The 57,671-nt window shown below is 73.8% G+C and carries 49 protein-coding genes (1 of these 49 running past the window's edge); 44 read left to right on the top strand and 5 right to left on the bottom strand.

What is annotated here, in order from left to right; genetic code table 11:
* Window positions 1-161: 161 nt before the first annotated feature.
* From FJR00_RS10405 to FJR00_RS10475, 15 genes are all read left to right on the top strand, one after another.
* Window positions 162-1,079, top strand: coding sequence for a tetratricopeptide repeat protein (locus tag FJR00_RS10405; protein ID WP_181409588.1), 918 nt, complete (start codon window positions 162-164; stop codon window positions 1,077-1,079).
* Window positions 1,076-1,930: an HAD-IIA family hydrolase gene (locus tag FJR00_RS10410; protein WP_075958957.1), complete on the top strand. Its 855-nt coding sequence runs from the start codon at window positions 1,076-1,078 to the stop codon at window positions 1,928-1,930. Before FJR00_RS10405 ends, FJR00_RS10410 begins: the two co-directional genes overlap by 4 nt.
* Window positions 1,927-2,133 carry a hypothetical protein gene (locus FJR00_RS10415; RefSeq protein ID WP_141338679.1) on the top strand — a complete coding sequence of 69 codons (207 nt, stop codon included), beginning with the start codon at window positions 1,927-1,929 and terminating at the stop codon, window positions 2,131-2,133. Before FJR00_RS10410 ends, FJR00_RS10415 begins: the two co-directional genes overlap by 4 nt.
* The gene (locus FJR00_RS10420; protein WP_141338680.1) at window positions 2,130-2,975 is read left to right on the top strand and encodes a TlyA family RNA methyltransferase; all 846 of its coding nucleotides are present in this window, start codon (window positions 2,130-2,132) and stop codon (window positions 2,973-2,975) included. The genes FJR00_RS10415 and FJR00_RS10420 overlap by 4 nt, the downstream gene beginning before the upstream one ends.
* Complete coding sequence (locus FJR00_RS10425; protein ID WP_202876649.1) at window positions 2,972-3,904, top strand: NAD kinase; 933 nt, start codon at window positions 2,972-2,974, stop codon at window positions 3,902-3,904. The genes FJR00_RS10420 and FJR00_RS10425 overlap by 4 nt, the downstream gene beginning before the upstream one ends.
* Window positions 3,901-5,712, top strand: a complete 1,812-nt coding sequence (gene recN, locus FJR00_RS10430; RefSeq protein WP_141338681.1) for a DNA repair protein RecN — start codon at window positions 3,901-3,903, stop codon at window positions 5,710-5,712. Before FJR00_RS10425 ends, recN begins: the two co-directional genes overlap by 4 nt.
* Window positions 5,713-5,779: 67 nt before the next feature.
* The gene (gene steA, locus FJR00_RS10435; protein WP_238330430.1) at window positions 5,780-6,910 is read left to right on the top strand and encodes a putative cytokinetic ring protein SteA; all 1,131 of its coding nucleotides are present in this window, start codon (window positions 5,780-5,782) and stop codon (window positions 6,908-6,910) included.
* Entirely contained in the window at window positions 6,911-8,068 is a 1,158-nt protein-coding gene (locus FJR00_RS10440) for a copper transporter (RefSeq protein WP_141338683.1), read from the top strand.
* A gap of 38 nt (window positions 8,069-8,106) precedes the next feature.
* Window positions 8,107-8,877, top strand: a complete 771-nt coding sequence (locus FJR00_RS10445) for a hypothetical protein (RefSeq protein WP_238330431.1) — start codon at window positions 8,107-8,109, stop codon at window positions 8,875-8,877.
* Window positions 8,859-10,550, top strand: coding sequence for a murein biosynthesis integral membrane protein MurJ (gene murJ / locus FJR00_RS10450; RefSeq protein ID WP_181409590.1), 1,692 nt, complete (start codon window positions 8,859-8,861; stop codon window positions 10,548-10,550). The genes FJR00_RS10445 and murJ overlap by 19 nt, the downstream gene beginning before the upstream one ends.
* The gene (locus tag FJR00_RS10455; RefSeq protein ID WP_181409591.1) at window positions 10,547-11,701 is read left to right on the top strand and encodes a glycosyltransferase family 4 protein; all 1,155 of its coding nucleotides are present in this window, start codon (window positions 10,547-10,549) and stop codon (window positions 11,699-11,701) included. The genes murJ and FJR00_RS10455 overlap by 4 nt, the downstream gene beginning before the upstream one ends.
* A gap of 16 nt (window positions 11,702-11,717) precedes the next feature.
* Window positions 11,718-13,412: a CTP synthase gene (locus tag FJR00_RS10460; protein WP_141338687.1), complete on the top strand. Its 1,695-nt coding sequence runs from the start codon at window positions 11,718-11,720 to the stop codon at window positions 13,410-13,412.
* A 30-nt stretch (window positions 13,413-13,442) separates the two neighbouring features.
* A complete protein-coding gene (locus FJR00_RS10465) occupies window positions 13,443-14,048 on the top strand; it encodes an NUDIX domain-containing protein (protein WP_141338688.1) in 606 nt (201 codons plus the stop codon).
* A 206-nt stretch (window positions 14,049-14,254) separates the two neighbouring features.
* A complete protein-coding gene (aspS, locus tag FJR00_RS10470; protein WP_141338689.1) occupies window positions 14,255-16,081 on the top strand; it encodes an aspartate--tRNA ligase in 1,827 nt (608 codons plus the stop codon).
* 65 nt (window positions 16,082-16,146) lie between these two features.
* Entirely contained in the window at window positions 16,147-17,619 is a 1,473-nt protein-coding gene (locus FJR00_RS10475) for a phytoene desaturase family protein (protein WP_141338690.1), read from the top strand.
* 93 nt (window positions 17,620-17,712) lie between these two features.
* Here FJR00_RS10475 and FJR00_RS10480 read toward each other — a convergent pair whose 3' ends face one another.
* The 3 genes from FJR00_RS10480 to FJR00_RS10490 all read right to left on the bottom strand — a co-directional run bounded on the left by FJR00_RS10480 (window position 17,713) and on the right by FJR00_RS10490 (window position 21,662).
* Window positions 17,713-18,477 carry a hypothetical protein gene (locus FJR00_RS10480; protein WP_141338691.1) on the bottom strand — a complete coding sequence of 255 codons (765 nt, stop codon included), beginning with the start codon at window positions 18,475-18,477 and terminating at the stop codon, window positions 17,713-17,715.
* 150 nt (window positions 18,478-18,627) lie between these two features.
* Window positions 18,628-19,386 (bottom strand): GNAT family N-acetyltransferase, encoded by a 759-nt coding sequence (locus tag FJR00_RS10485; protein ID WP_238330432.1) that lies wholly within the window; start codon window positions 19,384-19,386, stop codon window positions 18,628-18,630.
* Window positions 19,387-19,388: 2 nt separating this feature from the next.
* Window positions 19,389-21,662, bottom strand: a complete 2,274-nt coding sequence (locus FJR00_RS10490; protein WP_238330433.1) for an MMPL family transporter — start codon at window positions 21,660-21,662, stop codon at window positions 19,389-19,391.
* A 16-nt stretch (window positions 21,663-21,678) separates the two neighbouring features.
* Between FJR00_RS10490 and FJR00_RS10495 the strand changes: the two genes are divergently transcribed.
* The 9 genes from FJR00_RS10495 (at window position 21,679) to aroB (ending at window position 32,078) form a co-directional block, all read left to right on the top strand.
* Window positions 21,679-23,067, top strand: coding sequence for a replication-associated recombination protein A (locus FJR00_RS10495; protein WP_377465367.1), 1,389 nt, complete (start codon window positions 21,679-21,681; stop codon window positions 23,065-23,067).
* 46 nt (window positions 23,068-23,113) lie between these two features.
* Entirely contained in the window at window positions 23,114-25,807 is a 2,694-nt protein-coding gene (gene alaS, locus FJR00_RS10500) for an alanine--tRNA ligase (protein ID WP_141338693.1), read from the top strand.
* The gene (ruvX, locus tag FJR00_RS10505) at window positions 25,804-26,295 is read left to right on the top strand and encodes a Holliday junction resolvase RuvX (protein WP_075958972.1); all 492 of its coding nucleotides are present in this window, start codon (window positions 25,804-25,806) and stop codon (window positions 26,293-26,295) included. Before alaS ends, ruvX begins: the two co-directional genes overlap by 4 nt.
* Before the next feature lie 13 nt (window positions 26,296-26,308).
* The gene (gene mltG / locus FJR00_RS10510) at window positions 26,309-27,550 is read left to right on the top strand and encodes an endolytic transglycosylase MltG (protein WP_141338694.1); all 1,242 of its coding nucleotides are present in this window, start codon (window positions 26,309-26,311) and stop codon (window positions 27,548-27,550) included.
* Window positions 27,544-28,419 (top strand): shikimate dehydrogenase, encoded by an 876-nt coding sequence (locus tag FJR00_RS10515; protein ID WP_141338695.1) that lies wholly within the window; start codon window positions 27,544-27,546, stop codon window positions 28,417-28,419. Before mltG ends, FJR00_RS10515 begins: the two co-directional genes overlap by 7 nt.
* On the top strand, window positions 28,412-29,131 hold the full coding sequence (locus FJR00_RS10520; protein WP_141338696.1) for a prepilin peptidase: 720 nt from the start codon (window positions 28,412-28,414) through the stop codon (window positions 29,129-29,131). The genes FJR00_RS10515 and FJR00_RS10520 overlap by 8 nt, the downstream gene beginning before the upstream one ends.
* Before the next feature lie 69 nt (window positions 29,132-29,200).
* Window positions 29,201-30,484 carry a chorismate synthase gene (gene aroC / locus FJR00_RS10525; protein ID WP_141338697.1) on the top strand — a complete coding sequence of 428 codons (1,284 nt, stop codon included), beginning with the start codon at window positions 29,201-29,203 and terminating at the stop codon, window positions 30,482-30,484.
* Window positions 30,481-31,002 (top strand): shikimate kinase, encoded by a 522-nt coding sequence (locus tag FJR00_RS10530; RefSeq protein ID WP_141338698.1) that lies wholly within the window; start codon window positions 30,481-30,483, stop codon window positions 31,000-31,002. Before aroC ends, FJR00_RS10530 begins: the two co-directional genes overlap by 4 nt.
* Window positions 30,999-32,078 carry a 3-dehydroquinate synthase gene (aroB, locus tag FJR00_RS10535; RefSeq protein WP_141338699.1) on the top strand — a complete coding sequence of 360 codons (1,080 nt, stop codon included), beginning with the start codon at window positions 30,999-31,001 and terminating at the stop codon, window positions 32,076-32,078. Before FJR00_RS10530 ends, aroB begins: the two co-directional genes overlap by 4 nt.
* Before the next feature lie 6 nt (window positions 32,079-32,084).
* Here aroB and FJR00_RS10540 read toward each other — a convergent pair whose 3' ends face one another.
* Entirely contained in the window at window positions 32,085-33,752 is a 1,668-nt protein-coding gene (locus tag FJR00_RS10540) for an FMN-binding glutamate synthase family protein (RefSeq protein WP_141338700.1), read from the bottom strand.
* A 134-nt stretch (window positions 33,753-33,886) separates the two neighbouring features.
* Here FJR00_RS10540 and efp point away from each other — a divergent pair, with 134 nt between their 5' ends.
* Together efp and nusB are read left to right on the top strand one after the other, a co-directional pair.
* Entirely contained in the window at window positions 33,887-34,447 is a 561-nt protein-coding gene (efp, locus tag FJR00_RS10545; RefSeq protein WP_141338701.1) for an elongation factor P, read from the top strand.
* A 1-nt stretch (window position 34,448) separates the two neighbouring features.
* Complete coding sequence (gene nusB, locus FJR00_RS10550; RefSeq protein ID WP_141338702.1) at window positions 34,449-34,862, top strand: transcription antitermination factor NusB; 414 nt, start codon at window positions 34,449-34,451, stop codon at window positions 34,860-34,862.
* A 54-nt stretch (window positions 34,863-34,916) separates the two neighbouring features.
* On the opposite strand, the gene FJR00_RS15765 is transcribed toward nusB, so the two are convergent.
* Window positions 34,917-35,081 carry a hypothetical protein gene (locus FJR00_RS15765; protein ID WP_181409592.1) on the bottom strand — a complete coding sequence of 55 codons (165 nt, stop codon included), beginning with the start codon at window positions 35,079-35,081 and terminating at the stop codon, window positions 34,917-34,919.
* Between the two features lie 41 nt (window positions 35,082-35,122).
* Between FJR00_RS15765 and pyrR the strand changes: the two genes are divergently transcribed.
* The 18 genes from pyrR to FJR00_RS10640 form a co-directional block, all read left to right on the top strand.
* A complete protein-coding gene (gene pyrR, locus FJR00_RS10555; RefSeq protein ID WP_141338703.1) occupies window positions 35,123-35,701 on the top strand; it encodes a bifunctional pyr operon transcriptional regulator/uracil phosphoribosyltransferase PyrR in 579 nt (192 codons plus the stop codon).
* Window positions 35,698-36,630, top strand: a complete 933-nt coding sequence (locus FJR00_RS10560; protein ID WP_141338704.1) for an aspartate carbamoyltransferase catalytic subunit — start codon at window positions 35,698-35,700, stop codon at window positions 36,628-36,630. Before pyrR ends, FJR00_RS10560 begins: the two co-directional genes overlap by 4 nt.
* Complete coding sequence (locus tag FJR00_RS10565) at window positions 36,627-37,955, top strand: dihydroorotase (protein WP_141338705.1); 1,329 nt, start codon at window positions 36,627-36,629, stop codon at window positions 37,953-37,955. Before FJR00_RS10560 ends, FJR00_RS10565 begins: the two co-directional genes overlap by 4 nt.
* On the top strand, window positions 37,952-39,112 hold the full coding sequence (gene carA / locus FJR00_RS10570; protein ID WP_141338706.1) for a glutamine-hydrolyzing carbamoyl-phosphate synthase small subunit: 1,161 nt from the start codon (window positions 37,952-37,954) through the stop codon (window positions 39,110-39,112). Before FJR00_RS10565 ends, carA begins: the two co-directional genes overlap by 4 nt.
* The gene (carB, locus tag FJR00_RS10575; protein ID WP_141338707.1) at window positions 39,099-42,521 is read left to right on the top strand and encodes a carbamoyl-phosphate synthase large subunit; all 3,423 of its coding nucleotides are present in this window, start codon (window positions 39,099-39,101) and stop codon (window positions 42,519-42,521) included. The genes carA and carB overlap by 14 nt, the downstream gene beginning before the upstream one ends.
* Window positions 42,522-42,541: 20 nt before the next feature.
* The gene (locus FJR00_RS10580; protein WP_141338708.1) at window positions 42,542-43,372 is read left to right on the top strand and encodes an iron-sulfur cluster-binding protein; all 831 of its coding nucleotides are present in this window, start codon (window positions 42,542-42,544) and stop codon (window positions 43,370-43,372) included.
* Window positions 43,348-44,214 carry a nitronate monooxygenase gene (locus tag FJR00_RS10585; RefSeq protein ID WP_141338709.1) on the top strand — a complete coding sequence of 289 codons (867 nt, stop codon included), beginning with the start codon at window positions 43,348-43,350 and terminating at the stop codon, window positions 44,212-44,214. The genes FJR00_RS10580 and FJR00_RS10585 overlap by 25 nt, the downstream gene beginning before the upstream one ends.
* The gene (gene pyrF, locus FJR00_RS10590) at window positions 44,211-45,056 is read left to right on the top strand and encodes an orotidine-5'-phosphate decarboxylase (protein WP_202876650.1); all 846 of its coding nucleotides are present in this window, start codon (window positions 44,211-44,213) and stop codon (window positions 45,054-45,056) included. The genes FJR00_RS10585 and pyrF overlap by 4 nt, the downstream gene beginning before the upstream one ends.
* 94 nt (window positions 45,057-45,150) lie before the next feature.
* Window positions 45,151-45,468: an integration host factor, actinobacterial type gene (gene mihF, locus FJR00_RS10595; protein ID WP_075958988.1), complete on the top strand. Its 318-nt coding sequence runs from the start codon at window positions 45,151-45,153 to the stop codon at window positions 45,466-45,468.
* Window positions 45,469-45,554: 86 nt separating this feature from the next.
* Window positions 45,555-46,088 (top strand): guanylate kinase, encoded by a 534-nt coding sequence (gmk, locus tag FJR00_RS10600; RefSeq protein WP_238330434.1) that lies wholly within the window; start codon window positions 45,555-45,557, stop codon window positions 46,086-46,088.
* Window positions 46,089-46,092: 4 nt separating this feature from the next.
* A complete protein-coding gene (gene rpoZ / locus FJR00_RS10605) occupies window positions 46,093-46,356 on the top strand; it encodes a DNA-directed RNA polymerase subunit omega (RefSeq protein WP_075958990.1) in 264 nt (87 codons plus the stop codon).
* A 14-nt stretch (window positions 46,357-46,370) separates the two neighbouring features.
* Window positions 46,371-47,621, top strand: coding sequence for a bifunctional phosphopantothenoylcysteine decarboxylase/phosphopantothenate--cysteine ligase CoaBC (gene coaBC / locus FJR00_RS10610; protein ID WP_141338711.1), 1,251 nt, complete (start codon window positions 46,371-46,373; stop codon window positions 47,619-47,621).
* 76 nt (window positions 47,622-47,697) lie between these two features.
* Window positions 47,698-48,912: a methionine adenosyltransferase gene (metK, locus tag FJR00_RS10615; RefSeq protein ID WP_141338712.1), complete on the top strand. Its 1,215-nt coding sequence runs from the start codon at window positions 47,698-47,700 to the stop codon at window positions 48,910-48,912.
* Window positions 48,913-48,957: 45 nt separating this feature from the next.
* Window positions 48,958-51,021 carry a primosomal protein N' family DNA-binding protein gene (locus FJR00_RS10620; RefSeq protein WP_238330435.1) on the top strand — a complete coding sequence of 688 codons (2,064 nt, stop codon included), beginning with the start codon at window positions 48,958-48,960 and terminating at the stop codon, window positions 51,019-51,021.
* 186 nt (window positions 51,022-51,207) lie between these two features.
* Complete coding sequence (locus FJR00_RS10625; protein WP_181409594.1) at window positions 51,208-53,100, top strand: ABC transporter family substrate-binding protein; 1,893 nt, start codon at window positions 51,208-51,210, stop codon at window positions 53,098-53,100.
* 229 nt (window positions 53,101-53,329) lie between these two features.
* Complete coding sequence (locus FJR00_RS10630) at window positions 53,330-54,862, top strand: ABC transporter permease (RefSeq protein WP_141338713.1); 1,533 nt, start codon at window positions 53,330-53,332, stop codon at window positions 54,860-54,862.
* A 76-nt stretch (window positions 54,863-54,938) separates the two neighbouring features.
* Complete coding sequence (locus FJR00_RS10635) at window positions 54,939-56,051, top strand: ABC transporter permease (RefSeq protein WP_377465378.1); 1,113 nt, start codon at window positions 54,939-54,941, stop codon at window positions 56,049-56,051.
* Window positions 56,051-57,671, top strand: the 5' portion of a protein-coding gene (locus FJR00_RS10640; protein WP_141338714.1) for an ABC transporter ATP-binding protein. The gene runs 182 nt beyond the window's last position; only the first 1,621 of its 1,803 coding nucleotides appear in the window; the start codon lies at window positions 56,051-56,053; its stop codon lies beyond the right edge, outside the window. Before FJR00_RS10635 ends, FJR00_RS10640 begins: the two co-directional genes overlap by 1 nt.

A 57,671-nucleotide genomic window follows, 5' to 3' on the forward strand; every position in this document is an offset into this window, starting at 1 on the left:
GAGAGTAGGACACCGCCGGACCACCATTGATGGTGTGGGCCCTCAGGGCCCGGACGACACACTGTGTCGACCGGGACCCTGGGGGCCCACACCCATGTCACGGGTCCTCAGCGGCGCAGTGGTCTGGGAGGATGAGGCGTCCGACGACAGGAGGAGCGAGGGTGAACGAGCAACGTGATCGCGGGGCCCGCGGCCGGAGCGAGCGGGGCGGACCTCGCCGCGACGGTCGGTCGGGGCCGCCTCGGGAGGCGCGCGGAGGACGTGGCGACGACGCACGCGACCGGAGCGATCGGCCGCGCCGGGTCCCGGAGCCGGAGATCCCCGAGGACATCGAGGCTGGTCAGCTCGACAAGGTCCTGCGGGCCGAGTTGCGCACCCTGAGCAAGGACAATGCCGACGGGACGGCGCGGCACCTGGTCGCCGTGGGGCGTGCGCTGGACGCAGAGGACTTCGACCGGGCGCTGGCCCACGCGCAGGCGGCCGCCAAGCGTGCTGGGCGGGTGGCCGGCGTCCGGGAGACCCTCGGTGTCGTGCACTACCGGCGAGGTGAGTGGAGCAAGGCGCTGGGGGAGTTCAGGACGGCCCGCCGGCTGTCCGGGCAGGATCACCTGCTGCCCCTCATCGCCGACACCGAGCGCGGGTTGGGCCGGCCGGAACGGGCGCTGGAGCTCGGGGCGGGGCCGGGGGTCCGTCGCCTCCCGGCGGCAGAGCAGATCGAGATGGCCATCGTCGTCTCGGGGGCCCGGCTGGACATGGGGCAGACCGCGGCGGCCGTCCAGAGCCTGCGGGACCTCGTGCTGGCGGGGAAGGCGACCTCGCCGTGGGCCGCGCGCCTGCGGTACGCCTACGCGGCGGCGCTGGAGGCCGACGGACAGGACGACGAGGCCCAGCGCTGGTACGCCAGCGCCGCGGAACTGGACGAGACCGGTGACACCGACGCACGGGAGCGGCTGGGCTACGAGGAGGAGCCGGAGGTCGTGGACCTCCTCGAGGGCGAGGAGACCGACGACGAGCAGGGCCAGGGTGGCGTGGACGGACGGCGGGAGGCCACCGGCGAAGGACCGGGAGCCTCCGCGTGACCGCGCTCCTCCACGGCATCCTGTGCGACCTGGACGGCGTGGTCTACCGCGGGGACGCGCCCTGCGACGGCGCCGTCGAGGGACTGGCCTCGGCGCGCGAGGCCGGCGTGCGAATCCTCTACATGACCAACAACGCCTCCAGGACACCTCAGGCGGTCGCCGACCAGCTGCAGGGGCTCGGCGTGGCCGCCGGGCCGGACGACGTGCTGACGGCGTCCCAGGTGGCGGCGGCCGAGGTCGCCGCGCTCAGATCCCAGGGTCGGCTCACCGTCGACCAGGACCGACCCGTGCTGGCCGTGGGGGGTGCCGGGGTCGGTGCCGCGCTGGACGAGCACGGGCTGGCGTGGATCACGACGACCCGTCAGCGGGAGCGCTCGGGCGCGACGGGCGTGGCCGACGTGGCGGCCGTCGTCCAGGGCTACGGACCGCGGCTCGACGTCCAGGACCTGACCGAGGCGGCCTACGCGATCCGGCAGGGTGCGGCCTGGATCGCCACCAACGACGACGCCACGCTGCCCACCACGCGCGGACTGGCCGTGGGCAACGGCTCCCTCGTCGCCGCGGTCCGCAGCGCGACGGGGGTGCAACCCACGGTCGTGGGCAAGCCCCACGGCACCGCGTACGAGGTCGCCCTCGACCGGCTCGGGCTGCGGTCCCAGGACTGCCTGATGATCGGGGACAGGCTGGACACCGACATCGCCGGGGCGGCCCGTGCCGGCGTGCCCAGCGCCCTTGTCCTCACGGGTGTCTCGACCGCCGACGAGGTCAGCTCCCTGGAGCCGTCGCTGCGCCCGGACCACGTCGTGGACACCATCGGCGACCTGGCCCACCTGTGGGGGCGGGACAGGTGACCGCTGCCGGCGACCCTCACCCCAGGCCCGTCACCGGGGACGACGTCGTGGACGGTGCGCTCGACGACCTGGACCGGCGGCTCGCCGGGGACGGGGACCCGGTCGAGGCCGTGGTCGACGCGCACCGCGCCCTGCAGCGGCGGCTGAACGACCCTGGCACGTCGAACGGACCAGGACAGGCCCGTCCCGGACCCCCGGGATGAGCACCAGACTGGACGCGGCCCTCGTCCGGCGCGGACTGGCCCCCTCCCGGACCCAGGCGCAGCTGCTCGTGCGCGACGGACGGGTACGGGTCGACGGGAGCCCGGTGCGTCGGCCCGCCACACCGGTCGGCGACGGCCAGGAGGTCGTCCTCGACGACGCCGACGAAGGGGCGGCCAGCGCCTGGGTCAGCGAGGGCTGGGTCGGCCGGGGCGCCCTGAAGCTGCGCCACGCGCTGCAGGAGTGGGCACCCCAGGGTCTGACGGTCACGGGGCGACGGTGCCTCGACGTGGGCGCCTCGACAGGTGGGTTCACCCAGGCCCTGCTGGCTGCCGGGGCCGCCTCCGTCCTGGCCCTGGACGTGGGCCACGACCAGCTCCACCACGACCTCCGCGACGACCCCCGCGTGCGTGACCTGTCCGGGACCAGCATCCGCGACACCGTTCCCGACACGGTCGGAGGGCCGGTCGACGTCGTCGTGGGCGACCTCTCCTTCATCAGCCTCCGCACCGTCCTTCCGGTCCTGGCCACACTGACCGCCCCCGACGGTCAGCTCGTCCTCCTCGTCAAGCCGCAGTTCGAGGTGGGCCGTGCCGGCCTTCCCCGGGACGGGGTGGTGCGCTCGGCCGAGCAGCGGCACCAGGTCCTGCGTGCCGTGCTGGCCACCGCGGACCAGGCAGGTCTGTGCCCCCACGGCATCCTGCGGTCGCCCCTGACCGGCAGCCACGGCAACGTCGAGTACCTGCTGTGGCTGCGGCCCCGTCGGACCGACATGATTGGCTGGGCCCTGACACCGGAGGCGGTCCACGACCGGCTCGCCAGCCTGAGGGAGGAGGAGGAGTGACCCGACGCATCATGCTCGTGACCCATCCCTCCCGACCCGAGGTCCCCGGACTGGCCGAGGCGTTCGAGCAGAGGTTGGCCGCCCACGGCATCGCGGTCGAGGTCGTCCCCGAGGGGGACCCGACGCACGAGATCGTCCGGACCGACCGGGTGGTCTCCCCCAAGAGCCCGGTCCCGCCCCACGTGGACGCGTCGGGGTGCGAGCTCGTCGTCGTCTTCGGCGGCGACGGGACGATCCTGCGCGGAGCCGAGATCGCCCGTCCGGCCGGGACGCCGCTGCTCGGGGTCAACATGGGGCGGGTCGGGTTCCTCGCGGAGGCCGAGCGGGACGACGTGGACACCATCGTCGAGCGCATCGTGGAGCGCGACTACCACGTGGAGGAACGGATGACCCTGGAGGTCGACGTGCTCCACGACGGCCGTCCCGTCGCGCACAACTGGGCGCTCAACGAGGCGTCTGTGGAGAAGTCCGCCCGGGAACGGATGCTCGAGGTGGCGGTCGAGGTGGACGGGCGGCCGTTGTCGACGTGGGGGTGCGACGGGGTCGTCATGGCCACGCCGACCGGGTCGACCGCCTACGCCTTCTCCGGCGGCGGGCCCGTGGTCTGGCCCGACGTGGAGGCCCTCCTGCTCGTGCCGATCTCCGCGCACGCCCTGTTCGCCCGCCCGCTGGTCCTGGGTCCCCGGACGCACCTGGCCGTGGAGGTCGTCCCGCACTCCTACGTGGCCGGCGTGATGTGGTGCGACGGACGACGCACGGTCGAGCTGCCGCCGGGCGCCCGGATCGAGGTACGTCGCTCGTCCGTCCCCGTCCTCCTCGCCCGCCTCGGCCACGAACCCTTCGCCGACCGGCTGGTGGCCAAGTTCGAGCTGCCGGTCACCGGCTGGCGGGGACCGGGGCCCGCACCGGTGGAGGACGCGCCCGTATGACCCTGCGACGCATCCGCATCCAGGGCCTGGGTGTCATCGACGAGGCCGAGCTCGACCTGAGCCCGGGGCTCAACGTCATCACCGGTGAGACCGGTGCCGGCAAGACCATGGTGGTCAGCGGGCTGGGCCTGCTGCTGGGTGCCAGGGCCGACGCCGGGCTGGTGCGTTCGGGCACCCCCCAGGCCGTGGTCGAGGGGGAGGTGGACGTGCCGGCCGACCATCCGGCCGCGCGGCGGGTGACCGAGGCCGGCGGCGACGCCTCGGACGGGGTCCTGCTGGTCCGGACGGTCGCCACGGAAGGACGCTCGCGGGCCTACGTCGGCGGCCGGTCCGCTCCCGTCGCCGTCCTGGCCGAGGTCGGGCAGCACCTGGTGGCGGTGCACGGCCAGGCCGACCAGTGGCGCCTGCGGGACGCGGAGCAGCACCGGATCCTGCTCGACACGGCAGGGGGGCCTGAGCTCGCCGCCGCCCTCGAGGCCTACGAGGAGGTCTTCGACGCGTGGCAGGCGGCGCGCCACCGTCTGGTCGAGGTCGTCCGCGGCGCCGCCGAGCGCAGCCTGCGGGTCGACGTCCTGCGGGCAGCGCTCACCGAGATCGACGGGCTGGACCCCCAGGAGGGCGAGGAGGACGACCTGCGGGCGGAGTCCGAACGCCTCAGCCACGCCGAGGAGCTGCAGACCGCCTCGTGGGCCGCGCACGACGCGCTCGTGGGGCCGGACGACCCCGGGGTGGACGTCGCCAGCGTGGCGCAGCTGGTCTCGACCGCATCCTCGGCGCTCGCCCCGGCCGCGGCCCACGATCCCGAGCTCGACGCGCTGCGGCGCCGCCTCGACGAGATCGGCTACCTCGCCTCCGACCTGGCCTCCGACCTGTCCGGCTACGCCGCCGGGGTGGACGTCGACGCCGAACGCCTGGACGCGGTGCACCGACGTCGGGCCGACCTCACCGCGCTGCTGCGGCGCTTCGGCCCCACCACCCGGGAGCTGCTCCGGTTCGCCCGGGAGGCCCGCGACGAGCTGTCCCGCCTCGACCTGTCGGCCGACGACGTGGACGAGCTCGCCCGGCGGACCGAGTCCCTGCGGGTGCAGGTGGGTCGGCTCGGCGCTCAGCTGTCGTCCGTCCGCGAGGAGACGGCGCGACGCGTAGGTCGGGAGGTCGGCGAGGAGCTCAGCCATCTGGCGATGGGGACCGCCGAGGTGGTGGTTCACGTGGGGCGACGTCCGGCCGCTGCGACCGGCCCCGACGCCCGCGCGCAGAGCCGCGAGACCGACGAGCCGACCAGCTCCGGGGACGAGCCACCGGGCACAGTGCCCCTGCCCGACGGTCGGCAGGCCGTGCCGCGCCGGCACGGCCTGGACGACGTCGAGATCCGGCTGTCCGCCAATCCCGGCGCGCCGCCCCGGTCGGTGGCCCGTGCGGCCTCCGGCGGCGAGCTGTCCCGGGTGATGCTCGCCCTGGAGGTCGTCTGCGGCGACGACAGCCTGCCGACCTACGTGTTCGACGAGGTCGACGCCGGGGTCGGCGGCAGCGCGGCCCTCGACCTGGGAGCCCGGCTGGCCCGTCTGGCCCGTACAGCCCAGGTCGTCGTGGTCACCCACCTGGGCCAGGTGGCCGCCTACGCCGACCGCCACCTGGTGGTCCGCAAGAGCAGCGACGGACAGGTGACCCGCAGCGACGTCGTCGTCGTCGACGGGGCCGACCGGGAGTCCGAGCTGGCCCGCATGCTGGGCGGGGTCGCCGACTCCCGGGCGGCGACGGAGCACGCGCGGGAGCTCCTCGCCCGCCGGGGGCTGGAGGCTCGGGCATGACGGCGGTGGGCGCCCCGTGAGCCGGCCATCCCGCCCGCGGCGGACCGCTGCGCAGGAGCCGGCCCCCGTGACCGGCCCGGCGCGGGTCGACCCGCGGACCAAGGAGCTAACCAAGCGGTTGCAGCCCGGCGACGTCGCGGTGATCGACCACGACGACCTCGACCAGGTCAGCGCCCACGCGCTCGTGGCGTGCCGGCCCGCCGCGGTCGTCAACGCCGCCCCCAGCACGTCCGGGACCTATCCCAACCGCGGACCGCAGATCCTGCTGGAGGCAGGGATCCCCGTGCTGGACCTGGCCGGTCCCGCGGTGATGCAGATCGCCGAGGGGACCCCCGTCACCCTCGAGGGCGACGAGCTGCGGGCGGAGGAGCGGGTCCTGGCCCGGGGCGTCCGGCTCACCGCGGCGCTGGTGGAGGCCCAGCTGCAGGATGCGCGGTCCAACCTCTCCGACCAGATCGAGGCGTTCTCCCAGAACACGATGGACTACGTGCGGGCCGAGCGGGACCTGCTCCTGGACGGCATCGGCATCCCACCGTTGCGCACGGACCTGACCGGGCGCTACGCCCTGGTCGTGGTCCGTGGCTACCACTACAAGGAGGACCTGCACACGCTGCGCCCCTTCATCCGGGAGGCCCGTCCGGTCCTCATCGGGGTGGACGGGGGTGCGGACGCCCTCATCGAGCAGGGCCTGACGCCCGACCTCATCGTCGGGGACATGGACTCGGTCTCGGACCGGGCGCTCGCCAGCGGGGCGGAGGTGGTGGTGCACGCCTACCGGGACGGGACGGCGCCTGGTCTGGAGCGGGTGGAGGCCCTGGGCGTCCGGGACGCGGTCGTCCTGCCCGCCCCGGGCACCAGCGAGGACATCGCGATGCTGCTCGCGGACGAGAAGGGGGCCGAGCTGATCGTGGCCGTCGGCACCCACGCCACCCTGGTCGAGTTCCTCGACAAGGGGCGCCAGGGGATGGCCAGCACCTTTCTCACCAGGCTCCGGGTGGGAAGCAAGCTCGTGGACGCCAAGGGGGTGAGCCTGCTCTACCGCTCGCGCATCTCCACCGGCTCCCTCGTGTGGCTGGTGCTCGCCGGGATGACCGCCATGCTCGTCGCTCTGGCTGCGACCCCGGGAGGGCGGGCCTTCTTCGGTGTGCTGGCCGTACGATGGGACGATGTCTGGGCCTGGGTCGAGGGGCTGTTCTAGGTGATCGACTTCCGTTACCACCTCGTCTCCCTGGTGGCCGTCTTCATCGCGCTCGCCGTCGGCATCGTGCTGGGGGCCGGGCCGTTGCGCGAGGGGCTCTCCACCACGCTCGAGGGGGAGGTCTCCCAGCTGCGCGAGGAACGGGTCAGCCTGCGGGAGGACGTCGACGAGGCCCGCCGCCTGGCCGACGCGCGGGAGGAGGGCCTGCACCGTACCGGGAGCAGGGCGGTGTCGGGGACGCTCACCGGTGCCCGCGTCGGCCTGGTGGTGCTCCCCGGGGCGGACCGGGACCCGCTGGACGACCTCCGGGAGCGGCTGCAGGACGCCGGGGCCCAGGTGGCGCTCACGGTCGACGTGGACGCGCGGTGGGACGTCGAACCGCTGCCGGCGGACCGTGCCGAGCTGCTCGCGACGCTGGCGGCGAGCCTCTCCGAGCCGGAGCCGGCGGACGGGGGCGGGCCGACCTTCCCGAGCATCCTGGCCGCGGCGCTGGCCGGAGCCGACGAGACCGGGCAGCTGGGGGCCTGGCTCGTGGCCCTGGACGACCTCGCCGAGGCCGACCTCGTCGACGTGACCTGGGACGAGCCGGCCGACGGGACGGTGCGGGACCGCCGGCCTCCCGACGGGCTGGTGGTCGTGGCCGGCGGGCTCGCGGCCGAGGCGGGGGACCCCACCGCCGAGGCCGAGGACGCCGACGCCCTGGCCCACCGGATCGACCTCGCCGCCGCCCTGGCCGCGCTGGAGGTGCCGACCGTGGTCACGGGCACAGGGACGGAGAGCCGACCTGCGCTCGGCCCGGACGGCGGCCCCGACGCGCTCGACCCGTTCCTGGCCGCGGTGCGGCAGGACCGTGAGCTCAGCGGCGAGCTGTCCACCGTCGACGATCTCGAGGGGGTGTCCGGCCGGATCGCCACGGTCCTGGCCCTGGCCTGGGAGACCCGGGACCGCGCCGGCCACTACGGCCTCGGCCGGCTTGCCCAGGCCCCCGTGCCCGTGGTACCCCCCGTCCGGGCCGACCTGGACGTCGGCGTCCCTCCGGAGACGGGGAGCACCGACGGGGCGCCGGCTCCGCCCCCCGCCGAGGACGGGGCGGTCCAGGACGGGGCGGTCCAGGACGGGACCGTCGAGGACGGGGCCACGGAGGCACCCGTCCCGTGAGGCCCGCCCGACCACTGCGCACCCTCACGACTGCCCTGGTGGCGGCCACGGTCACGGCGGGGATCCGCCGCCTGGACGCCGGTGGTGGACTGCCCGGGGGCCGCGCCCGCTGGCTCCGCACCAACCACGCCGGGGCCACCGTCTCCCTCGTGGAGGGGGTGGCCCTCGCCGGCGGCACGGCGGCGGCCCTCCTCGCCGCCAGGCCCGCCGCGGCGGGGGCGGTGCTGCTGGCGGCCGCCGCCGGCGGCCTCGACGACCTGGCGGGCGACGGGTCCGCCCGGGGGCTCGGGGGACATCTGCGGGCCTTCCGCGACGGACGACCTACCACCGGAGCGCTGAAGGTCGTCGCGCTCGGCGTGGCAGGACTCCTGGCCGTCGCGCCCGCCGACGCCCGCGTCCCGGGCGGCACCGGTCCGCACACGCTCGCGGGTGCCGGGGTGGTCGCCGGGGCGGCCAACCTGGCGAACCTGCTCGACCTGCGCCCCGGGCGCGCCCTCAAGGTCGCCCTGACCGCGGCGCTGCCCCTGGTCGTGCGCGGCCAGCCGGCCGCGGCCGCGGTGAGCGGGGCAGGACTGGTCGTGCTGCCGGACGACCTCGCCGGACGCACCATGCTCGGGGACACGGGGGCCAACCCCCTGGGGGCAGCCGTGGGGGCGGCGGCGGCGCACCGGATGGGTCCTCGCGGACGGTGGGCCACGCTGGCCGTCCTGACCGGACTCACCCTTGCCAGCGAACGGGTCAGCTTCACCCGGGTCATCGAGTCCACCCCCGTGCTGCGCACGCTGGACCGGTGGGGCCGGCAGCGGTGACCTCCTCGGTGCGAAGGGGCGGGGGCGGCCTGCTCGCCGCCGCCGGCCTCGTCGCCGGCGTCACCCTGCTGGCCCGGGCCGTCGGGCTGGTCCGCTGGGTGGTCTTCTCCCACGCGGTGGGAGCCACCTGCGTGGGCCAGGTCTACGGCACGGCCAACCTGGTGCCGAACGTGCTCTTCGAGGTCGCGGCCGGCGGTGCGCTCGCCGCGGTGGCCGTTCCCCTCGTCGCCGGCCACCTGCACCGCGGCCGGGACGACCTGGCCGGCCGGACCGCGTCGGCCCTGCTGACCTGGACCGTGACGGTCCTGCTCCCGCTGGCGGTGGTCGTCGCCCTCGCCGCCGGGCCACTGACGGGGTGGCTGCTGGGTGGCGTCGAAGGGTGCTCTGCGGCGGAGGCGCGGGCCGCCGGCGAGCTCATGCTCCTGCTGTTCGCGCCCCAGGTCCTCCTCTACGGGGTGGGCATCGTCCTCACCGGCGTCCTGCACGCACACGGCCGGTTCCTGGCCGCGGCGACCGCCCCGGTGGTCTCCAGCCTGGTCGTCATCACCGTCTACCTCGCCTTCGGCGCCCTCCACGACCCCACGGCCCCGCTGGAGGCGCTGCCCGCGTCCGCGCTGTGGTTGCTGGCCGGAGGCACCACCCTCGGGGTCGTCGCCCTCGTCCTGCCCGTCCTCGGACCGGCCACCCGGCTGGAGCTGCGCTGGCGTCCGACCTGGCGCTTCCCGGAGGGGACGGGCACCCGCGCCGGATTGCTGGTCCTGGCAGGGGTCGCGGTCGTGCTGGCCCAGCAGACGACGACCGTCGTCGTCCTCCTGCTGAGCAACGCGGCCACCGGAGTCGCCGCCATCAACGTCTGGACCTATGCCCAGACCGCCTACCTGCTGCCCTACGCGGTGCTTGTCGTCCCGCTGGCCACGGTCAGCTTCCCCCGGCTCAGCGCAGGGCGAGGCCGGGGGCAGGCCGTGCTGCACCAGACCCTGGCCGGCGTGGTCGCCGCCGCGGTGCTGGCCGCAGCGGTCCTCGTCGCGCTGCGCCGCGAGGTCGGCCGGGCCCTCGTGCTCCTCGACGCCGGGGCCGACGGTCCGGGGGCCGAGAGCCTGGCCGCCCTGCCGCCCACCCTGGGGCTGCTGGCCTCGGGGCTGCCCGGGTTCGCCGTGCTGGCCGTGGCCACCCGCGCGCTGTACGCGCACGGGTCGCCCCTGCGGGCGGCGGCGGCGGCCGGGGCGGGCTGGGCGGTCGCGGGACTGGTCCCCCTGGTGCTGGCACCGGCGGACGCGACGGTCGGGACCACCCTGGGGCTCCTGGCCGCCGGCTCCTCCGTCGGCATGACCGTCGCGGGGCTGCTGCTCCTGCGCGAGCTGCGGCTGGCGTGGGGAGCCGGCGCCGGGCGCCGGGCGGCCCGGTCGGGGCTCGGGGTGCTCCTGGGTGCGGTGCCCGTGGTGCTCCTCGCCGAGATGGTCCTCGGCGAGCCTGCCGACGGATGGGTCCCGACTCTCGGGCGGGCCTTCCTCGTCGGCCTCGCCGTGCTGGTCTGCGCGGTGGTCGGGCTCGGCGTGGCCGACCCCGGGACGGTGGCGCACGTGCGACGCCGGGGGCACACCCGCAGGAGCCCGGACCCCGGAGCCGGCGGCGCCGCCGGCGCGGAGGTCCCCGCGGGGGAGGGGGAACGGTGAGGCTGCGTCGACCGGCGCGGGTGCTGCTGGTCACCGCCCTGGTCGCCGGCGGGGTCGGCCGGCACGTGCAGATGCTGGCCGCCGGTCTGGCGGCCGGCGGGCACCGCGTGGTCGTCGCCTGCCCGTCGGAGGTCGCCGCACGGTTCGACCTCGGCCAGCACGCCCAGATCGTCCCCCTGACGGTCGGTGCCTCTGCCCACCCGGTCCGCGACGCGCGCGCCGTGCGGGTGCTGCGGGCCGTCGGTGCCACGGCGGACGTCGTGCACGCGCACGGCCTGCGCGCGGGGGCACTGTGCTCGGTGGCCCTCCGCCGGTCGGACCCCCTCGTGGTGACGACGCACAACGCACCTCCGGACGGGCGGGCCGACCGGCTGGTCTACACGGGGATGGAACGTCTGGTCGCCGCCCGGTCGGACCTGCTCCTGGCGGTCTCCCCGGACCTGGCCGTGCGGGCGCGGACGGCCGGTGCCGCCGCCGTCGACCTCGCGGTGGTCCCCGCGCCCGCCGCTGCCCGCCGGAACCCGGCCGCCGCCCGGCAGCAGCTTCGCGCGGCCGCCGGTCTCGAGCCCGACGCGACGGTCGTGCTCGTCGTGGGCCGGCTGGCGCCCCAGAAGGGACTGGCCAGGGCGGTGGCGATGCTGGACCACCTCAACCGTTCCGGGTCCGCCGGCCCGGCGGGGGTCCACCTCGTGGTCGCCGGGGAGGGGCCGGAGGAGGAGCAGCTCGGAACCGCGGCCCGCGGACGTGCGGACCTGCACCTGCTCGGGCACCGCACCGACGTCCCGGACCTGCTCGCCGGGGCCGACGTCGTCCTGTCGGCCGCCCGCTGGGAGGGTCAGCCGGTGTGGCTGCAGGAGGCACTCCTGCAGCGGGCCCCGGTCGTGGCGACGGACGTCGGCGGCACGGCCCTCGTCGTGGGAGGTGCCGCCGTCCTGGTGCCGGACCAGGGCGGGGACGACCAGGTCGCGGCCGGGCTCGCGGACGCGGTCCGGGGCCTGCTCGAGCACCCCGCCGAGCGGACGATCCTGCGCGGCCGGGCCGCGGTCCGGGCCGCGGAGCTGCCGACCGAGGCGGACGCGGTGGCGGCGGCGGTCGCGGCATACGAGCGTGTCCTGGCCGACCACCCCCGGCCCGGACCGGCCGGCGCGTGACGTAGACTGGCAGCCCGTGGCGGAGACGACGAAGCACATCTTTGTGACCGGGGGCGTGGCCTCCTCGCTGGGGAAGGGGTTGACGGCCTCCAGCCTGGGGTTCCTGCTCCGCTCGCGCGGGCTGCGGGTGACCATGCAGAAGCTGGACCCCTACATCAACGTCGACCCGGGGACCATGAACCCCTTCCAGCACGGCGAGGTCTTCGTGACCGAGGACGGCGCCGAGTGCGACCTCGACATCGGCCACTACGAGCGCTTCCTCAACACCAACCTCTCCGGGCGGTCCAACGTCACCACCGGGCAGGTCTACAACGACGTCATCGCCCGTGAGCGTCGTGGTGAGTACCTCGGCGACACGGTGCAGGTCATCCCGCACGTCACCAACGAGATCAAGGCCCGGATGCGGGCGGCCGCGGACGCCGACCCGGGTGAGCGGCCGGACATCATCATCACCGAGATCGGCGGCACCGTGGGTGACATCGAGTCGCTGCCCTTCCTCGAGGCCGCCCGCCAGGTCCGGCACGACATCGGCCGGGCCAACTGCTTCTTCCTGCACGTCTCGCTCGTCCCCTACCTGGCGCCCAGCGGCGAGCTGAAGACCAAGCCCACGCAGCACTCGGTGGCGGCGCTGCGGCAGGTGGGCATCACCCCCGACGCCCTCGTGCTGCGGGCCGACCGGGTCATCCCCGAGGGCATCAAGCGCAAGATCTCGCTCATGTGCGACGTCGACAACGACGGCGTGGCGGCCTGCATCGACGCGCCGAGCATCTACGACATCCCCAAGGTCCTGCATGCCGAGATGCTCGACGCCTACGTCGTGCGCCACCTGGGGATGCCGTTCAAGGACGTCGACTGGTCGGCGTGGGACGCGCTCCTGGAGCGGGTGCACGAGCCGGAGCACCGCATCGAGATCGCCCTGGTCGGCAAGTACGTCGACCTCCCGGACGCCTACCTGTCGGTGACCGAGGCGCTGCGCGCCGGCGGGTTCCGGCACGACGCCAAGGTGGACATCCGGTGGGTGGCCTCCGACGACTGCCGCACCGACGCCGGCGCCAGCACGGCGCTGGGTGGCGTGGACGCCATCCTCGTCCCCGGCGGCTTCGGGGTGCGCGGCATCGAGGGCAAGATCGGGGCCCTGCGCTGGGCCCGCGAACGGGGCGTGCCGACCCTGGGCATCTGCCTGGGGCTGCAGGCCATGGTCATCGAGCACGCCCGCCACGTGGCCGGGATCGAGGGGGCCAGCTCCACCGAGTTCGACCCGCAGACCGCCGAGCCGGTCATCGCCACCATGGAGGAGCAGAAGTCGATCGTCGAGGGCGCGGGGGACCTCGGGGGGACCATGCGGCTGGGGTCCTACCCGGCGGTCCTCCAGGAGGGCTCGGTGGTGGCCCAGGCCTACGGGACCACCCAGGTCACCGAGCGGCACCGCCACCGCTACGAGGTCAACAACGCCTACCGCGACCGTCTCGTCGAGGCCGGCCTGGTGATCAGCGGCACCTCCCCGGACGGGACGCTGGTCGAGTTCGTCGAGCTCCCGGCCGACGTGCACCCCTACTACGTCTCGACGCAGGCGCACCCGGAGTTCAAGTCCCGGCCCGACCACGCCCACCCGCTCTTCTCCGGTCTCGTCGCGGCCGCGCTCGACCAGCAGCGCGCCCAGCGCCTCGTCGAGGTCGAGGGACGCCACCACCAGCACGAGCTGCCCGAGTGAACCCGGCCGGGCGACGCATACCGTAGGCGCATGAGCCTGGACGCACCCCGCCTGAGCGCCGCCGACCTGCACGACCTGCCGGGCCGCCGGCCCGTGGTCGCCAGCGAGGTGGCGTTCACCGGCAAGGTCTGGGACGTCCGGCGCGACCAGGTCGACCTCGGCGGCGGGAGCGTGGTCACCCGCGACGTCGTGGAGCACGACGGCGCCGTCCTCGTCCTGGCCGTCCGGGAGGACCGCGGGGGGCCCGAGGTGCTGCTCATCCGTCAGTACCGCCACCCCGTCGCCGCCGAGGACTGGGAGCTGCCCGCCGGGCTCCTCGACGTGGAGGGGGAGGACCCGCTCCGAGCGGCCCGGCGCGAGCTGGCCGAGGAGGCCGACCTGCGGGCCGAGCACTGGGAGCAGCTGCTCTCCTTCACCCCGTCCCCGGGCAGCCTCGGCGAGGTCATCACCGCGTTCGTCGCCACCGGCCTGTCGGAGGTCCCCGCCGGGGAGCGGCACGTGCGCGAGCACGAGGAGGCGGGTATGCCGGTGGGCTGGGTCCGCGTGCCCGACGTGGTGGCCGCCGTGCTGGGCGGGCAGGTGCGCAACGGGCCGATGATCGTCGGCGTGCTCGCCCTGGCGGCACGGCTACACTGACTCCTCGTGCGCGGGGGCGGAGTGACGACCCGCCCGGGCCCCCCGGGGCCCGACCCGGGCACCGCGCGTCCGGCGGACCGACGAGAGGCCGAGGATCCCTCGGCGAAGGTGTGGTGGCACCGCGACCTGGCCCCCGCCCACACCTGTCCGGGCTGCCTTCCGGAGGGGCACCCGTCCCTCCGGGACACGACCCGAGAGGAGACATCATGCTTCGCACCCACGAGGCCGGCACCCTGCGCGCCGAGCACGTCGGCACCACGGTCACCCTCAGCGGGTGGGTGGCCCGGCGCCGCGACCACGGAGGCGTGGCCTTCGTCGACCTGCGGGACGCCAGCGGCGTCGTCCAGGTCGTCGCCCGCGACGAGGTGCTCACCGGCACGGCCCACGACCTGCGCAGCGAGTACTGCGTCCGGGTGACCGGCGAGGTGACCGCCCGCGCGGACAAGGACGTCAACCCCGACCTGCCCACGGGCGCCATCGACGTGGTCGCCACCGACATCGAGGTGCTCAGCGAGTCGGCCCCGCTGCCGTTCCAGATCGACGAGCGGGTCAGCGTGGGGGAGGAGGCCCGCCTGCGGCACCGCTACCTCGACCTGCGTCGCCCCGGCGCCAGCTCGGCGGGCGCCAACCTGCGGCTGCGCTCGAAGGTCAACGCGGCCGCCCGCACCGTGCTGGCCGAACGTGACTTCGTCGAGGTCGAGACCCCGACGCTGACCCGCTCCACCCCCGAGGGGGCCCGCGACTTCCTCGTGCCCGCCCGGCTGCAGCCCGGCAGCTGGTACGCCCTGCCCCAGAGCCCCCAGCTGTTCAAGCAGCTGCTCATGGTCGCCGGGATGGAGCGCTACTACCAGATCGCCCGCTGCTACCGCGACGAGGACTTTCGCGCCGACCGGCAGCCGGAGTTCACCCAGCTCGACATCGAGATGAGCTTCGTGGACCAGGACGACGTCATCGAGCTCGGCGAGGCCGTGGCCCGGGCCGTCTGGGCGGTCCAGGGGATCGAGCTGGAGACCCCGTTCCCCCGGATCACCTACGCCGAGGCGATGGCCCGCTACGGCACCGACAAGCCCGACCTGCGCTTCGACCTCGAGCTGACCGACTGCACCGCCTTCTTCGCCGGGACCCCCTTCCGGGTGTTCCAGGCCGAGCACGTCGGGGCCGTCGTCATGCCCGGCGGCGGGTCCCAGCCCCGTCGTCAGTTCGACGCCTGGCAGGAGTGGGCCAAGCAGCGCGGCGCCAAGGGCCTGGCCTACGTGACCGTCGGTGACGACGGCACGCTGGGCGGTCCCGTGGCCAAGAACATCTCGGAGGAGGAGCGGGCCGGGCTGGCCGCGCACGTCGGCGCCGCCCCGGGCGACGCCGTCTTCTTCGCCGCCGGCCCGACCAGGCCGGCCCGGGCCCTCCTGGGCGCCGCCCGGCTCGAGATCGCCCGGCGCGCCGGCCTGGTCGACGAGTCCGCGTGGAGCTTCGTGTGGGTCGTCGACGCCCCCCTCTTCGAGCCCGCCGGCGAGGCCGTGGAGGCGGGCGACGTGGCCGTGGGCTCGGGGGCCTGGACGGCGGTGCACCACGCGTTCACCTCGCCCAAGGCGGAGTTCCTCGACTCCCTCGAGGAGGACCCGGGTGCCGCGCTCGCGTACGCCTACGACCTGGTCTGCAACGGCAACGAGATCGGCGGCGGCTCCATCCGTATCCACCGTCGGGACGTGCAGGAGCGGGTCTTCGCGATCATGGGGCTGACGCCGGAGCAGGCGCAGGAGAAGTTCGGCTTCCTGCTCGAGGCGTTCAGGTTCGGCGCCCCGCCGCACGGCGGCATCGCCTTCGGGTGGGACCGGATCGTGGCCCTGCTGGCGGGCACCGACTCGATCCGCGACGTCATCGCTTTCCCCAAGACCGGTGGCGGTTTCGACCCGCTGACCGAGGCGCCCGCGCCGATCACCCCCGAGCAGCGCGCGGAGGCCGGCATCGACGCCGTGCCGGACGAGGAGTCCCCCGCCCCCCAGGGGGCGCCGCAGGTCTCCCCGAGCACGAGCTGAGGCCGCGGACTGCGCCGGTGCGCCTCCGGACGGCGGCGCACCGGCCCCACGGCTAGCGTGAGGCCATGAGCCCTCGACCCGTCGACGCCGTCGTGGTGGGCTCCGGCCCCAACGGCCTGGCGGCCGCCGTCAGCCTGGCCAGGGCCGGCTTGCAGGTCACCGTCCTCGAGGGTCAGCGAACCCCGGGCGGCGGGGTGCGGACCCTGCCGCTGGTGGGGCCGGGCGTGCCGCCCGACGAGGGGCTCGTGCGCGACGTGTGCGCGGCGGTGCCGGCAGCGGTGGCCGGGTCGACCTTCTTCGAGGAGTTCGACCTGGCCGCGCGGGGCGTCGAGCTCCTCGTGCCGGAGGCCTCCTACGCCCAGCCGCTGGACGGGGGACGGGCGGGGATCGCCTGGCGGGACCTCGACCGCACGGCCCAGGGCCTGGGCGAGGACGCGACGGCCTGGCGCCGGCTGGTCGGCCCGCTCGTGCGGTGGCGGGACGAGGTCGCCGCGATCGCGCTGTCGGACAAGCGGTCCGTGCCCTGGCGGGGAGTCGGGACCCCACCGGCGGCGGCGGCCTTCCTCCAGGCGCTGGCCGTCCTCTCCGGGCCGGGGGGCGACCGGTGGTGGCGCACGCCGGAGGCCCACGCGCTCATCACCGGTGTCGCGGCGCACACCATCACCCGGATCCCCTCCCCGGCTGCCGCGGGCACCGCCGCCTACCTCGGTGCCCTCGCGCACGGGCCGCACGGCTGGCCGCTGGTCCGCGGCGGCATCGGCCGGATCACCGAGGCGCTCCTGGCCGACCTGCGCGCGCACGGCGGTCAGGTGGTCCTCGACCACCCGGTGCGGGGGCGGGGCGACCTGCCGCCCGCACGGGTCACCCTGCTCGACACGCACGCCAGGGTCGCCGCCGACCTGCTGGCCGAGCCCTACCGGTCCCGGCTGCGGTCGCTGCCCGTCGGGGCAGGGGTGTGCAAGCTGGACTTCGTGCTCTCCGGCCCCGTCCCCTGGGCCCACCCCGACGTCGGCCGGGCCGGGACGGTCCACCTGGGCGGCGACGTGGCCGACATGCGCCGGGCGGAGGCCGAGGTGGCCGCCGGGCGGCACGCGGACCGGCCCATGATGCTGGTCAGCGATCCCGTTGCCCTGGACCCGGGCCGGCAGGGCCGGACCGGCCTGCGACCGCTCTGGGCCTATGCCCACGTGCCCCGCGGCTCGGCCCGGGACGTGCGGGCCGAGGCCGAGGCCCAGATCGAGCGCTTCGCCCCCGGCTTCCGGGACCTCGTCGAGGACTGTGTGGTGACCCCCGCCGACCGGATGGCCGAGCACAACGCCGCATACCCGGACGGGGACATCTCCGGAGGGGCGATCTCGTTGTGGCACATGGTGTCCCGCCCCACCCTCCGGCCGGATCCGTATGCCGTCGCACCCGGTGTCTGGCTGTGCTCGGCCTCGACCCCTCCCGGGCCGGGCGTGCACGGCATGTCCGGCCTGCACGCCGCCCGACGCATCCTGCGCTCACTGGGCCTGCCGGTCCCGTCGCTGGCGCCCTGACGGCTCGCACCCCCCCCGGGCAGGACCGGTGTCAGGCCCGACGTCGAGGCCCCGCCCCCGGTGGACCGGGGGCGGGGCCTGCGCCGCGGCGGATCAGGCGGTCTGGTCGACCAGGACCCGACGGTCGTCCGCGTCGGCGACCGGACGGTCGTCGCGGCGGGCGGCTCCGGCGGCCCAGAAGAGACCGGCGCCGGTGAGGATGTTGATGACGCCCAGGCCGGCGATGAGGGCGGTCAGGCCCAGGGCCAGCTTGAGGGCGGAGGCGGTCACGGTGCCCACGCCGAGCTCGCCGACGAGGCCGTGGACGGTGCCGGTCCAGATGTCACCGCGGGCGGCGGCGTCGGCCGGGTTGGTGCGGTCGAAGTCGCTCCAGTACTTGCCGCCGTTGGGGTACTCGACGGTCCAGCCCTCGGCGGGGACCGGGTCGGGGACCTGCAGGGTCTCGTCGCCGACCTGCAGCTCGGTGAGGGCGTTGCCCTCGGCGTCGACGAGCTGGTCCTCGGTGAGGGTGACCTCGGTGGTGCCGTTGATGACGTGGTGCACGACGGTGGCCATCTGGAACATGTACTCGCTGGCGGTGTTGACCAGCGGGTCGTCGGCGTCCATCTCCATGCCGGAGACGGGGTAGCCCCACTCGTCCTCGAGCATGGTCATGATGGCGTCGGCCTCCTCCGTGGTGCCCCGGTCCACCAGCTGACCGTCCTCGTTGTAGGACAGCTCGACGCCCTGGACCTCGCTGAAGCTCTGCAGGGAGTGCCGGCCGTCCTGGTACATCTTGAAGGCGACGCCGGAGCCGATGAGGAAGACCAGGCCGAAGACCATGAGCATGATCCCGACGAGACGAAGACGTTGTGCCATGCCGAAGAACCTCCTCCGGGCAGGGGGCCCGGATCGTGATGTCCCGCCGGCCTGGGCCGGCGGCCGCCCCGTGGAGGGGCATGTCATCACCCTGTCGGATTCCTACGGTCGGTAGTAGGGCCGAAGGTCCCGGATCGGCAAGGACGGACGTCACCCGTTCGGGAGCCGACGGCTGTGCCAGGCCCGGGCCGTGCGGTAGCCCAGACGCCGGTAGACCCGTAGGGCGACCTCGTTGTCGGCGAAGACGCCGAGGGTGCACACCCCGTGCCCGTGCAGCGACCACCTCGTCAGGGCGGCCGTGACCACGCCTCCCCAGCCGCGACCCCGCTCGCCGGTGGCGGTGACGATCCCGGCGAGGTGCGGCACCCCGCCGGCCTCCCGTTCGGCGCCGCCCACGGCGGTGAGCCTCCCGGCGACGTCGCGGCGGCCGACCCATCGGATCACCCGGCCCGTGCCGACCTCGGTCCACATGCGGGGGTTGTGCTCCCGGGCGAAGGCCGCCAGCTCGTCCGCGTCCCGCGTGTCGTCCAGGTCCACCAGCTCGTCCTCCCGTGGATCGACCGGGGGAGGGGTGGTGGTCCACATCCAGTCCCAGTCGCCGCCGTCCCCCAGGTCGAGCACCTCGGAGGCGAGGGCGGCGTGCTCGCGCACCACGGAGACCGACCTGCTGCGCAACCGCTCCAGATGCCCCCCGTCCCGCAGGGCCACCAGCGCCGCCCGCACGGCGGGGCCGGCGGCGTCGGGCAGCGGCGCGACCCAGAACCCCCGGCGCACGCCCAGACGTTCGACGAGCGCGACCCCCTCGTGGACCCACACCTCGCCGGGGAGACCGGGGTCCAGGGACCAGCGCACCCACGGGTCGCCCGCCGAGAGCTGCACCAGCTCCTCGTGCGAGGTGATCCGGCGCATCCTCATACCCCTCTGGCCGGGGCGCGCTCGGAGACGCCCACCCGGGCGTGCACGCGTCGCAGCCAGCCCGGGGCCCACCAGTTCCACCGGCCGAGCAGCGTCATCGTCGCGGGCACGAGGAGCATCCGCACGAGCGTGGCGTCCACCAGGACGGCGGCCGCCAGGGCGAACCCCGTCTGCTTGATGGCCAGCATGTGCCCCGCGGCGAAGCCGGCGAAGACGACGATCATGATCAGCGCCGCGGACGTGATGATCCGGCCCGACCGCTGCACCCCCAGCCGGACCGCGGTGTCGTCGTCCTGCCCCTGCTCGTGCAGCTCGATGACCCGGGAGAGCAGGAAGACCTCGTAGTCCATCGAGAGCCCGAACCCGAAGGCCAGCACCAGCAGCGGGATCACGGACTCCAGGGCGCCCACCGACTCGAAGCCCAGCAGCCCCTCCAGGTTCCCGTGCTGGAAGACCAGGACGGTCAGGCCCAGGCTCGCGCCCAGCGAGATCACGTTCAGCACCACCGCCTTGAGGGGGATGACGACCGACCCGCTGAGCAGGAAGAGCAGCACGACCGTGGCGCCGGCGATCCAGCCCGCGGCCCAGCCTGCCCGGTCCCAGACGGAGTCGACGAAGTCGGCCAGCGAGGCCGCCTGGCCACCGACCCAGACCTCCCCGTCGGCCGGTGGCGGAGCCGCCCTCAGGGCGTCGACGACCTCCCTGGCGGGCTCGCCGAGAGGACCCTCCTCGACCCGCACCCCGAGGCGCACGAGGGGCGCGTCGGCGTCGGCACCGGCCGCGAGCGGCACGTCCTCGGGCCAGGTGCCGAGGTCCTGCGGCGGGTCGACCGACAGCACGCCGTCGACCGCCGCGGCCGTCTCGGCCCAGGCCTCGACCTCGTCGTCGGGAGCCTGCGCCAGGACCACCACGTCGGGCGCGGCGACGAGGGGGTAGTCCTCCTCCAGCTGCTCGAAGAAGACCCGCTGGTCGGCCCCGGGCGGGAGCAGGTCCGTGCCCGAGGAGGTCAGGCGCAGGCCCAGGGCCGGCCAGGCGAGGGCGAGCAGGACGGCGGTGCTGGCCACGACCGTGACCACCGGCCGTCGCTGCACGGCCCACGCCAGCCGGCTGAACACGCCGTCGTCGGTGACGGCGCCGGCGCCCCTGCGGTGCCCCAGCCGCCGTGCCCAGGTGGCCGCGAGGGCCGGCACGAGGGTGAGGGCCACGAGCAGGGCGACCACGACGACCGCGACGCCGGCGGCGCCGATGGCCCGCATGATGGGCGCCTCGAACAGGACCAGCCCCGACAGGGCGATCCCCACGATGAGCCCGGAGAAGAGGACCGTCCGGCCGGCGGTCGTCAGGGCGCCCACGACCGCGGCCTCGACCTGCTCGGCGGACAGGTCGCGGTGCCGCACCCCCGGGGCGACCGCGTCCAGCTCCTCCCGGAACCGGGAGACGAGCAGCAGGCCGTAGTCGATGCACAGGGCCAGGCCCATGACGGTGACGATGTTGACGACGGTGGCGTCGAGGTCGATGAGGTAGGAGAACCCCAGCAGGATCGCCAGCCCGCCCCCGATGCTGGCCACCGCCCCGAGGATCGGCATGAGGGCGGCCAGGACACCGCCGAAGACGACGACCATGATGACGAGCGAGATGGGCAGCGCGATGCCCTCGCCCCGTTGCAGGTCGACCTGGATCTGGTCGGTGATGTCGTCCACGAGCAGCGGGACGCCGCCCCAGTCCACGGCCTCCGTGCGCTCGGCGAGGGACCCCGCGTATGCCGTCTCCAGGCCCACGAGCACGTCCCGGGCCTGGGGGAAGGTCACCTCGGGCTCGAGCTCGACGGTGAGGAGGAAGGCACCGCCGGCGGGGTCCTGGTCGCGCACGGCGACGAGGGCCTCGGGCGCCGCCGGCCACCGTGGGTGCAGCACCGGCGCCTCGACCCCCGCCACCCCGTCGACCTCGCCGGCGTCCTCGGCGAAGGCGGCGACCGCGCCCACGAGCTCGGGGTCCTGCAGGTCGGCCCCGGTCACCGACCCGATGAGGGCGGGGCCGTCCGCGTCGGCCGAGGTGACGTCCTGGACGACCAGGGCGTCCCCGGGCGCCTCGATCGCGCCGGAGGTCAGCCGGTCGAACAGGCCCGGCCCCGGCCCCAGGCCCAGGGCCGTGACGAAGGCGGCGACGACCAGGACGGACCAGGTGACCAGGTACCACCAGCGGTGGCGGACCGTCGACCGGCCGAGGGCCGCCAGCAGCGGACGACGAGGAGGGCGGTGCGCACCGGCCACGGGTAGCCTCACCAGGGTGTCGAGCGGTGGATCAGACCTCTTCAGCCTAGCCACGGGGGCCGACGGTGCCGCACCCGAGGGTGACCTGCGACCCCCGCTGGCGGTCCGGATGCGACCCCGCACCCTGGAGGAGGTCGCGGGTCAGCAGGAGGTCCTGCGACCGGGGTCGCCGATGCGTCGCCTCATCGAGGGGCACGCCGGGGTCGCCGGACCGTTGTCGGCGATCCTCTGGGGGCCGCCGGGGACCGGCAAGACCACGCTCGCCCACCTGGTCGCCACGGCCGCCGACCGCCGGTTCGTCGAGCTCTCCGCGGTGACGGCCGGGGTCAAGGACGTGCGTGGGGTCATGGAGGAGGCGGTGCGCGAGCGGTCGCTGCACGGTCGGGCCACGGTCCTCTTCCTCGACGAGATCCACCGGTTCACCAAGGCCCAGCAGGACGCCCTGCTGCCCGGGGTGGAGAACCGCCTGGTCATCCTCGTGGCCGCCACCACGGAGAACCCCACCTTCTCCATCATCGCCCCGTTGCTGTCCCGGTCCGTCATGGTCCGGCTGGAGTCGTTGACCGACGAGCAGGTCGCGGCGGTCGTCCGCCGGGCGCTCGCCGACGAGCGCGGGCTGGCCGGCGGGTTCACGCTCGACGACGACGCGCTGGACCACGTCGTGCGGATGGCCGGTGGCGACGCCCGGCGGGCCCTGACCACCCTGGAGGCGGCGGCCGGGGTGGCGGCCGACGAGCGCCCCGCCGGCCGGGAGGACGAGCCGGCCCCGATCACCCTGGCGACGGTCGAGCAGGCCGTGGCGACCGCCGCGGTGCGCTACGACCGGGCGGGGGACCAGCACTACGACGTTGCCAGCGCCTTCATCAAGTCGATGCGCGGCAGCGACGTCGACGCGGCGCTGCACTACCTGGCCCGGCAGCTGGAGGCGGGGGAGGACCCCCGCTTTATCGCGCGCCGCATCGTCATCGCCGCCAGCGAGGACGTGGGCATGGCCGACCCGACGGCCCTGCAGACGGCCGTCGCCGCGATGCACGCCGTCGCCCAGATCGGGATGCCCGAGGCCCGGATCGTGCTGGCCCAGGCCGTCGTCCACAACGCGCTGGCCCCCAAGTCCAACGCCGCCTACGCCGCGATCAACGCCGCCGTCGCCGACGTGCGTGCGGGCCGGGGCGGGGCGGTGCCGCCGCACCTGCGGGGGAGCGGGTATGCCGGTGCCGCCCGGCTCGGGCACGGCGAGGGGTACCGGTACAGCCACGACGAACCCGCCGGCGTCGGCCCCCAGCAGTACCTTCCCGACGACCTGCTCGCGGCGGACGTGGACTACTACCATCCGACGACGCGCGGATGGGAGGAACGGCTCGCGGTCCGCTGGGCCGAGCTGCGGCGGATCGTCCGCGGCCGGTGACGGCGGCTAGAGTGGCAAGGTCCGTCTGCCCCCTGGTGAGGAGACCATGGAAACCGCCGAGATCCGCCGTCGCTGGTTGAGGTTCTTCGAGAGCAAGGGCCACACCGTCGTCCCCAGCGCCCCCCTGGTCTACGACGACCCCAACCTGCTCTTCGTCAACGCAGGCATGGTGCCCTTCAAGCCGTACTTCCTTGGCCAGGAGTCGGCGCCCTGGGCACGGGCGACGTCGGTGCAGAAGTGCGTGCGGACCCTCGACATCGAGGAGGTCGGGCGGACCACCCGGCACGGCACCTTCTTCCAGATGAACGGCAACTTCTCCTTCGGCGACTACTTCAAGGAGGGCGCGATCTCCTACGCCTGGGAGTTTGTCACCGGGTCCCAGGACGACGGGTTCCTCGGCTTCGACCCGGACTCGGTCTGGGTGACCGTCCTCGACGGGGACGACGAGGCCGCCGACCTGTGGCACCGGATCGCCGGGCTGCCCCAGGAACGCATCCAGCGGCGCGGACCCGCGGACAACTACTGGTCGATGGGCGTCCCCGGCCCCGGTGGCCCCTGCAGCGAGATCTACATCGACCGGGGTCCCGAGCACGGTCCCGACGGCGGGCCGGTCGTCGACGAGGACCGTTTCCTGGAGATCTGGAACCTCGTCTTCATGCAGGACGAGCTGTCGGCCGTGCGGTCCAAGACCGACGTCGACATCGCCGGCGAGCTGCCGCGCAAGAACATCGACACCGGGATGGGTCTGGAGCGGGTCGCCTACCTCCTGCAGGGGGTGGACAACCTCTACGAGATCGACGAGGTCTACCCGGTCATCGAGCGGGCCGAGGACCTCTCCGGCCGCGCCTACGGCAAGGACCACGACGACGACGTCCGCTTCCGGGTCGTCGCCGACCACGTCCGGTCCGGGCTGATGCTCATGGGCGACGGGGTCACCCCCGGCAACGAGGGCCGTGGCTACGTGCTGCGCCGGCTGCTGCGCCGTGCGGTGCGCTCGATGCGCCTGCTGGGCGTCCAGGACGCCGCGCTGCCGCAGCTGCTGCCCGTGAGCAAGGACGTCATGAAGCAGTCCTACCCCGAGCTCGAGCGGGACTGGGCGCGGATCAGCGAGGTCGCCTACGCCGAGGAGGAGGCGTTCCGCCGCACCCTGGCCAGCGGCACCACCATCCTGGACACCGCCGTCGCCCGGGCCAAGGAGACGGGGTCCACGACGCTGGCCGGCGGCCAGGCCTTCCAGCTGCACGACACCTACGGGTTCCCGATCGACCTGACCCTCGAGATGGCGGCCGAGCAGGGCCTGTCCGTCGACGAGGAGGGGTTCCGCACCCTCATGACCGAGCAGCGGCAGCGGGCCAAGGCCGACGCCCGCTCCAAGAAGGCGGGGCACGGGGAGGTCACCTCCTACCGGCAGGTCGCGGACCGGCTCGGCCGTCCCGTGGAGTTCACCGGTTACGACCGGACCACCGGCGAGGCGCCCGTCGTCGGCCTGTTCACCGGTGGTCAGGAGGTTGAGCGGCTCAGCGCGACCAGCAGGGACGTCGACGGCGGTGGTGCCGAGGTGGAGCTCGTCCTGGGCAGCACCCCCTTCTACGCCGAGGCCGGAGGACAGCTGGCCGACCACGGCGTCATCCGGCTGGCCGGCGGCGCCGTCGTGGAGGTCTCCGACGTCCAGCGGCCGATGCCCGGCCTCGTGGTCCACCGTGGCCGCCTGCTGGAGGGGCAGGTCGCCGTCGGTGAGGCCGCCACGGCCCAGATCGACACGCTGCGCCGCGCGTCGGTGTCCCGCGCGCACACCGCCACCCACATCGTTCACAAGGTGCTGCGGGAGGCGCTGGGCGACACCGCCACCCAGGCCGGTTCGGAGAACGCCCCCGGCCGGTTGCGCTTCGACTTCCGGTCCACCCGCGGGCTCTCGCCCGACGAGCTGGCCGCGGTGGAGGCGCGGATCAACGAGCGGCTGATGGACGACCTCGCGGTCAGCGCCGCCGAGATGCCCCTGACCCAGGCTCGGGAGATGGGTGCGATGGCGCTCTTCGGCGAGCGCTACCCGGACGTCGTCCGTGTGGTCTCCGTCGGGGGCCCCTGGTCGCTGGAGCTGTGCGGCGGCACGCACGTGCTCAACTCCGCGCAGCTGTCGCTCGTCAAGATCATGGGCGAGGCCTCGATCGGGTCGGGGGTCCGGCGGGTGGAGGCGCTGGTCGGTGCGGACGCCTACCAGCACCTGGCCCGGGAGAACGTCATCGTCAACCAGCTCACCGACTCCTTGAAGGTGCGCCCCGAGGAGCTGCCCGACCGCATCGGCCAGCTGATGACCCGGCTGAAGGAGGCCGAGCGGCAGATCGCCCAGGCCAAGGCCCAGCAGGCGCTCGCCGCGGCCGCCTCGCTCACCGACCGGGCCAGGGACGTCGGCGGGGTGACCTTCCTCGGGCACGACCTGGGCGAGGGCTCGACCGGGGACGACCTGCGGCGTGCCGTGACCGACCTGCGCGGTCGGCTGGGCACGGACCGGCCGGTCGTCGTCGCGCTGACCGGCACCTCTGGCGGCCGTCCCCACGTCGTCGTCGGCACCAACGAGGCGGCCCGCGGCCGGGGCATCCGGGCGGGCGCCCTCGTGAAGGTCGCCGCGCAGACCCTGGGCGGTGGTGGCGGCGGCAAGGACGACCTGGCGCAGGGTGGGGGCCAGGACCCGTCGCGGACCGCCGAGGCGTTGCGCCGGGTCGAGGACGAGCTGCGGCCGTGACCCCCGGCGACGGGGTGCTCCTGGGCGTGGACGTCGGGGAGGCCCGGGTCGGCCTGGCGGCCAGCGATCCCGTCGGCCTGCTGGCCCATCCCGTCGCGACCCTGCGGAGGGACGCGGAGGGTCTGACGGACCTCGAAATGATCGCCGCGGAGGTCGCCGACCGGCGGGCCGTCGGGGTCGTGGTCGGCCTGCCGCGCTCGCTGTCGGGGGACGAGGGATTGGCCGCACGCCGCGCCCGCGACTACGCTGGTGCGCTGCAGCGGCGTCTGGATGTGCCGGTGCGACTGGTCGACGAACGTCTGACCACGGTGGACGCCCACCGGAACCTGCACCGCAGCGGGGTCCGGGGGCGGGCGCACCGGGGCGTCGTGGACCAGGCCGCAGCGGTCCTGATCCTCCAGTCGGCGCTGGACGCCAGACGCGCCGGCCGTCCCCCCGGTGAGCCGCTGAAGGCGCGCAAGCCCCGGACCCGCCGGTCCGGCCCCTGAGCAAAGGACACGGATGAGCCATCCTCCGCACGAGGACTGGGACGAGCACGACGTGCACGGCACGGCGTCCGGGACCCGGTTCGACGACGACGTCCTCGGTCTGCGCGGCGTCCACGACCACGACGAGTCGCTGGCCGACGACGTGCTGGAGCCCGAGGAGCAGCTCTTCCGGCGACGGCGGCGACGCCGGCGCAACCCGCTGCTCGTCGGTCTGTCGCTGCTCCTGGCCGGTGCCCTCGTGGTCACCGCCTCCGTGTTCGCGTTCGGCTGGATGCGGGACCTGCTGCCCACCGTGTCCGTGGGGGAGCCCACGGCGCAGGACTACGAGGGCGCGGGCACCGGCGAGGTCATGATCGAGGTGCCCCAGGGGGCCGGCGGCGGCCAGATCGCCGAGATCCTGGCCGAGAACGACGTGGTCGCCTCGGCGTCGGCGTTCACCGCCGCGCTCCAGGCCGACCCGCGGTCGTCCGCCATCCAGCCGGGCACCTACCGGATGGCCAACCAGATGAGTTCCGAGGCGGCCCTGGGCCGGCTGCTGGACGGCAACTACCGCGAGATCGACGGCGTGACGATCCGTGAGGGTCTCTGGGTCGCCGAGACCTTCGCCGCGCTGGCGGAGGCCACCGGGAACGAGGTCGCGGACTACGAGGCGGTCGACCCGGCCTCGCTGGACCTGCCCGACGCCGCCGAGGGCGAGCTGGAGGGCTTCCTCTACCCGAGCACCTACGAGTTCGGCCCGGACACCACGCCGCAGGAGCAGCTGCAGACCCTCGTCGACCAGGGTCGGGCGGTGCACGACGAGCTCGGGATCCCGGACGACGAGCTGCGCGAGATCATCATCAAGGCGAGCATCGTCCAGGGGGAGGGCGCGTTCTCCGAGGACCTGCCCAAGGTGGCCCGGGTCGTCGAGAACCGCCTGGAACCCAACCCGGAGACCAACGGCTACCTGCAGATGGACTCCACGGTGCACTTCATCTACCAGGAGCGCGGGCTGGCGGGCACGACCGACGAGCAGCGGGCCAACCCGGACCCGCACAACACCTATGCCCACCCGGGACTTCCGGCCGGCCCCATCAACAGCCCCGGCGAGGAGGCCATCCGCGCCGCGATGGACCCCGAGCCCGGCGACTGGTTGTACTTCGTCACCGTGGATCCCTCCACCGGCGAGACCCGGTTCGCCACCGACTGGGAGGGCCACCAGGAGAACGTCCAGCTCTTCCAGCAGTGGTGCCAGGACAACCCCGACCAGTGCTGAGCGCCGGCCGGCGGGCCGCCGTCGTCGGAGCGCCCGTGGGGCACTCCCTCTCGCCCTCGCTCCACCGTGCCGCCTACCGGGCGCTCGGCCTCACCGGATGGTCGTACGAGGCCGTGCAGGTCGACGCCGGGTCGCTCAGGGCGTTCGTCGCGGGCCTGGGCCCGGAGTGGGCGGGTCTGTCGGTGACCATGCCGCTGAAGGAGGAGGCGCTGGCGCTCGCCGACGAGGTGGACGAGGACGCCCGGCTGACCGGAGGGGCCAACACGCTCGTCCCCTGTCCGGACCGGGGGTGGCGGGCCTGGAACACCGACGTCCACGGGGTCGGCGCAGCCCTGGTGGGGGCCGGGCTGGTCGGGCCCCTCCGGGGCGTGGTCCTGGGCGGTGGTGCGACCGCCCGATCGGTCCTCGTCGCCCTGGACCGTCTCGGTGTGCGGGAGGTTGACCTGGTGGTGCGCGACGCCCCGCGGGCGGCCACGTGGGAGCTTCTGGACCGACTCGGCCTGCGCACCACCACCCGGCGGCTCGGCACCGCCGCGAGGGGCGACGCTCCGGACGTCGTCGTCAGCACCCTCCCGGCCGGTGCGGTCCCCGACGTCGGCGTCGTCCAGGACCTGCTCGCCGGGGCCAGTCCGGTCGTCCTGGACGTGGCCTACGCACCCTGGCCGAGCGGGTTCGCGACCGCCGTGTCCGCCGCCACGGCCGGACGGCGGCCCGTCGTGCGGGGCACGGCCATGCTCCTCCACCAGGCCGCCCGCCAGGTACGGCTGATGACCGGGCATGATGGGCCGGTGGAGGCGATGCGGGCGGCGTTGACGGAGGACGCCTCGACCGGACCGGCGGCCGGCGCAGGAGGGGCGGGGGATGTCTGAGCAGCTCGCCCTCGGCCTGGTGGCCCTGGTCGTGGGGGTGCTGGGGATCCCGGTCGCCCGGTGGCTGGAGGCGACCACCTACCGCAAGCCCGACGAGGCCGACGTCCCCTACCCGGGGAACCGCTGGTGGGTCCCGTTCGCCCTCGCCGGGGCCTCGACCCTCGTGGTGCACCGGATCTGGCTCGTCGACGACGACGCCGTGCCCGGCTGGCCGGTCGCCGTGGTGCTCACCGCCACCCTGCTCGTCGTGACCCTGGCGGGGGTGTGCCTGGCGGCCATGGACCTGGACGTGCACCGCCTCCCGGACCGCATCATGTGGCCCACCATGGCCGTCCTGGCCGGTGGGCTGCTCCTGGCGGCCCTCGTGGGCGGTGGGCCGCAGCCTCTGCTGCGCTCGGTCCTCGCCGGCGTGGCCAGCGGCGGGTTCTACCTGCTGCTGGCGCTGGTCTCCCTGGCCCGCGGTTCGTTGGCGCTGGGCCTGGGGGACGTCAAGCTCTCCGTCGTCCTGGGCGGCGGCCTGGGCTGGTTCGGCTGGCCCGAGGTCGTGGCCGGCATCTACGCCGGCTTCCTCGTCGGGGGGCTGCTGGCCGTCCTGCTCCTGGTGACCCGACGGGTCGGGTGGAAGGGTGACTTCGCCTACGGGCCTCCGATGATGGTCGGGGCCCTGATGGGCCTGGTGCTCGTCCCGGGCTCGTCGGCCGGCCTCCTGTGACTTGGGGGCGGTGACCCGCGCGGCCACCGGGGGCCGGGCCGGGACCGGCCGCGTGGGAGAATCGCCGGCATGCTGCGCTGGTTGACCGCCGGGGAGTCCCACGGCCCCGCCCTGACCGCCGTCCTGGAGGGCCTGCCCGCAGGGGTGCGGGTGGACCGGGACGCCGTCGAGGGCGCCCTCGCCCGCCGCCGCCTCGGCTACGGCCGGGGTGCCCGGATGTCCTTCGAGGCGGACCGGCTGCGCTTCCTCGGCGGGCTCCGCCACGGGCTGAGCATCGGTTCCCCGCTGGCGATGCTCGTGGAGAACACCGAGTGGGCCAAGTGGGAGGCGGTGATGAGCCCGGAGCCGGTGCCCGAGGACGCGCTGCGCCGGTCCGACGACGTCGGGGCTCCGCAGGAGCTGGCCCGCAACCGCCCGCTGACCCGGCCCCGCCCCGGTCACGCCGACCTGGTCGGCATGACCAAGTACGGCTTCGACGAGGCCCGCCCCGTGCTCGAGCGGGCCTCCGCCCGCGAGACCGCGGCCAGGGTCGCGCTCGGGGCCGTGGCCGCCGCCTTCCTCGAGCAGGCGGTCGGGGTCCGGCTCGTCTCGCACACCGTCAGCATCGGCCGTGCCGGGACGCCGTCGCCGGACGAGGACGCGCCCTCGTCGGCGGAGCTGCCGCGGCCGGACGACGTGGAGCGGCTGGACGCCGACCCCGTCCGCACGCTCGACCCGCAGCGCTCGGCCGCCATGGTGGCCGAGATCGACGCCGCCCGCCAGGACGGCGACACCCTCGGGGGCGTTGTCGAGGTCCTGGCCTGGGGCCTGCCGCCGGGGCTGGGGTCGCACGTGCACTGGGACCGGAGGCTGGACGCACGCCTGGCCGCCGCGCTCATGGGGATCCAGGCCATCAAGGGGGTCGAGGTCGGCGAGGGGTTCCGCACCGCGGCCCGTCGAGGCAGCAGGGCGCACGACGAGATCGTCGCCGACGGGCAGGGACACGTGCGCCGGACCACCCTGCGCAGCGGCGGCACCGAGGGGGGCATGAGCACCGGCGAGGTGCTGCGGGTCCGGGCGGCCATGAAACCCATCTCCACCGTGCCCCGGGCGCTGCGCACCATCGACACCAGCACCGGTGAGTCCGCCACCGCCATCCACCAACGGTCCGACGTGTGCGCCGTCCCGGCCGCCGGAGTCGTCGCCGAGGCCATGGTGGCGCTCGTCCTGGCCGACGCGGTCCTGGAGAAGTTCGGCGGGGACTCGGTGGCCGAGGTGGCGCGCAACCACGCCGCCTACCTGGAGCACGTCCCCGAGCACCTGCGGCCGGCCCCCGCCGACGTGCCCCTCCGGCCGGACGGAGGCACCGCATGAGCGGCCCCGTCGTCGTCCTCGTCGGACCCCCCGGCGCGGGCAAGAGCACGGTGGGGGCTGCGCTCGCCGACCGGTTCGGCGTCCCCCTGGTCGACACCGACACCGAGGTCGAGACGACCACCGGGCGCTCGATCAGCGACATCTTCGTCGAGGACGGGGAGGCCGCCTTCCGCGACCTCGAGCGGGCCGCGGTGCTGCAGGCCCTGGCGGACCAGCGGCCCTGCGTGCTCGCGCTCGGCGGGGGAGCGGTCATGCAGGACGAGGTGGCCGCCGCCCTCGAGTCGGCCGACGTCCAGGTCGTCTTCCTCGACGTCACCATCGGGGACGCCGCCTCCCGCGTCGGCTTCGACACCTCCCGGCCGCTGCTCCTCGTCAACCCCCGCGCCTCCTGGACCCGGCTGATGAACGCCCGCCGCCCCACCTACGAGCGGCTGGCCGACCACCACGTGCAGACCGGGGGACGGACGCCGGCGGACGTCGTGGCGGAGGTCGCCGAGCGGCTCGGGGCCGGAGGATGAGCGTCCGGACCGTGCACGTGGGCGGCCCCGGGGAGGGGTATGACGTCCACGTCGGCCCGGGCGTCCTGGACCGGCTGGCCGACCACGCCGCACCCGGGCGTCGCGTCCTCGTCGTGCACCAGCCGGGACGCGAGCAGCTCCTGGGGCAGGTCCTGGAGCGGCTCGCTGCGGCCGGGGCCCGCCCGGTCCCGGTGGCCGTGCCGGACGCCGAGGCGGCCAAGGACGTGCGGGTGCTCGCCGACCTGTGGGCCCGGCTCGGGCAGGAGGGCTTCACCCGCGACGACCTCGTCGTCGGCCTGGGCGGAGGGGCGACCACCGACCTGGCGGGCTTCGTGGCGGCGACCTGGCTGCGGGGGGTGGAGGTCGTCCACCTGCCGACCTCCCTCCTCGGCGTGGTCGACGCCGCGGTGGGCGGCAAGACCGGCATCAACACCGCCGAGGGCAAGAACCTCGTCGGCGCCTTCCACCCGCCGGCGGCCGTGCTCTGCGACCCGGCCTGGCTGTCGACCATGACCCGGCCCGACTACGCCTCCGGTCTCGCGGAGGTGCTCAAGTGCGGCTTCGTGGCCGACCCCCGCATCCTGGAGCTCGTGGAGGCCGCACCCCAGGCCGCGCTCGACCCCGTGGCCGAGCCCGCGCTGGCCGTGGAGCTCGTGACCCGGTCCGTCCAGGTCAAGGCGGACGTGGTCGCGGCCGACCTGCGGGAGTCCTCGCTGCGGGAGGTCCTGAACTACGGCCACACCTTCGCGCACGCGGTCGAGCAGGTGGAGGACTACACCTGGCGTCACGGCGACGCGGTCGCGGTGGGGATGGTCTACGTCGCCGAGCTGGCGCACCGGCGCGGTCTGATCGACGCCGACCTGCTCGCGCGGCACCGTCGGGTGCTCTCCGCCGTGGGTCTGCCCACCACCTACGGCGCCGGGCGCTGGCCGGAGCTGCGGTCGGCGATGGGCCGGGACAAGAAGGCCAGGGGGGCCACCCTGCGGTTCGTCGTGCTCGAGGGACTGGCCCGCCCGGCCCGGCTCGAGGGGCCGGGCGAGGACGAGCTGCGGGCCGCCTACGACGCCGTGGCCTGAGGCCCCTCAGCCGGGGGTCGCCGCGTCGTCGATGCGGGACCTGCGGCCTGCCCCGCCGTCGGCCGTCGGCGCACCGACCCCCTCCTCCGGACCGTCGTCCGGCGCGTCGACCGCCGTCGCCGAGGGCGGGGCCGACCCGCCCGCGGGAGCCCCGGCCATCAGCTGGCGGATCTGCTCCTGCTGGGCCGCGGAGGGCAGGCCCCACCCGGGGTCTTCGTAGCCCACCGACCGCCACAGCGGCGTGGCGGTGCGGGTGCCGAGCAGGATGTCCACCATCTCCCCGGTGACCAGGCCGGGGTGCTCGACCCCGCAGGCCTCCGCCACCTTGAGCATCTCGCGTCGCCACGCCCGCAGATAGGAGGCCGCCCGCTCGGACTTGCTGTCGGGGTCCAGGCCCCGGGTGAGCCAGGCGTTCTGGGTGGCCACACCGGTGGGGCAACGGTCGTCGTGGCACCGCTGGGCCTGGATGCACCCGACGGCCAGCATCGCCTCCCGGGCCACGTAGACCAGGTCGACCCCTAGGGCGAAGGCCACCGCGGCGTTCTCGGGCAGCCCGAGCTTGCCGGCGCCCATCCACACCACCCGGTCGGTGAGGCCCTCCCGGGCGAACGCGGAGTAGACCTGGGGGAAGACGAGCCGGAAGGGCAGCGAGACCGAGTCGGCGAAGGTCAGCGGTGCCGCGCCGGTGCCACCCTCCCCGCCGTCGACCGCGATGAAGTCGACCCCGCGGTCGCCGCCGGCCATGAGCCGGGCAAGGTCCTCCCACATCTCGTCGTGGCCCACGGCCGACTTGATCCCCACGGGCAGCCCGGTCTCCTCGGCGAGGAGCTCGACGAAGTCGAGCATCGAGTCCACGTCGGAGAACTCGGCGTGGCGGGAGGGGGAGTGGCAGTCCTGGCCCATGGGGATCCCACGGATCGCCGCGATCTCCTCGGTGATCTTGGCCGCCGGGAGCAGGCCTCCGAGCCCCGGCTTGGCCCCCTGCGAGAGCTTGACCTCGATCGCCCGCACGGGATGCTCGGCCACCAGGTCCTTGAGCCGCGCCAGGTCGAACCGTCCCCGGGCGTCCCGGCAGCCGAAGTAGGCCGTGCCGATCTGGAAGACCAGGTCGGCGCCGTGCTGGTGGTGCACCGAGATCCCGCCCTCGCCGGTGTTGTGCAGGGCCCCGGTGAGCGCGCACCCGCGGTTGATCGCCTCGACCGCCGGGCCGGACAGGGCGCCGTAGCTCATCGCGCCCACGTTGACCGCGGACGCCGGGCGGAAGGCCCGACGACGTCCACGGGCCGCACCCAGCACCTTGGCCCCCGGCAACGGCGTCTCCTCGCCCGCGTTGGGGTGCACGACCGGCTGCACGTCCGCGAACGTGCGGTGCTTGATGACGGCATACCCCTCGTCGTGCTCGACGTCGTTGTCCGTGCCGAAGCCGAAGTAGGGGTTCTGCTGCTTGGCCGAGGCGTAGACCCAGCGCCGCTGGTCGCGGCTGAAGGGCCGTTCCTCGTTGTTGCTGGTGACGATGTACTGCCGCAGCTCCGGGCCGACCTTCTCGAGCAGGTAGCGCAGGTTGCCCACGACGGGGAAGTTGTGCCGGATGGCGTGCTGCTTCTGGGACAGGTCACTCGCGGCGACGGCGGCCAGGGCGGCGGCGGGGACGGCCAGGGCGGTGGACCACTTCATACCCGCAGTGTGCCGCAGGACGGTGCCGGTCGCCCCCGGAACCACCGTTAGACTTGTCCAGGTTTGGGTCCGTGTCCGCGCCGGCCCTCCCACCCCACCGACCCGACCCGACCGACCTGCGAAGGAAGCACGCTGTGGCAACGACGAACGACCTGAAGAACGGCATGGTCCTGGACATGGACAACGGGCTGTGGCAGGTGCTGGAGTTCCAGCACGTCAAGCCCGGCAAGGGCCCGGCGTTCGTCCGCACCAAGCTCAAGAACGTCACCTCGGGCAAGATCATCGACAAGACCTTCAACGCCGGCACCAAGGTGGAGACCGCGACCGTCGACCGGTCGGACTACCAGTACCTCTACAACGACGGCACCGACTTCATCTTCATGGACGAGAAGACCTACGAGCAGGTCCACGTCTCCCCGGAGGCCATGGGGGACGCGGCGAGGTTCCTCCTCGAGAACGGCCGCGTCATGATCGCCCAGCACGACGGCCAGGTGCTGTACGTCGAGCTGCCGGCCTCGGTGGTCCTGGAGATCACCCACACCGAGCCCGGGCTCCAGGGCGACCGTTCCACCGGCGGGACCAAGCCGGCCACCCTGGAGACGGGCGCGGAGATCCAGGTCCCGCTGTTCCTGGAGACCGGCACCAAGGTCAAGGTCGACACCCGCGACGGTTCCTACCTCGGCCGCGTGAACTGACGTGCCCGCACGCACCAAGGCGCGCAAGCGCGCCCTGGAGCTGCTCTTCGAGGCCGAGCAGCGGGGCCTCAACGTCGGCACGCTGCTGGAGGAGCGGATCGCGGCGCCGACCACCCAGCACCCGCTCCCGGAGTATGCGGTGCAGCTGGTCCGCGGGGTGCTGGCCCACTGGGCCTCCATCGACGAGGCCCTCACGACCTGGTCCCAGGGCTGGTCCCTGGACCGGATGGCGGCGGTGGACCGGGCCGCGCTGCGGATCGGGACCTGGGAGATCGTCTGGAACGACGAGGTGCCCGACGGCGTGGCCGTCTCCGAGGCCGTGAACCTCGTGCAGAACCTGTCCACGGACGACTCCCCGGGGTTCGTCAACGGGCTGCTGTCCCGGATCGCCGAGGTCAAGGACACCCTGGCCTGACGGCTCCGGCCGCCACGCAGGGGTCGTCAGCGGGGGCACCGGACGCCCCGGAAGTCACGGACCACGGGTGCGGAAGCGGTCGCCGACCCACCCGTCGGGCTCGGGCTGGTCGCCGAGCACCACGTCGTGCGGGCGCGCGATACGTCCGAGCGCGACTACCGCGGGCGGCGGCACGGAGCCCCCGTCCGGGTGCAGTACAGTGACGACACCGAGCATCATCCTTTAACCACCGTCCTGCGAGGCGGGGAAGGAGACGGGCTGTGCCCCCTGCCCAGAACACGGCTGGTCCAGGACGAGAGGTCCTCACCAGCGACGACATCGACCGGGCGCTGCGCCGGATCGCCCACGAGATCCTCGAGGCCAACAAGGGGCCGGAGCACCTGGTGCTCCTGGGGATCCCCACCCGCGGAGCCCATCTGGCCCGCCGCCTGGCCGACGCTCTCGAACGGGTGGAGGGGACCGAGGTCCCCGTCGGGTCCCTCGACGTGACGATGTACCGCGACGACCTGCGCAGCCAGCCCACCCGGGCCGTCGAGCCGACCGTGGTACCCCCCGGAGGGGTCGACGACAAGGTCGTGGTCCTCGTCGACGACGTCCTCTACTCCGGACGCACGGTGCGGGCCGCCCTCGACGCCCTCTCCGACCTCGGGCGGCCCCGTGCCGTCCGGCTGGCCGTCCTCGTCGACCGGGGCCACCGCGAGCTGCCCGTCCGCGCCGACTACGTCGGCAAGAACCTGCCGACCTCCACGGCGGAGCGGGTGATGGTGCGCCTGGCCGAGCACGACGGCGAGGGCACCGAGGGCGTGCGGATCGCCGGACCGGCGGAGGTGGCGCCGTGAAGCACCTGCTCTCGATCGCCGACCTCACCCGTGAGGAGATCGACTCGATCCTCGACACCGCGGTCTCCATGCACGAGGTCCAGGACCGCGACGTCAAGAAGCTGCCGACCCTGCGCGGCCGCACCATCATCAACTTCTTCTTCGAGGACTCCACCCGGACCCGGGCCTCCTTCGAGATCGCCGGCAAGTGGATGAGCGCGGACACGATCAACCTCACCGGGAAGGGGACCTCCATCTCCAAGGGGGAGTCGCTGCGCGACACCGTCCTGACGATCGACGCGATGGGGGTGGACATGATGATCGTGCGCCACCCCGCCAGCGGCGCCCCGGCCCAGATCGCCGACTGGGTCGACTGCTCCATCGTCAACGCCGGCGACGGCACCCACGAGCACCCCAGCCAGGCCCTGCTCGACGCCTACACCTTGCGCCGCGCGCTCGGCGACCTGGACGGGCGGCACGTGGCCATCGTCGGCGACCTGACGCACTCCCGGGTCCTGCGCTCCAACCTGCTCTGCCTGCGGGCCCTCGGCGCCTCCGTCACCCTGGTGGCTCCGCCCACCCTCATGCCCGCCGGGGTGGCCTCCTGGGCGGGGGTCGACGGGTTCGAGACCTCCTACGACCTGGACGAGGTCCTGCCGCGCGTGGACGCCGTGATGATGCTCCGGGTCCAGCGCGAGCGGATGAGCGGGGGATACTTCCCCACCGCGAGGGAGTATGCCGTCACCTACGGGCTCACCCCCCGCCGGCTCGCGCTGCTGCCGGACCACGCGGTGATCACGCACCCGGGCCCGATGAACCGGGGCCTGGAGATCTCCGCCGAGGCCGCCGACGCGGCCCGCTCGCTGGTCCTGGACCAGGTCAGCGCCGGCGTCGCCGTCCGGATGTCCATCCTCTACCACCTCCTCGCCGGGGAAGGGAGCACCCAGTGACCTCGCACACCCAGCCCAGCCTTCTCGTCGAGGGGGCGGACGTGCTCGGGGACGGGGCCCAGGACGTCCTCGTCGCCGACGGCAGGATCGTGGCCGTCGGGGCGGAGGCGTCCGCCCAGGCCCCGGCGGGCACCCAGCGGCTGTCGGCCGACGGCCTGGTGCTGCTGCCCGGGTTCGTCGACCTGCACACCCACCTGCGGGAACCCGGTCGGGAGGACGCCGAGACCGTCGAGACGGGATCGCAGGCCGCCGCCGCCGGCGGGTTCACCGCCGTCCTGGCCATGGCCAACACCGACCCGGTCACCGACACCGCCGAGGTGGCCGAACGGGTCCTGGACCTGGGGCGGCGGGCCGGCTACGTCGACGTCCACCCGGTGGGCGCGGTCACGAAGGGGCTGGCCGGCGAGGAGCTGGCCGAGCTGGGCCTCATGGCCCGGTCCCGGGCGCGCGTCCGGGTGTTCTCCGACGACGGCCGGTGCGTCCACGACGCCCGGCTGATGCGCCGGGCGCTGGAGTACGTCCGCGCCTTCGACGGCGTCGTGTCCCAGCACTCCCAGGACCCCCGGCTGGCCGACGGCCGGGCCTGCTGCCACGAGGGCGAGCTCTCCGGACGCCTGGGTCTGCCCGGCTGGCCCGCCGTCGCCGAGGAGACGATCGTCGCCCGGGACGTCATGCTCGCCCGACACACCGGCTCTCGGGTGCACGTCGCGCACGTGTCGACGGCCGGCACCGTGGAGGTGCTCCGCTGGGCCAAGGCGCAGGGGATCGACGTCACCGCAGAGGTGACCCCCCACCACCTCATGCTCACCCAGGAGCGCCTGGTCGGCTACGACCCGACCTTCAAGGTCAACCCGCCCCTGCGGCCCACCGAGGACGCGGAGGCGCTGCGCGCGGCGCTGGCCGACGGCACCATCGACGCCGTGGCCACCGACCACGCGCCCCACGTGCGTCAGGACAAGGAGCACGCCTTCGTCGACGCGGCCTTCGGGATGCTCGGCCTGGAGACCGCGCTCGGCGTGGTCAGCACCCTCATGGTCCAGGAGGGCCGCATGAGCTGGTCCGACGTGGCCCGGGTCATGTCCCAGGCCCCGGCCCGTATCGCCCGGCTGACCGATCAGGGGCACCGGGTGCAGGCGGGCGACCCCGCGACCCTCACCCTGGTCGACCCGGACCGCGTGGTCACGGTGGACGCGACCCGGTCCCGGTCGCTGTCGCGCAACAACCCCTGGCACGGGCTGCAGCTGACCGGCGCCGTCCACCTGACGATGCTGCGTGGACGGGTCACGGCCCGCGAGGGCCTCGTGTGGGGAGGTGAGGAGCAGTGAGCACCGCGACCCGCCACGAGCCCGCGGTGCTGGTCCTCGAGGACGGCCGCACCTTCTCGGGCCAGGCCTACGGCGCCGTCGGCACCACGGTCGGTGAGGCCGTGTTCTCGACCGGGATGACCGGCTACCAGGAGACGCTGACCGACCCCTCCTACCACCGGCAGGTGGTCGTCATGACCGCCCCCCACATCGGCAACACCGGCGTGAACCCGCACGACATGGAGAGCCGGCGCATCTGGGTGGCCGGGTTCGTCGTGCGCGAGCCGGCCCTGCGTCCGTCCAACTGGCGCTCGCAGGGGGACCTCGAGGACGCCCTCCGCGAGGCCGGGGTCGTGGGCATCAGCGGTGTCGACACCCGGGCGCTGACCCGGCACCTGCGTGACCGCGGTGCGATGCGGGTCGGTGTCTTCTCCGGGCCCGACGCCGGTCGCCCGGCGGAGGAGCTGCGGCGCACGGTGGAGGAAGCACCGCCGATGGTGGGCGCGGCCCTTGCCGAGGAGGTGTCGACGCCGAACGCCTACGTGGTGTCCCCGCCCGAGGGGGTGACGCCACGCTGGACGGTGGCGGCGCTCGACCTGGGCATCAAGGGGACGACGCCGACGTTGATGGCCGCCCGGGGCATCCGCGTGCACGTGCTGCCGGCGACCAGCACGTGGGAGGAGGTGCTGGCGGTGGAGCCCGACGGGGTCTTCTTCTCCAACGGTCCGGGCGACCCGGCCACGGCCGAGCACGAGATCGAGCTGCTGCGCCGGGCACTGGACGCCGGGCTGCCCTACTTCGGCATCTGCTTCGGCAACCAGCTGCTGGGGCGCGCCCTGGGTCTGCCCACCTACAAGCTCGCGTTCGGGCACCGGGGGATCAACCAGCCCGTCCTCGACCGGTCCACCGGCCGGGTGGAGGTGACCGCGCACAACCACGGCTTCGCCGTCGGCTGGCCGGAGGGTGCGGCCACCGACGAGCCGGTGCCGACCCCCTACGGCCCCGTGCGCTGCAGCCACGTGGCCCTCAACGACGACGTGGTCGAGGGCCTGGTCTGCGAGCAGGTCCCGGCCTTCTCCGTTCAGTACCACCCCGAGGCGGCCGCCGGTCCGCACGACGCCGAGCATCTCTTCGACCGGTTCGTGACGATGATGGAGGAGCACAGTGCCCAGGCGTGAGGACATCAGGAGCGTCCTGGTCATTGGATCCGGGCCGATCGTCATCGGCCAGGCCGCCGAGTTCGACTACTCGGGCACCCAGGCCTGCCGGGTGCTGCGCGAGGAGGGCGTGCGCGTCGTCCTGGTCAACTCCAACCCGGCGACGATCATGACCGATCCCGGGGTGGCCGACGCCACCTACGTCGAGCCGATCACCCCAGAGATCGTCGAGGCGATCATCGCCAAGGAACGGCCGGACGCGGTGCTGGCCACCCTGGGTGGTCAGACCGCGCTCAACACCGCGATCGCGCTCCACGAGGCAGGCGTGCTCGAACGCTACGGCTGCCCCCTCATCGGCGCCAACGTCGAGGCGATCCAGCTGGGGGAGGACCGGCAGGCGTTCAAGGGCGTCGTGGAGCGCTGCGGGGCCGAGGTGGCCCGGTCGGCGATCTGCCACACCATGGAGGAGGCGATCGCCGCAGCGGAGGAGCTCGGCTACCCGGTGGTCGTGCGGCCCTCGTTCACCATGGGCGGCCTCGGCAGCGGATTCGCGCACGACGAGGACGAGCTGCGCATGATCGCCGGCGCCGGCCTGCAGGACAGCCCCACCACCGAGGTGCTCCTCGAGGAGTCCATCATGGGCTGGAAGGAGTACGAGCTGGAGGTCATGCGCGACCGGGCGGACAACGTCGTGGTCGTCTGCTCCATCGAGAACCTGGACCCGATGGGGGTGCACACCGGCGACTCGATCACGGTCGCGCCGGCGATGACGCTCACCGACCGGGAGTACCAGCAGCTGCGCGACATCGGCATCGCGGTCATCCGCGAGGTGGGCGTCGACACCGGCGGGTGCAACATCCAGTTCGCGGTCGACCCGGACGACGGACGGGTCATCGTCATCGAGATGAACCCGCGGGTGTCCCGGTCCTCGGCCCTGGCGTCCAAGGCCACCGGGTACCCGATCGCCAAGATCGCCGCCAAGATGGCCCTCGGCTACACCCTGGACGAGGTGCCGAACGACATCACCACGTCCGGGGGGCTCCGCCGCCCGGACGCCCCCCGGACCGCCTCCGGCGAAGAGCCGCACGACGCCGACCGTTGGTACTCGGCCGCCTTCGAACCGACCCTGGACTACGTCGTGGTCAAGGTGCCCCGGTTCGCCTTCGAGAAGTTCCCGGCGGCGGACCCGACGCTGACCACGACGATGAAGTCGGTGGGCGAGGCGATGGCGCTGGGGCGCTGCTTCACCGAGGCGCTGCAGAAGGCCCTCCGCTCGGTCGAGCGCGCGGGCAGCAGCTTCCACTGGCGCGAGGACGAGTCGCCCAGCCCCGAGATGGCTCGCGCCCTGCTCGACCAGGCCCGCACGCCCACCGACGGCCGGATCGTCCTGGTCCAGCAGGCCCTGCGCGGCGGCTGCAGCGTCGAGGAGGTGCACGACGCGACGGGCATCGACCCGTGGTTCCTCGACCAGATCCAGCTGATCAACGAGATCGCCGCGCAGGTGCACGACGAGGCGCGGCTGACCGGCGACGGGCGGCTCAGCCCCGAGCTGCTCCGCCTGACCAAGCGGCACGGCTTCTCCGACGCCCAGCTCGCCGAGCTGACCGGCATGACGGAGGACGTCGTCCGCGGGGTGCGCCATGCCCTGGGCGTCCGACCGGTCTACAAGACGGTGGACACCTGCGCCGGCGAGTTCGAGGCCCTGACGCCCTACCACTACTCCTCCTACGACGAGGAGACCGAGGTCGCCCCGCGGGAACGGCCCGCCGTGATCATCCTCGGCTCGGGCCCGAACCGGATCGGCCAGGGCATCGAGTTCGACTACTCCTGCGTGCACGCCTCGATCACCCTGCGCGAGCACGGGTTCGACACGGTCATGGTCAACTGCAACCCCGAGACCGTCTCCACCGACTACGACACCTCCAGCCGGCTCTACTTCGAGCCGCTCACCCTGGAGGACGTCCTCGAGGTGGTCCACGCCGAGCGCCAGACCGGTCCGCTCGCCGGGGTCGTCGTCCAGCTCGGGGGCCAGACCCCGCTCGGTCTGGCGGCGGCGCTCAAGGCCGAGGGCGTGCCCGTGGTGGGGACCTCGCCGGAGGCGATCCACCTGGCCGAGGACCGTGCGGCCTTCGGCCGGATCCTCGCCGAGACGGGCCTGGCCGCACCCCGGCACGGCACCGCGTACTCGGCCCGCGAGGCGCTCGAGGTCGCCCGGGAGATCGGCTACCCGGTCCTGGTCCGCCCCTCCTACGTCCTGGGCGGACGCGGCATGGAGATCGTCTACGACGACGAGACCCTGGCCGGGTACGTCGACCGGGCCACGCTGGCCGGCCCGGACCACCCCGTCCTCGTCGACCGCTTCCTGGACACCGCCGTGGAGATCGACGTGGACGCCCTCTACGACGGTCAGGACCTGTACGTCGGCGGGATCATGGAGCACATCGAGGAGGCCGGCATCCACTCGGGCGACTCCGCCTGCGTGCTGCCACCGTTCACCCTGGGTCGCACCGAGCTGGAGCAGGTGCGGGAGGCGACCCGCCTGCTGGCCGAGGCGATCGGGGTCCGTGGCCTGATCAACGTGCAGTTCGCCCTGGCCCAGGACGTGCTCTACGTCCTGGAGGCCAACCCGCGCGCCAGCCGGACCGTCCCGTTCGTGGCCAAGGCCACGGGGGTGGCGCTGGCCCAGGCGGCCGCCCGGGTGATGATGGGCACCACGATCGCCGAGCTCCGGCGGGAGGGGGCCCTGCCCGCGCACGCGGACGGGGGCGTCATGCCCGCCGACGCCCCCTTCTCGGTCAAGGAGGCGATCCTGCCCTTCCGCCGGTTCCGCACGCAGACCGGTCAGGCGGTCGACTCGATCCTCGGTCCGGAGATGCGTTCCACCGGAGAGGTCATGGGGATCGACGCCTCGTTCGGCGCCGCCTTCGCCAAGAGCCAGCTGCGGGCCGGCACGAGCCTGCCCACCGGCGGGACGGTCTTCGTGTCCGTGGCCAACCGGGACAAGCGGTCGATGATCTTCCCGGTGAAGCGTCTCGTCGACCTGGGGTTCTCGGTGATGGCGACCGAGGGCACCGCCGACGTCCTGCGACGCAACGGCATCGAGGCCCAGGTGGTGCGCAAGCACAGCCAGCCGGAGGGGAGCAGCTCCTCTGGCCCCTCGGTGGTGGAGCGCATCACGGCCGGGGAGGTCGACATGGTCATCAACACGCCCTCCGGGCGCGACGCACGGGCGGACGGCTACGCCATCCGGGCGGCGACCACCAGCCTGGACCGCCCGATCATCACCACGGTCCAGCAGCTGGCCGTGGCCGTGCTCGGGATCGAGGCGATGCGCGGCGGCCCCCTGCAGGTCGCGTCCCTGCAGGAGCACGCGGCCTCCCTCGACCTGTTCGGCCGGGCCGCGGCCCCGGCCGTCGACGCCCGCGGCTGAACGCCGTCGCGGCCACCGTCATGGACGCACGGCGACCTCCCGCCGGGCCCCGGCCGGCCGAGGTCCTGACCACGTCGACGGCCGAGGTCGTCTCGGTACGTCCGGCCGGCCGCTTCGACGTGGTCGGGCTGACGGTGTCCCACGGGCACGACGGCTGGGGCAGCGCACGGCCGGGCCAGTTCGTGGTCGAGCCGCGCGACCCGGCGGCGGGCACGGTCCGGGCCCGCGTGCACTGGCTCGCCGGCTCGGACCAGGACCCGGTGCACGGCACCACGGCCGAGCTGGTGCTTCCCGCGGACCGGTCGACGACGCCCGGCGACCGGATGAGGCTGCTGGGCCCCGTGGGGCAGGGCTTCCCGGCACCCCGTCAGCCGGTGCCGGTGCTCCTCGTCGGCCACGAGGGCGGCGCCGTCCCGCTCCGGTGGCTCACGGCGCGCCTGCGCTCCCGGGGCTGCGTCGTGCACCTCGTGCTCTCGGCCGACGACCCCGAGCTGCACCTGGACCTGCCCTTCCTGCGCCGGCACGCCCGCAGCGTGGTGCTGACGACCTCGGTCGACCTCGTCGACGCCGTCGGCCGGGTGCTGGACGAGCTCACCGGCCAGGTGGGGGTCGTGTATGCGGCCACCCCCCTGCACCTGCTGCCTCGGCTCGTCGACGCGGCCGGTGCGCGGGGCGTGGCCTGCCGGGCCAGCGTCCTGGACGTGGGCGGGCAGGACGTGCTGTGCGGCACGGGATTGTGCGGAGGGTGCGACCTGGAGCTGCCCGGCGGTCCGGCCGCCGGGCAGCTGCTGCGTGCCTGCACCGAGGGCCCGGTGGTCCCGGGGGAGTGGGTCGGGGGGAGGTCGTCCTGAGCGCCGCACGGCGCACGACGCTGCCACGGACCTGGCTCGGCCCGGGCGCGCTGACCGACCCTGCCGCGCTGGCCCGCCTCGAGGGTGCGGACGGACTGCTGCTCCCCGTCGGTCCGGTCGCCACCGGGTCCCGTCGCAGCAGCGACGCACGCACCCGGGTGCACGGGTCCGGCGTCGGCGGGGTCGACCACGACGACGCGCCTGCCCTCACCGTCGAGGTGGCCGGCGCCCGCCTGACCTGGGCCGCCACCGCGGGCCACCGCGTGTGCCTCGCGGTGCGGGGTGCTGCGCCCGAGGAGCTCGCCGCCCCGCTGCAGCAGCTGCTGCGGCACCCCGACGGAGGTGTCATGGGCGCCGTCGAGGTGGACCTGCGCGGCCGCGACGAGCAGACGGTCCTGCGGGCGACCGCCCGGGTCCGCGAGGCCGCGGGGCGCACCCTGCCCGTCCTCGTCAAGGTGCTGGCGGTCGATCCGCAGCTGGTCGCCGTCGCCCGGTCCGCGGTGGCCGGAGGAGCCTCGGCCGTCGTGGTGTCGGGGCAGGTTCCCCTCGGCGGGGGCCGGTGGTGGACCGGACCCTCGAACGCCGCGACGACGAGGGCCGGACTGCGCTCGCTGTGCTCGGCAGCGGCGGAGCAGCGCTGGCCCGGCACCTTTCTCGTCGCCGCCGGTGGGATCCACTCGGCCACGACCGTCCGTGCCGCACTCAGCGACGGTGCCGACGGCGTCCAGGTGGGCACGGCCCTGTGGGCGGACCCCACCCAGCTGCCGGTGCTGCGGACGGCCGCCGAGGCAGCGCCACCCCCCTCGTCCCCTCGTCCCACCACAGACAGGAGAACCGCGTGACCACCACCCACTTCGGAGCCAGGCTGGCCGAGGCGATGGGACGGCACGGTCCCCTCTGCGTCGGGCTCGACCCGCACCCGCGGCTGCTGGCGGACTGGGGACTGCCCGACGACGCGGACGGGCTGCGCGTCTTCAGCGGTCGGGTCCTCGACGCGGCGGCCGGCAGGTGCGCCGCCGTCAAGCCACAGTCCGCCTTCTTCGAGCGGCACGGTGCGGAGGGGGTCCGCGTCCTGGAGGAGGTGCTCGCCGGGTGCCGGGAGCGCGGCCTGCTCAGCGTGCTGGACGTCAAACGAGGGGACATCGGCTCGACCATGCTGGCCTACGCCGAGGCCTACCTGGCCGACGGAGCCCCGCTGGCCGCCGACTCGGTGACGTTGAGCCCCTACCTCGGCTACGGGGCGCTCCGTCCCGCCGTGGACCTCGCCCGCGCGACCGGCCGCGGGGTGTGGGTCCTAGGACTGACGTCCAACCCCGAGGGCGCCCAGGTCCAGCAGGTCGGGTCGCCGTCGGTCGCCGCCCGGGTGGTCGACCAGGTCGCGGCCGATAACGCCGGCCTGGCACCGTTCGGGGACGTGGGCCTGGTGGTCGGGGCGACCCTCCCGGCGACCCCCTCGGTCCTCGGTCTGGACCTGTCCGCCGCCGGCGCCCCGGTGCTCGCCCCCGGGGTCGGCGCGCAGGGGGCGTCCGGGGCCGACGTGGCGCGGGTCTTCGCCGGTCTGACCGACCGCGTCCTGGTGCCGGTCGGCCGGGGGATCCTCGCAGCCGGACCACGCCCGGACGACCTGGTCCGGGCCGTCACCACGTGGTCCGGGCAGCTGCGCCGCGACCTGGCCCCGGGGTGAGCTCCGCGCGGGGTTGGCACACCCGCCCGGGTGTGGATAGGTTCACTGCAGCGGACACCCGTCCGTGCACCGACCCAGACGGAGGAGTTGGATCGTGCCCCTTCCCCAGCTGACGCCCGAGCAGCGAGCCGACGCGCTCGCCAAGGCGGCGGAGGCCCGCCGTGAGCGCGCGGCCGTGAAGAACCGGCTCAAGAACGCCCAGGGCTCGCTCAAGGACGTCATCTCCGAGGGCAAGGAGAACGACGTCGTCGGCAAGATGAAGGTCTCGGCGCTGCTGGAGTCGTTGCCGGGCGTGGGTCGGGTCCGGGCCCGGCAGGTGATGGAGGAGATCGGCATCTCCGAGAGCCGTCGGGTCCGTGGGCTGGGCGCCAACCAGATCGCCCAGCTGCTCGAGCGGTTCGGCGAGAGCTGATCACCGCGCAGCAGTCCCACGTCGCCGGCGACCCCGGGGGCTCGGTCCCCGCCCGTCGACTCGTCGTCCTGGCCGGGCCGACCGCCGTGGGCAAGGGGACCGTGGCCGCGTACGTGCGCCGTCACCACCCGGGGGTCTGGTTGTCGGTGTCGGCGACCACGCGGCCGCCGCGGCCGGACGAGGTCCACGGCCAGCACTACTACTTCGTCGACGACGCCGAGTTCGACCGGCTGACGCGGGAGGACGAACTCCTCGAGTGGGCGTGGGTGCACGGCCGGGCCCGCTACGGCACGCCGCGCGGACCGGTGGAGCAGGTGCTCGCGCAGGGTCGGCCGGCCCTGCTGGAGATCGACCTGCAGGGCGCCCGCCAGGTCCGCAGGGCGATGCCCGACGCGTTGTTCGTCTTCCTCGCACCGCCCTCCTGGGGCGACCTCGTCGACCGGCTCGAGGGACGGGGCACCGAGTCGGCCGAGGAACGCGAGGTGCGGCTGCGCACCGCCCGCACCGAGCTCGACGCCGCCCAGGAGTTCGACGTGACCATCGTCAACGACGACGTTTCCCGCGCCGCCGAGGAACTCGTATCATTGATGGTTGACCCCACCCCAGCAAAGGAATCGTGAGAACGTGACCGGCACCATCGCCCACCCGGACGGCATCACCAACCCGCCGATCGACAGTCTCCTCGAGCGGGCGGACAGCAAGTACGCCCTCGTCATCTACGCCGCCAAGCGGGCCCGCCAGATCAACGCCTACTACTCCCAGCTCTCGGAGGGCCTGCTCGAGTACGTCGGTCCCCTCGTGGAGGCCGACGCGACCGACAAGCCGCTGTCCATCGCGCTGCACGAGGTCGACCAGGGCAAGCTGCACCTGGGCGCCATCGAGAGCTGACCAGGACCAGGGGTATGCGGATCGTCCTCGGGGTCTCCGGGGGGATCGCCGCCTACAAGGCCTGCCTGGTCCTGCGCCTGCTGACCGAGGCCGGGCACGAGGTCACCGTCGTGCCCACCCGCGCCGCGCTGCGGTTCGTCGGCACCGCCACCTGGGAGGCCCTCAGCGGACGGCCCGTGGCGACCGAGGTCTGGGACGACGTGCCGGGCGTCGCGCACGTCCGGCTCGGGCAGGAGGCCGACCTGGTGCTCGTGGCCCCCGCGACCGCCGACCTGCTGGCCCGGGCGGCCGCCGGCCTGGCCGACGACCTGCTGACCACCACGCTGCTCGTGGCGCGCTGCCCGGTCGTGCTCGCCCCGGCCATGCACACCGAGATGTGGCACCACGGCGCGACGGCCGCCAACGTGCGGACGTTGCGCGACCGGGGGGTCCACGTCGTCGAGCCGGCCTCCGGCCGGCTCACCGGCACCGACAGCGGCCCCGGTCGGCTGCCCGAGCCGGAGGAGATCGTCGCCGCCGCGCTGGCCCGTGTCCCGGAGGGTGCGGCCACCGGCCGCAGAGCCGACGGTTCACCCGTCGACCTCGCCGGACGGCACGTGGTGGTGTCCGCGGGCGGCACCCGCGAGCCGCTGGACCCCGTGCGCTTCCTGGGCAACCGGTCGTCGGGCAAGCAGGGCTACGCCCTCGCGGCCGAGGCGGCCCGTCGTGGGGCCCGGGTGACCCTGGTGTCCGCCAACGTCGACCTCCCCGCCCCCGAGGGGGCCGAGGTGGTCGACGTCGAGACGGGCCTGCAGCTGCAGGACGCCGTGCATCAGGCGGTGGCCGACGACGCGGACGTCGTCGTCATGGCCGCCGCCGTCGCGGACTTCCGGCCCGCGGCCTACGCCACGCGCAAGATCAAGAAGGAGCACGGACCGGACGCGTCGGAGGCGCCCGTGGTCGAGCTGGTGCGCAACCCCGACGTGCTGGCCGGCCTGGTCGCCGACCGGGGGGACCGCGACCGGCCCTTCCTCGTCGGTTTTGCCGCGGAGACCGGCGACGACCAGGGGGACGTCCTCCAGCACGCCCGGGCCAAGCTGGAACGCAAGGGCTGCGACCTGCTCGTGGCCAACGAGGTGGGCCCGGGCGTGACCTTCGGCCAGGACACCAGCACCGTCCACCTGCTGCGTCCCGACGTCGCGGACGTGCGCACCGTCGGGCCGACCGGGAAGGACAAGGTCGCCGCCGCGGTCCTCGACGAGGTCGTCTCCGCCCTGGGGACGTAGCAGGCGGGGCCGTCGGTCCCGGACCGTAGACTGCCCGGGTCAGTCAGCAGCCGCTGCGCAACCGCGAGGAGAGTCGATGGCCCGCCTGTTCACGTCCGAGTCCGTCACCGAGGGACACCCCGACAAGATCTGCGACCAGATCAGCGACGGCATCCTCGACGAGCTCCTCCGCCAGGACCCGGGCTCGCGGGTCGCGGTCGAGACCCTGGTGACCACGGGGCTGGTGCACGTCGCGGGGGAGGTGCGCACCAGTGGCTACGCCAACATCCCCCAGATCGTGCGCCACACCATCCTGGACATCGGCTACGACAACTCGCACAAGGGGTTCGACGGACGGACCTGCGGCGTCGAGGTCTCCATCGGCGACCAGTCCGTCGACATCGCCGTCGGCGTGGACACGGCCATGGCCAGCCGCGACGAGTCCGGTGCGGACCCCTACGACGTCCAGGGCGCCGGCGACCAGGGCCTGATGTTCGGCTACGCCTGCGAGGACACCCCCGAGCTGATGCCGCTGCCGATCTTCCTGGCCCACCGGCTGGCCGAGCGGCTCAGCCAGGTGCGCAAGAGCGGCGAGCTGGACTACCTGCGGCCCGACGGCAAGACCCAGGTGACCATCGCCTACGAGGGGGACCGGGCCGTGCGCCTGGACACCGTGGTCCTGTCCACCCAGCACGCCCGGGACATCTCCCTGGAGGACCAGCTCACGCCCGACATCCGGGAGCGGGTCATCGGCCCGGTGCTCGAGGAGGCGCACGAGGCCGGGATCGACCTGCACACCGACGGCTACCGGATGCTGGTCAACCCCACCGGCATCTTCACGATCGGCGGGCCCATGGGGGACGCCGGCCTCACCGGGCGCAAGATCATCGTGGACACCTACGGCGGCATGGCCCGGCACGGGGGAGGAGCCTTCTCCGGCAAGGACCCCTCCAAGGTCGACCGGTCCGCCGCCTACGCGATGCGGTGGGTGGCCAAGCACGTGGTGGCCGCCGGGCTGGCGCGTCGCTGCGAGATCCAGGTCGCCTACGCGATCGGCACCGCGCATCCGGTCGGGCTCTACGTGGAGACGTTCGGGACCGGCACGGTGCCCGACGACACCATCCAGGACGCGGTCGCCCGGGTGTTCGACCTGCGGCCCGCCGCCCTCGTGGACCAGCTCGACCTGCTCCGCCCGATCTACCGACCCACCGCCGCCTACGGGCACTTCGGCCGCACGGAGGCGCCTGGGGTGGACGACGCCTTCACCTGGGAGCGCCTCGACCGGGTCGAGGAGCTGCGCCGGGCGGTCTGAGCACCGGTGGCGCCGGACGCGCGGACGCGGGCGGGGGGCGACGAGGTGGAGGAGCAGCTGACGCTGGTGCCCCCACCGGCCGGTGCCCGACGCCGCCGTCGACCGTCCCCGCCCGCGGACCGGGCCCCGGCCGACCGGGACCCCGTCGCCCAGGTCGTCATCGACACGCCGCTGCCCCACCTCGACCGGGTCTTCGAGTACGTCGTCCCGCACGACCTGGCCGACGCCGCGCAGCCCGGGGTCCGGGTGCGGGTGCGGATGGCGGGCCGCCAGCACGACGGCTTCGTCGTGGCCCGGGCCGCCGAGGCCGACCATCCCGGCAGGCTGTCGCCGGTCCTGCGGGTCGTGGGCGCAGAGCCCGTGCTCACCGCCGACGTGCTGGCCGCGGCCCGGGCCGTGGCCGACCACTACGGCGGCACCCTGGCCGACGTGCTCCGCCTGGCCGTGCCCCCACGGCACGCCCGCGCCGAGTCCGCCGAGCCCCCACCGGCCGAGGAGCCGGCCGGCCCCGCCGCTCCTCCCTCCGCCGGGCAGCCCCTTGGGGCCTGGTCCGCCTTCCCCGCCGGCCCCGCGCTCCTGCGTCGGCTGGCGGCCGGGGAGTCGCCCGTGGCCGCGTGGACGGCCCTGCCCGCACAGACCCCCGGGACGGACTGGCCGGACGCCGTCGCGGAGGCGGTGGCGGCGACCCGTTCCGGCGGGCGGGGCGCGGTGGTGGTGGTGCCGGACCGGCGTGACGTGGACCGGGTGCTCGCCGCCGTGTCGGCCGCCGTCGGCGAGCAGGACTGCGTCGCCCTGACCGCCGACCTGGGACCGGAGGCGCGCTACCGCGCCTTCCTGCGCCTCCTGCGGGGGCACACCCGGGTGGCCGTCGGCACCCGGGCCGCGGCCTGGGCCCCCGTCCGGGACCTGGGCCTGCTCGTCTGCTGGGACGACGGCGACGACCTGCACCAGGAGCCCAGGGCTCCCTACCCGCACGTGCGCGAGGTGCTGCGCCTGCGGGCCGTCCAGGAGGGTGCCGGCCTGCTGGTCGGTGGTCTGGCACGCAGCGTCCCGCTGCAGGCCTGGGTCGCGACCGGCCTCGCGGCCGACGTGGTGCCGGGCAGGTCCGCCGTGCGGGCGGCGGCCCCGTCGGTGCTCGTCGCCGGTGAGGGACGGCAGGAGGACCGCGACCCGGCCGCCCGCACCGCCCGCATCCCCAGCCTCGCCTGGCGGGCCCTGCGGGACGGCCTCGAGGAGGGGCCGGTGCTCGTCCAGGTCTCCCGGCAGGGGTATGTCGTAGCACTGGCCTGCCAGGAGTGCCGCACCCCTGTGCGGTGCCCCCGCTGCGCGGGACCGGTCGGCGTGCCCGCGACCGGCACCACGCCGGTCTGCCGTTGGTGCGGGCTGCCCCCCGCGGAGGAGACCCGGTGCCGGGCGTGCGGCTCGGGACGTCTGCGGGCGATCGGCGTCGGGGAGCGGCGGACCGCAGAGGAGCTCGGACGGGCCTTCCCCGGCGTCCGGGTGCTCACGTCCGGCGGTGCCTCCGTGGTCGCGACCGTGGAGGACACGCCCATGGTGGTGGTCGCGACGCCGGGCGCCGAGCCATGGGCTCCAGGGGGCTACCGGGCGGCGGCCCTGCTGGACGGCTGGCAGCTGCTGGACCGGGCCAGCCTGGACGCGGCCGTCGAGGCGTTGCGGAGGTGGAGCGCTGCCGCCGCGATGGTCCGGCCGGCCCCCCGCGAAGGCCCAGGACGGGTCGTGCTGTGCGGGGTCCCTCCGCACGCCCAGGTCCCGGCCGTCGAGGCCCTCGTCCGGTGGGACCCCGTGTGGCTCGCCGCGCGCGAGCTGGCGGACCGGGTCGAGCTGGGTCTTCCTCCGGTGCGCCGGCACGTGCTGCTCCGCGGCGCCCCCGCGGGCGTGAAGGAGTTCGCCGACCGGCTGGAGGAGCTCGGCCACGTCCCGCTCGGCGGCGTCCGGGCCACCGGTCCCGAGGAGTTCGTCGCGGTCCTGGGAGAGGGACGGGCGGGATCGTTGCCCGCCGACGTCCGCGCGGTGCGGGCGGCGCTCAGCGCCCGCCGGTCCGACGACCAGGTCCGCGCGGTGCTCGACCCCCTCGAGGGCCCGCGCTGAGCCGCCGACGGGCGGGCGGCCGACGTCTCAAACTGGTAACGATCGAGTGACCGTCCGGTCACCGGTGTGGCGTCGGGGCCCCACCCGTGCCTATGTTGCTCTCGCAACCCCCCGGCTCGGTGTCGACCGGGTGCGCGTCCAGAGTGGGACGCGTGCTCCGGCCCGAGCTTCCCACTAGGAGGAACATTGAAGATCAGGCGCGCGACCATGGCCGTCGTGGCGGCCGGAGCCCTCGCCCTGGCCGGCTGCACGTCCGAGACGGACACCCCCGAGGACACCGGCACGACCAACGAGCAGGGCGGCGGCACCGACGCCGAGACCGACGACGAGGAGTCGACCGCAGGCGGCGACGACGACTCGGCGACCTCGGAGGACGGCACCGCTGCCGGCGGTGGCGAGGAGGACACCGCGAAGGCGGACCTGGGCGACATCGAGACCGCCCAGGACGAGATCTCGTTCTCGACCGGGGCCGAGCAGTACAACGCCTACAACGGCAACACCTCGTCGACCAACTCCACCTACAACGCGGTGGTGAACAACCAGCTCATCGGTGGCTTCTGGTACTGGGGTACCGACGGCACCGTCTACCCCAACGAGTGGTTCGGCTCCTACGAGGTCACCAGCGAGGACCCGCTGACCGTCGACTACACCATCTCCGACGAGGCGGTCTGGTCCGACGGCACCCCGGTGACCGCGAACGACTACCTGCTCGAATGGGCGTCCTCCAACCCGGAGGCCCTCGGCGGCGTCGACACCCTCGGCTTCGACCCGGTGTCCGACACCTTCGGCGTCTATGTTCCCGATGGCCTGGAGACCGAGGTGGGCTCCAAGGAGTTCACGGTCGTCTACCCCGAGCCCTACCCGGACTGGGAGCTCCTGGTGAACGGTGCGCTCCCCTCGCACATCGTGGCCGAGCAGTCCGGAATGGAGCCCGAAGCGCTCGCCCAGGCCATCCTCGACGGCGACGGCGAGACGGTGGCCCAGGCCTCGGAGTTCTGGAACACCGGCTGGGTCTTCAACGACTACGAGATCCCGGACGAGTCCATCGTCCCGTCCTCGGGTCCGTACACCCTGCAGGGCTCGGTCTGGGAGAAGGACCTGTCCCTGGGTCTGGTCCCGAACGAGGAGTTCTACGGCCCGGCCCCGGCCACGGCCAACCTGGTCTTCAAGTTCGCCGACCCGGGCACCCACGTCCAGGCCCTGCAGAACGGTGACATCAACGTCATCGAGCCGCAGGCCACCGTGGACACCATGGACCAGCTCGCCGGCATGGGCGACACCGTCACCACCCTCACCGGCGACGAGATGACCTGGGAGCACCTCGACTTCAACTTCGCCGAGGGTTCGGTCTTCTCCGACGAGGAGGGTGGCCTGGCCGCCCGCGAGGCGTTCGCGATGTGTGTGCCGCGTCAGCAGATCGTGCAGAACTTGATCCAGCCGATCAACCCCGAGGCTGAGGTCATGAACCTGCGCGAGAAGTTCCCCTTCCAGCCGGACTACCAGGAGGTCCTCTCGGCCGCCTACGACGGCCGGTACGACGAGGTCGACATCGAGGGTGCGGCCGCCAAGCTGGAGGAGGCCGGGCTCGAGACGCCGGTAGAGGTCCGCATCGGCTACTCGGCGCCCAACCCGCGCCGCACCGACGAGGTCACCGCGATCAAGGCCTCCTGCGACGAGGCCGGGTTCGACATCGTCGACGCCGGCGACTCGACCTTCTTCCAGCAGGGCGGTCCGCTGGAGACCGGTGACTGGGAGGTCGCCCTCTTCGCGTGGGCCGGTTCGGGGCAGATCGCCTCGGGCGAGCCGATCTACTCCACCGGTGGCGGCCAGAACTTCGGCCAGTACTCCAACGAGGAGGTCGACGCTGCCTGGGACGAGCTGGCCTCGTCCAACGACCCGGCCGTCCACCTCGAGCAGGTGAAGAAGATCGAGAAGCTGCTGTGGGACGACCTCTACGGCATCCCGCTGTTCGCCCACCCGGGCGTCATCGGTCACGACGCCTCGCTCGAGAACGTCCGCCACAACTCCACCCAGACCGGTGTGTCGTGGAACGCCGAGCAGTGGGTCCGCGCCAGCTGATCCACCGGCGCTAACGGTCCGTCCCGGGACGTCGTCCCGGTAGGTCCGTCGCACGCCACGGGGCGGGAGGGCATCAGCCCTCCCGCCCCGCCGCGTGCCCCCTCCATCGACCGGTCCGCCCCGTCCCCGACGCGCGCCGGGGCTCTTCGCCAACGGCCTGCCAGGTCGGTTAGAGTGCCACGTCACCCCCGCCACGACGACGTGGTCCCAGTGCAGGAAGGTATTCCCCGTGCTCCAGTTCATCCTCCGCCGGATCGCCATCTCGGCGGTGATCCTGGTCCTGGGTTCGGCGTTGATGTACTTCGCCACCATCAACTCCGGAGACCCGTTGCAGGACCTGCGGGAGACCCGCGCCGAGAACCGCGAGCAGCTCATCGAGGCGCGGATCCGCAACATGAACCTGGACATGCCGTGGTGGCAGCGCTACCTGACCTGGCTGACCGGGGCCGGCAAGTGCCTGGTGCTCCAGTGCGACCTCGGTACCACCCGGGACGGCGCCAACGTCAACAGCCTCCTGCTGGGGGCGGCGGGAGCCAGCCTGCGGCTGGTCGCCCTGTCGGTGGCCCTGGCCATCATCATCGGCATCACCCTGGGCGTCCTCTCCGCGATCCGCCAGTACTCCGGGTTCGACTACTCGATCACCTTCCTGGCCTTCCTCTTCTTCTCCCTGCCCGTCTTCTGGGCCGCGGTGCTGCTCAAGGACTTCGGCGCGATCCGGTTCAACAACTGGATGGCCGACCCACAGTTGACGACGGTCGCCATGGGGGTCATCGCGATCGTCTTCGGCCTGCTCATCGCCTCGGTGCTCGGCGGGGACATCCGACGGCAGGCGCTGACCTTCCTGGTGACGGCCGGCGTGGTCTTCGGAGCCGTCTTCTGGTTCGACCGCATCGGCTGGTGGCGCCAGCCCGCCCTCGGCCTGCCCCTCATCATCGTCGGGGGGCTGGCCGCCCTGGCCTTCTTCCTCGTGCTGACCGTGGGTCTGCAGCACCGCCGCATCCTCTACGCCGGCCTGGGGACCCTGGCTGTGGGGGTGGTGAGCTACTTCCTCGTCCAGCCCCTCATCCAGGATCCCTCGTGGGGCCTCGTCCTGCTGCTGGCGCTGGTGTCCGCGGCTGTCGGTGCGGCCATCGGCTGGTTCTTCGGCGGCTTCGAGAAGAAGACCTCCATGGTGGTCAACATCGGCACCGCCCTGGCCTTCGGCTTCCTCGTCTTCATGGACCAGCTGCTGCGCAACTGGGCCGGCTTCCTGGACGTCGCCCCGCAGGGCCGTCCGATCGGGACCATCGGCGACGCCCGCATCCCCTCGGAGCGGCTCGAGGGCAACTTCTGGATCGAGATCTACAACTGGGGCGTCCAGCTGATCCTGCCGACGATCGTGCTGACGCTGATCTCCATCGCCGGCTACAGCCGTTACACCCGGGCCTCGATGCTGGAGACGATCAACCAGGACTACATCCGCACCGCGCGGTCCAAGGGCCTCTCCGACCGGGTCGTCTACACCAAGCACGCGCTGCGCAACGCGCTCATCCCGATCACCACCATCGTCGCCTTCGACTTCGCCGCCCTCCTCGGCGGCGCCGTCATCACCGAGACCATCTTCGGCTGGAAGGGCCTCGGGGCGATCTTCCGCGACGGCCTGAACACCGTCGACCCCGGCCCGGTCATGGCCTACTACCTCGTGGCCGGCGGTGCGGCGGTGCTGATGAACATGCTCGCGGACATCGCCTACGCCTTCCTCGACCCGCGGATCCGCCGGTGAGCGGCGCCGTGAACCGCGACCCGAGCACGACACCGGCGGCGACGACGCCGGCCACGACCATGCGAAGGAACGACCGATGAACGACAAGCCCCCGACCAGCGGCGGGGACCGCCCCGAGCAGGACCGGCCCGAGGTCCCCGGCAGCGGACGCGAGGGCCTCTCCCCGGTGCCGGCCCCCCAGGACAAGGCCGCCCCGCAGGACCCGGACACCATGGACGAGGTCACCGACGGCACCAGCGCCGACGGGGCCCCGGAGATCTACTCGGTCGAGAAGAACATCGACCTGACCGGCAAGTCCTACTCCCAGGGCCAGCTGGTCCGCCGCCGATTCTTCCGCCACCGCGGCGCCATGGTCTCCCTGGTCGCCCTGCTGGCCATCACGGTCTTCGCCTTCACCTCGATCGGCTACGGGGTCATCCCGGGCTGGTGGGGCAAGAACTTCTGGGAGGGCGCCCTGGTGGAGAACATGGGGCGGCCCACCCTGCAGCTGTGGCCGTTCGAGCCGGGGGAGTACCCCTTCGGCCAGGACAACGCCGGCAAGGACTACTTCGCCCTCACGATGCGCGGCACGCAGCGTTCGCTCATCGTGGCCTTCACCGTCGGCATCCTGTCGACGATCATCGGCACGCTCGTCGGCGCCCTGGCCGGCTACTACCGCGGCTGGGTCGAGGCGATCCTCATGCGGGTCACCGACCTGTTCATCGTCATCCCGCTCCTGGTCATGGCCGCGGTCTTCGGCAAGATGGCCGGTGGTGGCATCTGGCCCCTGGCCTTCCTGCTGAGCGTGCTGACCTGGACCGGCCTGGCCCGGCTGGTGCGCGGCGAGGTGCTCTCCCTGCGCGAGCGCGAGTTCGTCGCTGCCGCCGAGGCCATCGGCACCAGCTCGAGCCGGATCATCTTCAAGCACATCCTGCCCAACACCATCGGCACGATCATCGTCAGCGCCACGCTGGCGATCGCCGCGACCATCCTGCTGGAGTCGGCCCTGTCCTTCCTCGGCTGGGGCGTCCGACCGCCCGACACCTCCCTGGGCCTGCTGATCTCGACCTACCAGAACAGCTTCCAGACCCGGCCGTGGCTCTTCTGGTGGCCCGGCATGATCATCCTGGCGATCGCGCTGTCCGTGAACTTCCTCGGTGACGGCCTGCGCGACGCCTTCGACCCCCGTCAGAACAGGACCGCCGACTGATGACGACCACGACCGAGAACTACGGCGACCAGGTGTTCACCGGTTCGGGGACCCCCGGCGAGGGCGAGGAGGTCGTGCTGACCTTCGACGACGTCGACGTCCGCTTCAAGACCGAGTTCGGCAGCGTCCACGCCGTCAAGGGCGTGGACCTGCGGGTGCGCCCGGGCGAGGTCGTCGCGCTCGTGGGTGAGTCCGGCTCCGGCAAGTCGGTCACCTCGATGACCGCGATGCGGCTGCTGCCGTCCAACGCCACCATCGGCGGCGCCGTCAACGTGGCCGGTCGGGACGTCGGTCAGCTCTCGGAGCGGAACATGCGCCGGCTGCGCGGCAACGACGTGGCGATGGTGTTCCAGGAGCCGATGACCGCGCTCAACCCCGTGCTGACCGTCGGCACCCAGATGGTGGAGTCGATGGAGCTGCACCACGTGGCCCGCGGCCAGGCTGCCGTCGACCGGGCCATCGAGCTGCTGGAGATGGTCGGCATCCCCGAGCCGGCCAAGCAGATGAAGAAGTACCCGCACGAGCTCTCCGGCGGCCAGCGTCAACGGGTCGTCATCGCCATCGCGATCAGCTGCGACCCCAAGGTCATCATCGCCGACGAGCCGACCACCGCCCTCGACGTCACGGTGCAGGCGGACATCCTCGACCTGCTGCGCTCGCTCAAGGACAAGCTCAACACCGGGATCTTGCTCATCACCCACAACATGGGCGTCGTGGCCGACATGGCCGACCGGGTCGCCGTGATGTTCAAGGGCGAGATCGTCGAGCGCGGCACCGTGGAGGAGGTGCTGCTGCACCCCCAGCACGCCTACACCAGGATGCTGCTGGGCTCGGTGCCCAAGATGGGGGCCGGCCGCGGCCAGATGGGCATCAGCGTGCGCGAGGAGGTCGACCACGACGCCCCGCTGGCCATCGACCTGCGCAACCTCGTCATCGAGTACCAGCGGATGGGCAAGCCCCCGTTCCGGGCCGTCGACGACGTCAGCTTCCAGGTGCGCAAGGGCGAGATCGTCGGCCTCGTCGGCGAGTCCGGCTCCGGCAAGTCCACGATCGGCCGGTGCGCCCTGGGCCTGATCCCCGCCGCGTCCGGGGAGTTCCGGCTCCTCGGCGAGGACATCACCACGATGAACAAGCGCGAGCTCAAGGCCCTGCGCAAGCGGATCGGCGTCGTCTTCCAGGACCCGGCCGCCTCGCTCAACCCCCGCCTGCCCATCGGCGAGTGCATCGCCGAACCCCTCGTGGTGCACAAGGTGGGCGACCGCAAGACCCGGCAGGACAAGATCTACGAGCTGCTCGACGCCGTCCAGCTCCCCCGGGAGGTCTTCAACCGCTACCCGCACGAGGTCTCCGGCGGGCAGCGGCAGCGCATCTGCGTGGCCAGGGCGTTGACCCTGGATCCCGAGCTCCTCGTCGCCGACGAGCCGACGTCGGCGCTCGACGTGTCCGTCCAGGCCCGGGTGCTGAAGATCTTCGCCGAGCTGCAGGAGCAGTTCGGCTTCGCCTGCCTCTTCATCAGCCACGACCTGGCGGTGGTCGACCTGCTCGCCCACCAGGTGGTCGTGCTGCAGAACGGCAAGGTCGTCGAGGCCGGGCCACGGGCCCAGATCATGGAGCACCCGC

Origin of the sequence: Ornithinimicrobium kibberense (assembly GCF_006519705.1) — a bacterium.
GTDB lineage: Bacteria > Actinomycetota > Actinomycetes > Actinomycetales > Dermatophilaceae > Ornithinicoccus > Ornithinicoccus kibberensis.

Bases quoted from the DNA above. Each gene is read 5' to 3' on its own strand.
- FJR00_RS10420 (WP_141338680.1), top strand. From the start codon at position 2,130: ATGAGCACCAGACTGGACGCGGCCCTCGTCCGGCGCGGACTGGCCCCC.
- recN (WP_141338681.1), top strand. From the start codon at position 3,901: ATGACCCTGCGACGCATCCGCATCCAGGGCCTGGGTGTCATCGACGAG.
- FJR00_RS10465 (WP_141338688.1), top strand. From the start codon at position 13,443: ATGAGCCTGGACGCACCCCGCCTGAGCGCCGCCGACCTGCACGACCTG.
- aspS (WP_141338689.1), top strand. From the start codon at position 14,255: ATGCTTCGCACCCACGAGGCCGGCACCCTGCGCGCCGAGCACGTCGGC.
- FJR00_RS10475 (WP_141338690.1), top strand. From the start codon at position 16,147: ATGAGCCCTCGACCCGTCGACGCCGTCGTGGTGGGCTCCGGCCCCAAC.
- FJR00_RS10480 (WP_141338691.1), bottom strand. From the start codon at position 18,477: ATGGCACAACGTCTTCGTCTCGTCGGGATCATGCTCATGGTCTTCGGC.
- FJR00_RS10485 (WP_238330432.1), bottom strand. From the start codon at position 19,386: ATGCGCCGGATCACCTCGCACGAGGAGCTGGTGCAGCTCTCGGCGGGC.
- alaS (WP_141338693.1), top strand. From the start codon at position 23,114: ATGGAAACCGCCGAGATCCGCCGTCGCTGGTTGAGGTTCTTCGAGAGC.
- mltG (WP_141338694.1), top strand. From the start codon at position 26,309: ATGAGCCATCCTCCGCACGAGGACTGGGACGAGCACGACGTGCACGGC.
- FJR00_RS10520 (WP_141338696.1), top strand. From the start codon at position 28,412: ATGTCTGAGCAGCTCGCCCTCGGCCTGGTGGCCCTGGTCGTGGGGGTG.
- aroC (WP_141338697.1), top strand. From the start codon at position 29,201: ATGCTGCGCTGGTTGACCGCCGGGGAGTCCCACGGCCCCGCCCTGACC.
- FJR00_RS10530 (WP_141338698.1), top strand. From the start codon at position 30,481: ATGAGCGGCCCCGTCGTCGTCCTCGTCGGACCCCCCGGCGCGGGCAAG.
- aroB (WP_141338699.1), top strand. From the start codon at position 30,999: ATGAGCGTCCGGACCGTGCACGTGGGCGGCCCCGGGGAGGGGTATGAC.
- FJR00_RS10540 (WP_141338700.1), bottom strand. From the start codon at position 33,752: ATGAAGTGGTCCACCGCCCTGGCCGTCCCCGCCGCCGCCCTGGCCGCC.
- FJR00_RS15765 (WP_181409592.1), bottom strand. From the start codon at position 35,081: ATGATGCTCGGTGTCGTCACTGTACTGCACCCGGACGGGGGCTCCGTG.
- FJR00_RS10580 (WP_141338708.1), top strand. From the start codon at position 42,542: ATGGACGCACGGCGACCTCCCGCCGGGCCCCGGCCGGCCGAGGTCCTG.
- coaBC (WP_141338711.1), top strand. From the start codon at position 46,371: ATGCGGATCGTCCTCGGGGTCTCCGGGGGGATCGCCGCCTACAAGGCC.
- metK (WP_141338712.1), top strand. From the start codon at position 47,698: ATGGCCCGCCTGTTCACGTCCGAGTCCGTCACCGAGGGACACCCCGAC.
- FJR00_RS10635 (WP_377465378.1), top strand. From the start codon at position 54,939: ATGAACGACAAGCCCCCGACCAGCGGCGGGGACCGCCCCGAGCAGGAC.